At 71.1% G+C, this 55189-nt stretch carries 52 protein-coding genes and 4 pseudogenes (1 of these 56 only partly in view); 29 read left to right on the forward strand and 27 right to left on the reverse strand.

What is annotated here, in order from left to right:
• Positions 1-87: 87 nt before the first annotated feature.
• Positions 88-591 (reverse strand): DUF5994 family protein, encoded by a 504-nt coding sequence (locus ACWDR4_RS07020; protein WP_450404884.1) that lies wholly within the window; start codon positions 589-591, stop codon positions 88-90.
• A 157-nt stretch (positions 592-748) separates the two neighbouring features.
• Here ACWDR4_RS07020 and ACWDR4_RS07025 point away from each other — a divergent pair, with 157 nt between their 5' ends.
• From ACWDR4_RS07025 to ACWDR4_RS07045, 5 genes are all read left to right on the forward strand, one after another.
• A complete protein-coding gene (locus ACWDR4_RS07025; RefSeq protein ID WP_450404885.1) occupies positions 749-979 on the forward strand; it encodes a hypothetical protein in 231 nt (76 codons plus the stop codon).
• A 166-nt stretch (positions 980-1145) separates the two neighbouring features.
• Positions 1146-1502, forward strand: a complete 357-nt coding sequence (locus ACWDR4_RS07030) for a PRC-barrel domain-containing protein (RefSeq protein WP_450404886.1) — start codon at positions 1146-1148, stop codon at positions 1500-1502.
• A 37-nt stretch (positions 1503-1539) separates the two neighbouring features.
• Positions 1540-1710 carry a hypothetical protein gene (locus ACWDR4_RS07035; protein ID WP_450404888.1) on the forward strand — a complete coding sequence of 57 codons (171 nt, stop codon included), beginning with the start codon at positions 1540-1542 and terminating at the stop codon, positions 1708-1710.
• 245 nt (positions 1711-1955) lie between these two features.
• Positions 1956-2165, forward strand: a complete 210-nt coding sequence (locus tag ACWDR4_RS07040; protein WP_369030231.1) for a hypothetical protein — start codon at positions 1956-1958, stop codon at positions 2163-2165.
• Between the two features lie 299 nt (positions 2166-2464).
• Entirely contained in the window at positions 2465-3103 is a 639-nt protein-coding gene (locus ACWDR4_RS07045) for a TetR/AcrR family transcriptional regulator (RefSeq protein ID WP_450404891.1), read from the forward strand.
• Here the strand turns inward: ACWDR4_RS07045 and ACWDR4_RS07050 are convergent.
• The gene (locus tag ACWDR4_RS07050) at positions 3093-3323 is read right to left on the reverse strand and encodes a hypothetical protein (protein WP_450404894.1); all 231 of its coding nucleotides are present in this window, start codon (positions 3321-3323) and stop codon (positions 3093-3095) included. The genes ACWDR4_RS07045 and ACWDR4_RS07050 overlap by 11 nt on opposite strands.
• 274 nt (positions 3324-3597) lie before the next feature.
• Between ACWDR4_RS07050 and ACWDR4_RS07055 the strand changes: the two genes are divergently transcribed.
• Positions 3598-4836: a cytochrome P450 gene (locus tag ACWDR4_RS07055; RefSeq protein ID WP_450404897.1), complete on the forward strand. Its 1239-nt coding sequence runs from the start codon at positions 3598-3600 to the stop codon at positions 4834-4836.
• 98 nt (positions 4837-4934) lie between these two features.
• Here the strand turns inward: ACWDR4_RS07055 and ACWDR4_RS07060 are convergent, their stop codons facing one another.
• From ACWDR4_RS07060 to ACWDR4_RS07075, 4 genes are all read right to left on the reverse strand, one after another.
• Positions 4935-5186: a hypothetical protein gene (locus tag ACWDR4_RS07060; RefSeq protein WP_450404899.1), complete on the reverse strand. Its 252-nt coding sequence runs from the start codon at positions 5184-5186 to the stop codon at positions 4935-4937.
• 182 nt (positions 5187-5368) lie between these two features.
• Positions 5369-8077, reverse strand: a complete 2709-nt coding sequence (locus tag ACWDR4_RS07065; protein ID WP_450405167.1) for an FtsX-like permease family protein — start codon at positions 8075-8077, stop codon at positions 5369-5371.
• A 12-nt stretch (positions 8078-8089) separates the two neighbouring features.
• Entirely contained in the window at positions 8090-8863 is a 774-nt protein-coding gene (locus ACWDR4_RS07070; protein WP_450404901.1) for an ABC transporter ATP-binding protein, read from the reverse strand.
• A complete protein-coding gene (locus ACWDR4_RS07075) occupies positions 8860-9096 on the reverse strand; it encodes a hypothetical protein (protein WP_450404903.1) in 237 nt (78 codons plus the stop codon). Before ACWDR4_RS07075 ends, ACWDR4_RS07070 begins: the two co-directional genes overlap by 4 nt.
• A gap of 169 nt (positions 9097-9265) precedes the next feature.
• Here ACWDR4_RS07075 and ACWDR4_RS07080 point away from each other — a divergent pair, with 169 nt between their 5' ends.
• The 6 genes from ACWDR4_RS07080 (at position 9266) to ACWDR4_RS07105 (ending at position 16816) form a co-directional block, all read left to right on the forward strand.
• Positions 9266-10540, forward strand: a complete 1275-nt coding sequence (locus tag ACWDR4_RS07080; protein ID WP_450404905.1) for a sensor histidine kinase — start codon at positions 9266-9268, stop codon at positions 10538-10540.
• Between the two features lie 16 nt (positions 10541-10556).
• Positions 10557-11216: a response regulator transcription factor gene (locus ACWDR4_RS07085; RefSeq protein WP_450405169.1), complete on the forward strand. Its 660-nt coding sequence runs from the start codon at positions 10557-10559 to the stop codon at positions 11214-11216.
• 252 nt (positions 11217-11468) lie between these two features.
• On the forward strand, positions 11469-12350 hold the full coding sequence (locus tag ACWDR4_RS07090; protein WP_450404907.1) for a LysR family transcriptional regulator: 882 nt from the start codon (positions 11469-11471) through the stop codon (positions 12348-12350).
• A gap of 155 nt (positions 12351-12505) precedes the next feature.
• Positions 12506-14896, forward strand: a complete 2391-nt coding sequence (locus ACWDR4_RS07095) for an arylsulfatase (protein WP_450404909.1) — start codon at positions 12506-12508, stop codon at positions 14894-14896.
• Between the two features lie 89 nt (positions 14897-14985).
• Entirely contained in the window at positions 14986-15807 is an 822-nt protein-coding gene (locus ACWDR4_RS07100; protein ID WP_450405172.1) for a formylglycine-generating enzyme family protein, read from the forward strand.
• Between the two features lie 31 nt (positions 15808-15838).
• A complete protein-coding gene (locus ACWDR4_RS07105) occupies positions 15839-16816 on the forward strand; it encodes an ABC transporter substrate-binding protein (protein WP_450404912.1) in 978 nt (325 codons plus the stop codon).
• A 22-nt stretch (positions 16817-16838) separates the two neighbouring features.
• Here the strand turns inward: ACWDR4_RS07105 and ACWDR4_RS07110 are convergent, their stop codons facing one another.
• Both ACWDR4_RS07110 and ACWDR4_RS07115 read right to left on the reverse strand, forming a co-directional pair.
• Positions 16839-17858 (reverse strand): iron-containing redox enzyme family protein, encoded by a 1020-nt coding sequence (locus tag ACWDR4_RS07110; RefSeq protein ID WP_450404914.1) that lies wholly within the window; start codon positions 17856-17858, stop codon positions 16839-16841.
• A 143-nt stretch (positions 17859-18001) separates the two neighbouring features.
• The gene (locus ACWDR4_RS07115) at positions 18002-18382 is read right to left on the reverse strand and encodes a PRC-barrel domain containing protein (RefSeq protein WP_450404916.1); all 381 of its coding nucleotides are present in this window, start codon (positions 18380-18382) and stop codon (positions 18002-18004) included.
• 313 nt (positions 18383-18695) lie between these two features.
• Between ACWDR4_RS07115 and ACWDR4_RS07120 the strand changes: the two are divergent.
• Together ACWDR4_RS07120 and ACWDR4_RS07125 are read left to right on the forward strand one after the other, a co-directional pair.
• Positions 18696-18836: pseudogene (locus tag ACWDR4_RS07120) on the forward strand (methyltransferase); the annotation flags it as partial.
• Complete coding sequence (locus ACWDR4_RS07125; protein ID WP_450404919.1) at positions 18820-19050, forward strand: CDGSH iron-sulfur domain-containing protein; 231 nt, start codon at positions 18820-18822, stop codon at positions 19048-19050. The pseudogene ACWDR4_RS07120 and the gene ACWDR4_RS07125, both read left to right, overlap by 17 nt.
• 229 nt (positions 19051-19279) lie before the next feature.
• On the opposite strand, the pseudogene ACWDR4_RS07130 reads toward ACWDR4_RS07125, so the two are convergent.
• Positions 19280-19744 (reverse strand): annotated as a pseudogene (locus ACWDR4_RS07130) (SRPBCC family protein); the annotation flags it as partial.
• A 260-nt stretch (positions 19745-20004) separates the two neighbouring features.
• On the opposite strand from ACWDR4_RS07130, the gene ACWDR4_RS07135 reads away from it, so the two are divergent.
• Positions 20005-20922 carry a peptidoglycan-binding protein gene (locus ACWDR4_RS07135; RefSeq protein ID WP_450404922.1) on the forward strand — a complete coding sequence of 306 codons (918 nt, stop codon included), beginning with the start codon at positions 20005-20007 and terminating at the stop codon, positions 20920-20922.
• Between the two features lie 67 nt (positions 20923-20989).
• On the opposite strand, the gene ACWDR4_RS07140 is transcribed toward ACWDR4_RS07135, so the two are convergent.
• From ACWDR4_RS07140 to ACWDR4_RS07160, 5 genes are all read right to left on the reverse strand, one after another.
• Positions 20990-22825, reverse strand: a complete 1836-nt coding sequence (locus ACWDR4_RS07140; RefSeq protein ID WP_450404925.1) for a carbohydrate-binding domain-containing protein — start codon at positions 22823-22825, stop codon at positions 20990-20992.
• Positions 22822-23643, reverse strand: coding sequence for a polyphosphate polymerase domain-containing protein (locus tag ACWDR4_RS07145; protein ID WP_450404926.1), 822 nt, complete (start codon positions 23641-23643; stop codon positions 22822-22824). The genes ACWDR4_RS07140 and ACWDR4_RS07145 overlap by 4 nt, the downstream gene beginning before the upstream one ends.
• A complete protein-coding gene (locus ACWDR4_RS07150; RefSeq protein ID WP_450404929.1) occupies positions 23640-24242 on the reverse strand; it encodes a DUF4956 domain-containing protein in 603 nt (200 codons plus the stop codon). Before ACWDR4_RS07150 ends, ACWDR4_RS07145 begins: the two co-directional genes overlap by 4 nt.
• A gap of 313 nt (positions 24243-24555) precedes the next feature.
• The gene (locus ACWDR4_RS07155; protein ID WP_450404931.1) at positions 24556-24687 is read right to left on the reverse strand and encodes a hypothetical protein; all 132 of its coding nucleotides are present in this window, start codon (positions 24685-24687) and stop codon (positions 24556-24558) included.
• A gap of 59 nt (positions 24688-24746) precedes the next feature.
• Entirely contained in the window at positions 24747-25970 is a 1224-nt protein-coding gene (locus ACWDR4_RS07160) for an RNA-guided endonuclease InsQ/TnpB family protein (protein ID WP_450404933.1), read from the reverse strand.
• A gap of 25 nt (positions 25971-25995) precedes the next feature.
• On the opposite strand from ACWDR4_RS07160, the gene tnpA reads away from it, so the two are divergent.
• Positions 25996-26412, forward strand: coding sequence for an IS200/IS605 family transposase (tnpA, locus tag ACWDR4_RS07165; RefSeq protein WP_450404934.1), 417 nt, complete (start codon positions 25996-25998; stop codon positions 26410-26412).
• Between the two features lie 112 nt (positions 26413-26524).
• Here tnpA and ACWDR4_RS07170 read toward each other — a convergent pair whose 3' ends face one another.
• Positions 26525-27463: a zinc-binding dehydrogenase gene (locus tag ACWDR4_RS07170; RefSeq protein WP_450405174.1), complete on the reverse strand. Its 939-nt coding sequence runs from the start codon at positions 27461-27463 to the stop codon at positions 26525-26527.
• Here ACWDR4_RS07170 and ACWDR4_RS07175 point away from each other — a divergent pair.
• Complete coding sequence (locus tag ACWDR4_RS07175) at positions 27462-27725, forward strand: hypothetical protein (protein ID WP_450405191.1); 264 nt, start codon at positions 27462-27464, stop codon at positions 27723-27725. The two genes, ACWDR4_RS07170 and ACWDR4_RS07175, sit on opposite strands and share 2 nt — an antisense overlap.
• A gap of 8 nt (positions 27726-27733) precedes the next feature.
• On the opposite strand, the gene ACWDR4_RS07180 is transcribed toward ACWDR4_RS07175, so the two are convergent.
• Complete coding sequence (locus tag ACWDR4_RS07180) at positions 27734-28498, reverse strand: DUF4232 domain-containing protein (RefSeq protein ID WP_450404936.1); 765 nt, start codon at positions 28496-28498, stop codon at positions 27734-27736.
• Between the two features lie 216 nt (positions 28499-28714).
• Between ACWDR4_RS07180 and ACWDR4_RS07185 the strand changes: the two genes are divergently transcribed.
• The 4 genes and pseudogenes from ACWDR4_RS07185 to ACWDR4_RS07200 form a co-directional block, all read left to right on the forward strand.
• Positions 28715-30094 (forward strand): helix-turn-helix domain-containing protein, encoded by a 1380-nt coding sequence (locus tag ACWDR4_RS07185; protein WP_450404938.1) that lies wholly within the window; start codon positions 28715-28717, stop codon positions 30092-30094.
• Positions 30095-30536: 442 nt separating this feature from the next.
• Positions 30537-31883: a sensor histidine kinase gene (locus tag ACWDR4_RS07190; RefSeq protein WP_450404940.1), complete on the forward strand. Its 1347-nt coding sequence runs from the start codon at positions 30537-30539 to the stop codon at positions 31881-31883.
• Positions 31884-31990: 107 nt separating this feature from the next.
• Complete coding sequence (locus tag ACWDR4_RS07195) at positions 31991-33472, forward strand: MFS transporter (protein WP_450404942.1); 1482 nt, start codon at positions 31991-31993, stop codon at positions 33470-33472.
• 205 nt (positions 33473-33677) lie between these two features.
• A pseudogene (locus ACWDR4_RS07200) lies at positions 33678-34112 on the forward strand (GtrA family protein); the annotation flags it as partial.
• Positions 34113-34450: 338 nt separating this feature from the next.
• Here the strand turns inward: ACWDR4_RS07200 and ACWDR4_RS07205 are convergent.
• Complete coding sequence (locus tag ACWDR4_RS07205; RefSeq protein WP_450404944.1) at positions 34451-35746, reverse strand: PucR family transcriptional regulator; 1296 nt, start codon at positions 35744-35746, stop codon at positions 34451-34453.
• A gap of 287 nt (positions 35747-36033) precedes the next feature.
• On the opposite strand from ACWDR4_RS07205, the gene ACWDR4_RS07210 reads away from it, so the two are divergent.
• A complete protein-coding gene (locus ACWDR4_RS07210; protein WP_450404947.1) occupies positions 36034-36918 on the forward strand; it encodes a DUF4394 domain-containing protein in 885 nt (294 codons plus the stop codon).
• A 30-nt stretch (positions 36919-36948) separates the two neighbouring features.
• Here ACWDR4_RS07210 and ACWDR4_RS07215 read toward each other — a convergent pair whose 3' ends face one another.
• The 3 genes from ACWDR4_RS07215 to ACWDR4_RS07225 form a co-directional block, all read right to left on the reverse strand.
• Positions 36949-37296 carry an SCO4225 family membrane protein gene (locus ACWDR4_RS07215; protein ID WP_450404948.1) on the reverse strand — a complete coding sequence of 116 codons (348 nt, stop codon included), beginning with the start codon at positions 37294-37296 and terminating at the stop codon, positions 36949-36951.
• A gap of 70 nt (positions 37297-37366) precedes the next feature.
• The gene (locus tag ACWDR4_RS07220; protein WP_450404949.1) at positions 37367-38053 is read right to left on the reverse strand and encodes a response regulator; all 687 of its coding nucleotides are present in this window, start codon (positions 38051-38053) and stop codon (positions 37367-37369) included.
• Positions 38050-40569: a histidine kinase gene (locus tag ACWDR4_RS07225; RefSeq protein WP_450404951.1), complete on the reverse strand. Its 2520-nt coding sequence runs from the start codon at positions 40567-40569 to the stop codon at positions 38050-38052. The genes ACWDR4_RS07220 and ACWDR4_RS07225 overlap by 4 nt, the downstream gene beginning before the upstream one ends.
• Positions 40570-40762: 193 nt before the next feature.
• Here ACWDR4_RS07225 and ACWDR4_RS07230 point away from each other — a divergent pair, with 193 nt between their 5' ends.
• Positions 40763-41236: a DUF5707 domain-containing protein gene (locus tag ACWDR4_RS07230; protein WP_450404954.1), complete on the forward strand. Its 474-nt coding sequence runs from the start codon at positions 40763-40765 to the stop codon at positions 41234-41236.
• A gap of 3 nt (positions 41237-41239) precedes the next feature.
• Here ACWDR4_RS07230 and ACWDR4_RS07235 read toward each other — a convergent pair whose 3' ends face one another.
• Positions 41240-42271, reverse strand: a complete 1032-nt coding sequence (locus tag ACWDR4_RS07235) for a formylglycine-generating enzyme family protein (protein ID WP_450404956.1) — start codon at positions 42269-42271, stop codon at positions 41240-41242.
• A gap of 184 nt (positions 42272-42455) precedes the next feature.
• Here ACWDR4_RS07235 and ACWDR4_RS07240 point away from each other — a divergent pair, with 184 nt between their 5' ends.
• On the forward strand, positions 42456-43928 hold the full coding sequence (locus ACWDR4_RS07240) for an FAD-binding protein (protein ID WP_450404958.1): 1473 nt from the start codon (positions 42456-42458) through the stop codon (positions 43926-43928).
• A gap of 72 nt (positions 43929-44000) precedes the next feature.
• Here ACWDR4_RS07240 and ACWDR4_RS07245 read toward each other — a convergent pair whose 3' ends face one another.
• The 3 genes from ACWDR4_RS07245 to ACWDR4_RS07255 all read right to left on the reverse strand — a co-directional run bounded on the left by ACWDR4_RS07245 (position 44001) and on the right by ACWDR4_RS07255 (position 50391).
• Complete coding sequence (locus tag ACWDR4_RS07245) at positions 44001-44417, reverse strand: hypothetical protein (protein ID WP_450404960.1); 417 nt, start codon at positions 44415-44417, stop codon at positions 44001-44003.
• A gap of 30 nt (positions 44418-44447) precedes the next feature.
• Positions 44448-46796, reverse strand: a complete 2349-nt coding sequence (locus ACWDR4_RS07250; RefSeq protein WP_450404962.1) for a hypothetical protein — start codon at positions 46794-46796, stop codon at positions 44448-44450.
• Between the two features lie 199 nt (positions 46797-46995).
• On the reverse strand, positions 46996-50391 hold the full coding sequence (locus ACWDR4_RS07255; RefSeq protein WP_450404964.1) for a S8 family serine peptidase: 3396 nt from the start codon (positions 50389-50391) through the stop codon (positions 46996-46998).
• Between the two features lie 335 nt (positions 50392-50726).
• Between ACWDR4_RS07255 and ACWDR4_RS07260 the strand changes: the two genes are divergently transcribed.
• Positions 50727-50852: a hypothetical protein gene (locus tag ACWDR4_RS07260; RefSeq protein ID WP_450404966.1), complete on the forward strand. Its 126-nt coding sequence runs from the start codon at positions 50727-50729 to the stop codon at positions 50850-50852.
• A gap of 17 nt (positions 50853-50869) precedes the next feature.
• Here the strand turns inward: ACWDR4_RS07260 and ACWDR4_RS07265 are convergent, their stop codons facing one another.
• Both ACWDR4_RS07265 and ACWDR4_RS07270 read right to left on the reverse strand, forming a co-directional pair.
• Positions 50870-51586 carry a polysaccharide deacetylase family protein gene (locus ACWDR4_RS07265; protein ID WP_450405177.1) on the reverse strand — a complete coding sequence of 239 codons (717 nt, stop codon included), beginning with the start codon at positions 51584-51586 and terminating at the stop codon, positions 50870-50872.
• Positions 51587-51642: 56 nt separating this feature from the next.
• The gene (locus tag ACWDR4_RS07270) at positions 51643-51858 is read right to left on the reverse strand and encodes a hypothetical protein (RefSeq protein WP_450404967.1); all 216 of its coding nucleotides are present in this window, start codon (positions 51856-51858) and stop codon (positions 51643-51645) included.
• 159 nt (positions 51859-52017) lie between these two features.
• On the opposite strand from ACWDR4_RS07270, the gene ACWDR4_RS07275 reads away from it, so the two are divergent.
• The 4 genes and pseudogenes from ACWDR4_RS07275 to ACWDR4_RS07290 all read left to right on the forward strand — a co-directional run.
• On the forward strand, positions 52018-53223 hold the full coding sequence (locus ACWDR4_RS07275; protein WP_450404969.1) for a sensor histidine kinase: 1206 nt from the start codon (positions 52018-52020) through the stop codon (positions 53221-53223).
• A 32-nt stretch (positions 53224-53255) separates the two neighbouring features.
• Complete coding sequence (locus tag ACWDR4_RS07280; RefSeq protein WP_450405179.1) at positions 53256-53951, forward strand: response regulator transcription factor; 696 nt, start codon at positions 53256-53258, stop codon at positions 53949-53951.
• A 153-nt stretch (positions 53952-54104) separates the two neighbouring features.
• A complete protein-coding gene (locus ACWDR4_RS07285) occupies positions 54105-54464 on the forward strand; it encodes a nuclear transport factor 2 family protein (RefSeq protein ID WP_450404971.1) in 360 nt (119 codons plus the stop codon).
• 252 nt (positions 54465-54716) lie between these two features.
• A pseudogene (locus tag ACWDR4_RS07290) lies at positions 54717-54824 on the forward strand (RNA polymerase subunit sigma-24); the annotation flags it as partial.
• Between the two features lie 115 nt (positions 54825-54939).
• Here ACWDR4_RS07290 and ACWDR4_RS07295 read toward each other — a convergent pair.
• Positions 54940-55189 carry the final stretch of an MFS transporter gene (locus ACWDR4_RS07295; RefSeq protein WP_450404973.1) on the reverse strand. 1070 nt of this gene lie beyond the right edge of the window, so the window shows 250 of its 1320 coding nt (coding positions 1071-1320); its start codon lies beyond the right edge, outside the window; its stop codon occupies positions 54940-54942.

A 55189-nucleotide genomic window follows, 5' to 3' on the forward strand; every position in this document is an offset into this window, starting at 1 on the left:
TCCGCGGACAGGCCCGACGGACCGTACGGCCGACGGAAGATCGGCCCCGTACGCCCGTGCCTGGAACCGCCGCCCCTGGGGCACCAGTCAAGCCGGCCGCGCGCCCGTGCCGGTGTCGATGAGGATCTGTTCGGCCTGCCTTCCGCTGCCGGCCCGGACGGCCTCGGCCATGGCGGCGCGCGCGGCGTCGGGGGTCGCGTGCGGTGGGACCACGAGGAGGGAGAAGAGGTCCTTCTCGCCCCGGGTGATGAGGACGGTGCCGTCGCCGACCGGGAAGGAGTCGAGGTGGACGACGCGGCCGTCGATGGTCATCCGCGTCGGCAGCGCCTCCCAGGCGCCGGTGTCCAGGCCGACCCGGGTGACGGGCCCCAGATACTCGGTCAGTGCGGTGATCAGGCTGGGGAGTTCGGCGGCGATGTCGCGGGAACGGGGCCACCACACTCCGTCGAGCACGCCCCGCCGGTCATGGGTCGTCTCCAGCCGTACGACAGCTGTCCCGGGCCGCACGGCCTGGTGGACGGCGTCCGGGAGGAGCCTGGTCACCCGCGGGGAGCCGGAGTCGGAGTCGAAGCCGAAGTCCAAGTCGACCATCGCACTCGCCTGCCTCCCTGCTTGCCTGTCTGCCTGCTTGCTTGCCTGCCCGGAATGAGGGGGTTCGAGTGGATTTCTCGTTCTCACGGTACTCCCCGGCAGTAGAGTGAGGGATCCGGCCCCCTGCCACACGGGGACACCGAACCCCGAGGTCGCCATGCAGGCCATGCAAACTCCCTCGGACGGGTACGCCGAGGTCCGGGTCGTCGCCGCGTCGCCCGAGGTCGCTCGTCGGGTGGCGGAGATTCTCCGCCGTTGCTTCGACACGACCGAGCAGCGCAGCTATCCGGCGGGCCCCGACGGCGGCACCCTCCTCGACCTCACCGTGGACACCGCCCGCGCGGCGGAACCCGCCCGGTCGTGGCTGGAGACCAGCCGGTCCACGTAGGCGGCCCCGGCGGAAATCGCCCCGCCGGGACGTAGTGCGACCTCGCCTGGGTACACGGAGGGCGCCGTACCGCCCGTGGAGGCTCGATGCCGACGGCGCGTTTCGGTCATACGATGACGAATGGGTTCACCACCCGCCGGAGTCCGCGCAGACAGGGAGCCAGGGCATGATCCGTTCAGCCGACATCCGCGAGTGGCGCAACCGGGACGTGGTCGACGTGAAACAGCGCCGGATCGGCATGCTCGAAGCGGTCTACGTGGACACGGCCACCGACGAACCGGCCATGGCCACCGTCCGGACCGGGCTGCCCACCCGCCACCGGCTGGTCTTCGTCCCCCTCGACGACGTGGTCCTCGGACCGGGCTACGTCAAGGTCTCCTACGACAAGGGGCAGGTGCGCAAAGCCCCGTCGATCGGCACGGACGACGTACTGCCCGCCGAGCAGGAGGAGGAGATCTTCCGGCACTACGGCATGACGTACCGGCCGGGAGCGGCGGGCGAACGTCAGCTCGCCCGCCGCTGACCGTACGTACCCGGCACAGAGGAGGTGGTCCGGTGTGATGGCGCTCTTTCTTCTCCTGGTCCTGGTGGCCGTCGTACTGGGAATCATCGGTGCGGTGGCCGATGGCCTGGGCTTTCTTCTGGTCATCGGCATCGTGGTCTTCGCCGCCGACCTGATCTTCTTCGGGACGCGGATCTCGCGGCGCGCCAGGCGGCGTCCCGTCCGCTGACCGTCAGTCCGTGGCGGTCACTGCCGCCGGGCGGGTGCCCGGGACCGCTCCGTAGCGCGGCCGAGGGGGGCGCCGCCGGGTCCCGCGTCCTGCGGACACGGCCTAGGGCGTGGGAGTGGAGCCCGCTACACCATCGACCGGGGAGGACACCCCCTCGTGGCGTCGTGCCGATTCCGGGATCGTCGATCTCACAAGGTCAGCGGCTCCCCACCGGGAGCCCACCGCTCCCCGAAAGGCTGTGTCCCGTGAAGGCGCTGCTCTCCTCCCGCCCCGTCCTGTGGTTCCTGTTCCTGTTCAACCTCGTCGTCGCCCTGGCCGCGCCGCTCATCGACGACAGCGCGAAGGGCATCGCGACCAGCCTCGGCATGGCGGTCGTCTCCCTCGGGGCGGGAAGCGCCCTGTACAAGGGCCGCGCACAGGCCCGCGTGGAGACCGCGCAGGGCCGACGGCACTGATCCGAGAAGCGGGAGGGCACGTCCTCCGAAGGGTCCGCCCGAGGTACGGGCTGCCACGGCCGACTCCACTCTCCGAGCCGGGGGCAACCGTGAGCAGTGCCGTTCACGGCTTCGCGGGCCGGCGCCGGTCACCCCCTCCCGAAGGAGCGCGCGCCGGACCCCGTGACCCCGGCGCGGAAGGGGCGGCAGAACCGGGCGCCGCCGTACCCCCGTACCCGTCACCCACCACGTCGGCGCCGCAGTCGGTAGTGTCACCGGCTGCGGTACGACGAACCGCGCGAGCGAGGACGGTGGTGGTCATGGCGGGGAGAACGCCCGAACAGGTCGGTGCGACGCGGGAGCTGATCCTCACGGCGGCGGAACGGCTGTTCGCCGAGCGGGGTGTGCACGCCGTGTCCAACCGCCAGATCGGCGAGGCCGCCGGGCAGGGCAACAACACCGCCGTCGGCTATCACTTCGGCACCAAGCAGGACCTCGTACGGGCGGTCGTCCGCCGGCACGCGCAACCGGTCGAGGCGATCCGTGTCCGGCTGGTGGCCGGGATCGGCGACTCCGCCGAGCTGCGGGACTGGGCGACCTGTGCGGTACGCCCCTTCACCGAGCATTTCGCGTCGCTCGGCAGCCCGACCTGGTTCGCGCGGTTCTGTGTCCAGGTACTGACAGACCCCGCGCTCCACACCCTCATGGTGGAGGAGTTCCAGACCTACCCCACGCTGCAACGGCTCGACGCCGGGTTCCGCCGGTGTCTGCCCGGCCTGCCGCCGCGGGTACGGGCCGCGCGCAGCGCCATGGCGGGCCATGTGGTCCTGCACGCCTGCGCCGAGCACGAACGCGCCCTCGCCGTCGGCACCCCCGCCGCGTGGGCGGACTGGGACGATCTGGCGACCAGCGTGAGCGACGCGCTGGTCGGCCTGTGGTCCGCGCCCGTCACGCGGTGATCCGCTCCGGCCCGCGGTCGCGTCGCCGTTCCAGTTCGACGATCGCGACGCGCGCCTGGAGCGCGACCAGCCCCGCGACGAGGACGACGGCGACACCCTGGCCCGCGTCGACGGAGTAGGAGACGACGGGCACAGCGGCCACGCCGGCCAGGAACAGCGACCACAGGACCGGGTTCGAGCGCTTCGACGACTGCGGCGACCTCGGCGACTTCGTGTTCATGACGGGACTTCCCTTCGGGCCTTCGGGGCCGGATCTCTGTTGCTTGAAGCAACGATCCCGCCTCCCACCCCTCCGCCACGAGGGCGCGTACTCCCGAACGCATGGTGCAGCAGGCTCCCCCATGGCTCCCGCTCGGCTCCCCCATGCCTCCCCGCCCATGACGGAACCTTCTCGGCCAAAATAGATCCTTGCCGGACAATGATTAAGTCAGTCGCTTGACTTTATTCTCCGGGCCCGGTTTGGCTGGGGGTCCCCCTCCGAGCAAGGAGCCCCCATGAGCGGCGCCGGCCAGAACGACGTACACACGCTCGACAGTCAGCCCCTCCTCATCTACCCCCTGCCCGCCCCCGCCGCCCTGGAGGCCCCGCCGCAGTGGGCCGAGTTGCGTGAGCGCTGCCCGGTGGCACGGGTCGAGCTGCCCAGCGGTGACGAGGCGTCCCTGGTCACCCGGTACGAGGACGTCCGCAGCGTGCTCGCCGACCCCAGGTTCAGCCGTGATCTGAGCGCGCCCGGCGCCGCCCGCATCGGTGACGACACGGGCGGGCCGTTCGACAACCCGATGGCCGAGACCCTCGCCGCCGAGGGTCACCAGCGCTGGCGCCGGATGGTCGGCCGGTGGTTCACCGCCAGGCGCATGGCCGCCCTGCGGCCGGGCATCGAGGAGATGGCCGACCGGCTCGTCGACGGAATGCTCGCGCACGGCGCGCCGGCCGACCTCGTCACGCATGTGGCCTTCCCGCTGCCCGCGTGGGTGATCTGCGACATGCTCGGCGCCCCCGAGGCGGACCGCGAGAAGTTCACACACTGGGCCGACACCCTGTTCACCCTGCACGACTTCGACGGGGCCGAGGCCGGGGCCGCCCAGGCGGAGTTCACCGCGTACCTCGACGCGCTCGTCGACGCCAAGCGGGACCGGCCCGGCGACGACCTGATCAGCGGGCTCGTCGCCGCCACCGACACCGAGGGCCGGCCGATGTCCGACGCGGGCCTGGTGGCCACGGCCCAGGCCCTGCTGATCGGCGGCCTGGAGACCACCGCGGGCGTCATCGCCAAGATGACGGCCACGCTGCTGGCGGACCGGCGGCACTGGGAGCGTCTGGTCGCCGACCGGTCGCTGGTACCCACGGCGGTGGAGGAACTTCTCCGCTTCGACCCCAACATCAGCTTCGGTCTGCCGCGCTATCTGCACGAGGACGCCGAACTCTCCGACGGCACGCTCATCCCGGCCGGCACCACCGTCATGTGCAGCATGGGGGCGGCCAACCGGGACTCGGCCGTGTTCCAGGATGCCGACGAACTCGACCTGGCCCGCACGGCGAACACCCACCTCGCGTTCGGCGCCGGTCCCTACTCCTGCATCGGCCAGCCCCTGGCCCGTACCGAACTCCAGGCCGTGCTCGACATCCTCCTGCGCCGGCTGCCCACGCTCGAACTGGCCGTGGGCGCCGATGGGCTGAGCCGGGTCGAGGGGCTCATCGTGGGGCGCCTGACGGAGGTTCCGGTGCGCTGGTGACCGGCCGGGGCGAGCCGTGAGCCGTCCGGCCGCCGGGCCGCAGACCCCCGTCCGGCGGCCGGACACCCCACTCCCGTCTCCCCCGACCGGCCGGACCGTCAGGGGATCGCGCCGGTGTCGTAGCCGGAGGCGAGGGTCGCGCGGCCGGACCGGGCGGCGCCCAGGTGATCCTCCGCCCCGCCGCATCCGGCGCCGGATGCCGTCGATCGCGCGGTGCGTTCTCCGCGTTGTGCATCGCGGTCCGCCGCTACGGCTGGAACGCGCCGTCGTGCCGTGGCGCGGGCGGCGCAACCGCCGTACGGCAAGCGCTCGTTGAACACAGCGCCGTACGGCAGGCGCTCGTTGGACACAGGTGCTCTTCGTCCGGCCGCCGGCCCCCGGTCGGCTCCGTCCTCTCCGCTCAGTCGTCCTGCGGCCCAGTGGCGGCGGCGACACCGTGGGACAACCGCAGCACCGCGTCACGCACCGCATCACCCTGCACGAGCGTGGGGGCACATCCGTGGGCCCCTCAGGTGTATCCGTGGTGACCCGCTCACTGTGCGCGGAGGGCGTCCGCGGGCGGGGTGCGCAGGGCCTGGCGGGTGGGGAGTTCGATGGTGAGGAACGCCGTGGCGGTGACCGTCAGCACGAGCGCGGGCAGCAGCCACACCGGGCCCGCCGGCCAGGGCCGGCCGAGGAAGCCCTGGCCCAGGAGGGCGAGGGGTACGGCGGACAGCAGCAGGGCCGTGGTGAGCGCGGTGGCCGCGGTCACCGCCGCCTCGCGGCGCATCATCGCGCGGATCTGGCGGGGCGTCGTGCCGTTGAGGCGCAGGGCGCCCAGTTCGACCCGGCGCTGGGCGGTCGCGGCGACGAGCTTGTTGGCGATGCTGAGCAGCAGATAGACCAGCAGGACCACGATCAGGGCCAGGTTGATCCACACCTCCGGCGGCGCGTCCGCCAGCCCGTCGCCGGAGGCGGCCGGGTCGGTGTCCTCGACCGCCAGACCGGGACGGTCCGCGGCGAAGGCGGCCACGGCCTGCCGGGCGGTCGCCGTGCCGTCCGTACGGACCAGGATGCTCTGGTCGAGCCCGGTGGTGGTGTGACCGGCGGCCAGGTCGTGGGAGAGGACCACGTCGCCGAAGCCGAGGCCCCGGTCGTAGACGGCGACCACCTCGGCGTCGGCCTTCGCACCGTCGCCGAGCACGAGACTCACCCGACGGCCCACGGACGCGTCCCGCGAGCGGGCGGCATCGCTGCTGACGGCGACGGTCGCCCCGGTGAGCCGGCTCAGGCTGCCGTCCGTCACACCGAGGTCCAGGACGTCCGCCGCGTCCGGCGTGAGGATCATCGCGGAGCCGGACTCGGCCTGCGGGTCACCGAACTGCTCGTACGTCCACACCACGCCGGTGGTGCTCACGGGAGCCGCCGCCCGTACCCCGCTCGTCTTCCGTACGTCGGCGAGCGTGCCGGCGGGCAGTCCGCCCAACCCCGGTGCGCCGAGGCGCTGTTGGGCGAGGGTGCCGGTGCGGGTGTCGTCGGCGGTGGCGGCCAGCACGGTGGTCTGGGTGAGGGTGTACGTCAGGACGAACACGACCGCCATGGCCAGCGTGCTGACGATCCCCGCGTTGCGCAGGGCGTAGGCGCGGACGTTGGCCATCGCCAGCCAGGTCGGCGCGGAGGCGCCGGAGCGCGTCAGCCGGGCCGCCGTACCGCCGACGCCCCGCACGAGAGCCGGTCCTGCCAGGGCCAGGCCGATCGCACCGAAAATGCCCGCCAGGGAGGTGGCCGTCGCGCCGATGACCGTACGGGAGAACAGCGGCAGGACCGACATGGCGGTCGCGCCGACGATGACGAGAACGCCGATGCGCGTCCGGATCCGTGACGGGTCGCGCGGCTCACTGCGCGACTCGGCGACGGCCTCGGTGGCCGGCATCCGCGAGGTGCGCCACGCCGAGCCCCGGGCCGAGACCTGCACGGTCAGAGCCAGCAGGAGGACCGTCGCGAGGGCGGGCAACGGGCTGATGGTGAGCGGGAGTTCGGCCGGGACGACACCCCGGTCCGCGAGCATTCCGCGGAACTGCCCGGCCAGCAGATAGCCGAGCGCCACACCGGGTACGAGGGCCACGGCCGCGACGACGGTCGACTGCGCGGCGGCAAGTCGCCGTATCTGCCGGGGAGTTGCACCGACGGCCCGCATCAGCGCGAGATCGCGGCGCTGCCCGGCGATCGACACGGCCAGCGCGCTCGCCATCACGAACCCGGTGATCAGCAGGACGATCCCGGAGAGCGACCCGGCGAGCAGGATCAGGAGAGAGCGGGACGCGCCCGCTCCGGGCGAGACGAGGTCCCCGCGATCCGCACCGGTGACCACCTCAAGTCCGGTGCCCTTCAACTCCGTTCGAACCTCGGCGGCGACCTTCTCCTCGGCGCCGGGAGTGGTGCGCAGGCCGATCAGGTCGACGGTTCCGGCGCGGGGGTTGCTGGTGCCGGTGCCGTCGCTGGGGGCGGTGCCGTCGGCGACGCCGGTGCTGCTGCCGCCTGTGGTGTCGGTGCCGCTGCCAGTGCCGGTGCCCTGGCCACCGCTGTCGGTGCCGGTGCCCTGACTGCCGTTGCCGTCTGTACCGCTGCCGGTGCCGCTGCCCCCACCGCCCCGCCCCGCCAGACGTACGGCCGTCGTGTCCGCGAAGAAGACGCCGGCGTCCGGTGCGTCGACGATCGCCGAGACGCGATATCCGGCGGTGGGACGGGCGTTGACGACCACCTGGACCCTGTCTCCCACCTCGACGCCCGCCGCCGTGGCCGTGGCGCTGTCCACGGCGACCTCGTCGGCACCGGCCGGCCCGGCGCCCTCCACCCGCGCGCCGTCCAGCAGCTTCAGCGAGGACCAGCCGTGCCCGGCGGCCTGGGGATCCCCGACCGGGACGACCTGGCCATGGGCGTCGACGAGCGCGGCGGGGAAGCCGAGGTCGCCGACGGCGTCGGTGACACCCTCCAACCCGGCCAGTTCGCCGACCAGTCGGGCCGGGACGCTACGGCGTTCCGGGAGCGCCAGCGGCAGGTCGCCGGGCGGATGGAACTCCTGGTCGGCGGCGACGATCACGTCCGCGCCGCTGAGCCGGCCGGCGGGGAGGTGGGAGCGCAGGCCGGACTCGGCGAGGACGCCGGTGCCGGTGATCAGGGCCGCGCCGCCGAGGACCGCGCACGCCACGGCGATCAGCGCGGCGATCCGGTGCCGGACCATCTGTACGGCGAGACCAAGCATGGCAGTCATGGGTCAGACCTCTCCCAACTCGACGAGACGGCGGGCCAGTTCGGGGGCGGTCGGCGCGTCGAGGGCCTCGACGACCCGGCCGTCGGCCATCACCAGCACATGGTGTGCGCGGGCCGCGGCGGCCGGGTCGTGGGTGACCATCACGACCGTCTGCTGGAGGTCGTTGACAAGGTCCCGCAGCAGGTCGAGCACCTCATGGGCGCTGCGCAGATCCAGCGCACCGGTCGGCTCGTCGGCGAACACGACGGCCGGCCTGGCCACCAACGCCCGTACGACGGCGGCCCGTTGCTGCTGGCCGCCGGACAGCTCGGCCGGGCGGTGGGCGAGCCGGTCACCGAGCCCGACCCGCTCGACCAGCGTCCGCAGCCAGTCGCGGTCCGGGGTACGGCCCGCCAGGCGCAGCGGCAGCGTGATGTTGTCCTCGATGCTGAGCGAGGGGATCAGGTTGTACGCCTGGAACACGAACCCGACGCGCTCCCGGCGCAGTTCGGTACGGCGGGTCTCGTTCAGGCCGGCGATCTCGTGACCGTCGATCCGGACACTGCCCGAGGTCGGGGAGTCGAGCCCGGCGGCGCAGTGCATCAACGTGCTCTTGCCGGAGCCCGAGGGGCCCATCACCGCGAGGAACGTCCCGCGTCGCACGGTCAGCGACACGTCGTCGAGGGCGCGCACACCACCCGCGTACTCCTTGCCGACCCGGTCCAGGGCGATGGCCGGCGCCGACGCGTCGTACCCGGTGACCGCGGGGCGGCGGGTCCGGGCGAACACGGGGCTCATCGACGGCCCCGCAGGCTGCGTACGACGAGGGTCCCGCCGGCGAGCACGGTGACCGCACCGCAGCACAGGTTCACCCAGCTGTGCGCACCACCGACCGAGGCCGCCATGTTGCCGACCGCACTGAGCACGACCAGGATCCAGAGCAGGCTGCGCGCGATGTCCGCACGCGTGGGGGCGGTGTCGCTCCGCTGGTGAAGGGGGTAGGGGTCGGTGTTCGGCATGGGGTTCGTCATGGGGTTCCTCCCGAGGTCTGCTGTCGTCACCGACGCTATGGATCGGACCCCCCTCGGGCCGATCCCGTAGCCCGCCCGGTTCGGGGTACAGCAGGCTGTACTCCCCGGCACCCGGCCGGACGGCGAACCGCCCTACGCCATAAGGTCCTTGGCGACAGAGGGAGGGCGCATGGTCAGCCACCGAGAGGGCCTCGCCGATCACCGGAGCGCGGGGCTCAAGGAGACCGTCGTACGGAGTCTGCGTGCCGCGCGTGCCGCGGTCGGGGAGTTGGCGTCCGGGCTCGGTACCGCTCTCCCCGCCCTGGTTCTGCTGCTCTGGCTGGGCGTCACCGCCGTGACCAGCTTGGTCGGGCTCGGGCTGCTCATGGTGCCCGCGGTGCTGCGTGCGCTGCATGCTCTCGCCGGGCGGGAGCGTGCGCGGCTGGGGCGGCGGGGGCCCGAGGTCGTCGCGCCGGAGCCGCCGCCGACGCGGCTGCGGCCCGCCCTCGTCGACCCCACCACCCGGCGGGAACTGCGCTGGCTGGGGCGGCACGCCAGCCTGGGGCTGGTGCTGGGGGTGCTCGGCGTGCTGCTGCCGCTCGTCGCCGTGCGCGACACCCTCTTCCCGCTGTACTGGACGTTCATGCCCGGCAACGCCACGGCCACGTCCGTGGGTTACGGCAGCGCGCGATCCTGGCCGGACGCCCTCGCCGTGGCCATGCTGGGCCTGGGCTGGATCTTCATCATCCTCGGGCTCGGCCCCGGTATGGGCCGGCTGCAGGCCCGCCCCGGGCGCGAACTCCTCGCGGCCGGACCGGAGACGGATCTGTCCCTCCGTATCGTCGAACTCACCGCCACCCGCGCCGCCGCGCTCGACGCCCACGCGACCGAACTGCGCCGTATCGAGCGGTCGTTGCACGACGGCACCCAGAACCGGATCGTCTCCGTGACCGTCCTGCTCGGCGCCGCCCGCCGGATGGTGGCCCGCGATCCTGCCGGTGCCGACGAACTCCTCGAACGCGCCCAGTCAGCCGCCGAACAGGCCCTGGCGGAGCTGCGTACCGTCTCCCGGAGCATCCTGCCGCCGGTGCTCGCCGACCGCGGTCTTGCCGGGGCGCTCTCCGGGCTCGCCGCGAACTGCGCGGTGCCCTGCCGGATCGACGTCGACGTGCCCGCGCGCTGCGCCGCCTCCGTCGAGGCCACCGCCTACTTCGTGGTCGCCGAGGCCCTGACGAACATCGCCAAGCACAGCGGCGCCGGACACGCCACCGTCACCGCGTACAGCCGAGGCGGCCGTCTCGTCCTGTGCGTCGAGGACGACGGCCGGGGCGGCGCGGACGAGGACGGCGGCTCCGGACTCACCGGCATCCGCGGCCGGATCGCCGCGCACGACGGCACCCTCTCCCTGGCCAGCCCGCCCGGCGGCCCGACGACCCTGAAGGTGGATCTTCCCTGTGGAGCATGACCGTACGGATGCCGGTATGCGCATCGTGATCGCCGAGGACGACGCCCTGCTCAGGGAGGGTCTCGCCCTGCTGCTGCGTGCCGAGGGCCTCGACGTGGTGGCCACCGCGGGCACCCCCGACGAGGCGCTGACCGCCATCGACGCGCACAGGCCGGACGTCGCGATTCTCGACGTACGGATGCCGCCGACCCACACCGACGAGGGGATCGTCGCGGCGGTCGAGGCCCGGCGCCGACGGCCCGACCTGGCCGTCCTCGTGCTGTCCGCGTACGTCGAACAGAGCTTCGCCACCGAGCTGTTGGGCGGCGGGGTGGGCGGGCTCGGCTATCTGCTCAAGGAACGCGTGGGCAGAGTCGAGGAGTTCCTCGACGCCCTGCACCGGGTGGCGTCCGGCGGCACCGCCATCGACCCCGAGGTCGTCGCCCAGCTCTTCACCCGCTCCCGCCAGGACACCCGCCTCGACCGGCTCAGCCCGCGCGAACGGGACGTCCTCGCCCTGATGGCCGAGGGCCTCGGCAACACCGCCATCGCCGAACGGCTCGTCGTCACCGAGGGCGCCGTCCACAAGCACATCCGCAGCATCTTCGCCAAGCTCGACCTGTCCCCCACGGACCAGGTGGACCGGCGGGTGGCGGCGGTCCTGCGCTATCTGGAGGATCTGCGGCGACTGGCCTGACCCGCTGCCGAAAGCGTCTGTTCCAGGCGTGGACGGCTGTTCCAGGGGGTGGACGGCTGTTGGTGGCGTGCTCCGGCTGGGGTAGAAATGGGCCCCATGAGTCACGAGCCCTTGGTGCGACGCCTGGTCATCGACCTGTGCCGACGCCCGGCCGCGTGTTGTCTCTGATCCCGCGTTTCTGACGCGCCCTCATTCATCTCCGCACCGCGTCACGCCGTGCGGGGACACGCCCGTGGGTCATCTGGAGACGCGATGGAAAGACGTCAGCTGGAATATTTCATCGCCGTCGTCGAGCACGGCGGATTCACCGCCGCGGCCACCGCACTCCATGTCGCCCAGCCCTCGCTGTCACATGCGATCCGGTCCCTGGAGCGGGAGTTCGGCGGCCGGCTGTTCCACCGGCTGCCGCAGGGCGTCGCCCTGACCGCGGCGGGCGAGGCGCTGGTACGCCCGGCCCAGCAGGTCCTGCGCGACCTGTCCACGGCCGGTTCCCTGGTCCGGGAGGTGCTCGGGCTCAGCGGCGGCCGGCTGGACATCGTTTCGCAGACAACCCTTTCGGTGGACCCCCTCGCCGAGATGCTGGGTCGCTTCCACCGCGCGCATCCGAAGGTCTCCGTACGCGTGGTCGACCCGGAGCGCGGCCCCGCCGTGGCGCAGATGGTCGCCGCCGGACAGTGCGAACTCGGCCTGGTGGACGCCTCGGTGCCCACGACGGACCTGCGTGGCATCGACCTGCCGGAGCAGGAGATGCACGTCGTGCTGCCCACCGACCACCCGCATCCGGCGGGCGACACCATCACCTCGCGCGAACTGGTCGCCCTGGACCTGATCGTGACCCCGCCGGGCACCGAGACCCGGGCGGCGGTCGACGACGTGTGCACCGCTCTGGGCGTCGCCCCACGGATCGCGGTGGAGACCGCCCACCGCGCGATGATCGTGCCGCTGGTCCTCTCCGGCGTGGGCGCCGCCCTGCTGCCCGCCTCCATGGCCCGGGACGCGGCCCTGCGCGGCGCCAGGATGCTGTCCCACCGGCCACGCCTGATCCGCCACGGCCGGCTGGTGTGGCGGTCGGGCCCGCTGTCCCCGGCGGCGCAGGCATTCGTGGACCTCGCGTCCGTCCCGTCCGTTCAGTAAGAATCTCCAACAGGCGTGTCCAGTAGGCGTGTCCAGCATTCATAGAAGTTTTCTATACCCCTCATTCAAAACCGGTTCGCGGGAATTCAAGGTCCGTCATTGACCGGCCTCGGCGAGAACTGAGACTTTTCCGGGGCAGCGAATCGGAGAAACGAATGACTGAGTTCGATGGCGGACGGCACATACTTCCGCGCCCCGATACCCGTCGGCCCCTGACGACCGCGATGGACATCCACGACCAGGAGACCCCGTTCACACCCGTCGGCCCGGTCCCGCCGCCCGAGGGCGCGCCGAACGTGGTCGTCGTCCTCGTCGACGACCTCGGCTTCGGCACCTCCAGCGCCTTCGGCGGCCCGTGCGAGATGCCCACCGCCGAACGGCTCGCGGACAACGGCCTGCGCTACACCCGCTTCCACGTCACGGCCCTGTGCTCACCGACCCGCCAGGCCCTGCTGACCGGCCGCAACCACCACTCGGTCGGCATGGGCGGCACCACCGAGATGACCACCGCGGCCCCCGGCTACAACGGCTTCCGGCCGCGCAGCGCGGCGACCATGGCCCAGATCCTCCAGGGCAACGGCTACAGCACGGCCGCCTTCGGCAAGTGGCACCAGACCCCGCCCCGGGAGATCAGCGCGGTCGGCCCGTTCGACCGCTGGCCGACCGGCGAGGGCTTCGACACCTTCTACGGCTTCATGGGCGCCGAGATGAACCACTGGTACCCGCTGCTGTACGAGGGCACCACCCCCGTCGAGCCGGACCGCCGCCCCGAGGACGGCTACCACCTCTCCGAGGACCTCGTCGACCACGCCGTCGACTGGGTACGCACCCAGCGCACCCTGACTCCGGACAGGCCCTTCTTCACCTACCTCGCCCTGGGCGCCGCCCACGCCCCGCTGCACGTCGGCCCCGAGTGGCAGGACAAGTACCGGGGCCGGTTCGACCACGGCTGGGACCGCCAGCGCGAACTCACCCTGGAACGGCAGAAGACGCTCGGCGTCGTACCCGAGGACGCCCAACTCGCCCCCTGGGCCGAGGGAGTTCCCCACTGGGACGAACTCACCGACAACCAGCGGCAGTTGGCCGCCCGCTTCATGGAGACGTTCGCCGCCTTCACCGAGCACGCCGACGTCCAGGTCGGCAGGTTCGTCGACGCCCTGGCGGAACTCGGCGTACTGGACGACACGATCGTCCTCTACATCCTGGGCGACAACGGCGCCTCGGGCGAGGGCGGCATCGAGGGCACGATCGTCGAACACCGCCTCGGACACGGCATCGTGGACGACCCGGACGAGATGATCGGCCACCTCGACGAGATCGGCGGCCCGCTCAGCTACCCGATCGCCCCGGCGGGCTGGGCGCTGGCGCTCAACACCCCCTACCAGTGGACCAAGCAGGTCGCCTCGCACTTCGGCGGCACCCGGGACGGCATGGTCCTGCACTGGCCGCGCGGAGTACCCGAACCCGGGGGACTGCGGCACCAGTTCGCGCACGTCATCGACGTACTGCCGACGGTCCTGGAGTGCGCGGGCGTTCCGGCGCCGTTCAGTGTGGACGGGGTGCCGCAGCAGCCCATCGAGGGGGCGAGCATGCGGCGGACGCTCACCGAGCCGCAGGCGCCCGAGCACCGGCGTACCCAGTACTTCGAGATGTGCGGCAACCGGGGCATCTACCACGACGGCTGGATGGCGGTCACCCGGCACGGCGTCCCCTGGGAGATGGTGCCCGACGGCAAGGACCGGCGGTTCGCCGACGACGTCTGGGAGCTGTACGACATCACCCGCGACTGGAGTCAGGCGCACGACCTCGCCGCCCAGCACCCGGACAGACTCCGCCAGTTGCAGGACCTGTTCCTGATCGAGGCGGCGAAGCACCAGGTCTTCCCGCTGGACGACCGGGTCACCGAGCGGGAGAACCCCGTCATGGCCGGCCGTATCGACCTGATGGGCGACCGGACGTCCATCACCTACCGCGCGGGCATGCGCCGCTTCACCGAGGAGACCACCCTCAACGTCAAGAACCGCTCGCACAGCATCACGGCCGACGTGGATCTGCCGGAGGAGGCGGCTGCGGCGGAGGGCGTGATCATCGCGCAGGGCGGCCGGTTCGGCGGCTGGTCCCTGTACTTCACCGGGGGCAGACCGGCGTACGCCTACAACCACTTCGGCCTGAGCGTGTACACCGTGCACGGCGCCGAACCCCTCACCCCCGGACGGCACGAGATCCGGCTCGACTTCGCCTACGACGGCGGCGGACTCGGCAGGGGCGGAACCGCCGTACTCCTGGTGGACGGCGAGCAGCACGCGGCCGGGCGGGTCGAGCGGACCGTCCCGTACTACTTCTCCTTCGACGAGACCCTCGACGTCGGGGTGGACCTGAGCACCCCGGTGACCGACGACTACCCCGTCCTCGACAACGAGTTCACCGGGACCATCCACACCGTGCGCATCGACCTCGGCGACGACGGGGACACCGGGTCGTCCGAGTCTTCCGAGTCGTCCCAGTACGACGGTGGGCTGCACCGGCGCGTCATGGGGGCCCAGTGAACTGCTGTACGCCGTCCGGCGGCGGCCGGGCCGTGGAGCGGGCGGCGGAGCCACAGCGATCCGCCGCCCTCCCCGCTGTCACCGAGGGCATGGTGGCCGTTCCCGCCGGTGAGTTCCTCATGGGCAGCGAGGACCGGCTCGCCCACCCCGCCGACGGGGAGGGCCCGGTACGGACCGTGCACGTCGACGCGTTCTGGATGGACGCCTGCACGGTGTCCAACGCCGAGTTCGCGCGCTTCGCCGCCGACACCGGGTACCGCACCTCCGCCGAACGGACCGGCTGGTCGTTCGTGTTCGCCGGGCTGCTCCCGGACGACTTCCCGCCGACCCGGGGTGTGGTGGGCGCCCCCTGGTGGCGTCAGGTCGAGGGCGCCGACTGGCGGCGGCCCGACGGACCGCACTCCACCTGGGAGGACCGGGCCGGTCACCCGGTCGTCCACGTCGACTGGGACGACGCCCACGCCTACTGCGCCTGGGCCGGCAAACGCCTGCCCACCGAGGCGGAATGGGAACGCGCCGCCCGAGGGGGACTGCACGGGAAGGTGTTCCCCTGGGGCGACGAGTTCGAGCCGGGCGGCCTTCCCCGGATGAACGTGTGGCAGGGCGACTTCCCGCACCGCCACCCGACGGCCGACGGCTGGTACGGCACCTGCCCCGTCGACGCGTTCGCCCCCGGCGGCTTCGGCCTCTACAACGCCACGGGCAATGTGTGGGAGTGGTGTGAGGATCCGCTCTCCCCCGTTCCCGTCCGCGTCTCCGGCGGGCAGGAGCGCGTCACCAAGGGTGGCTCCTACCTCTGCCACGCCTCCTACTGCCGCCGCTACCGGGTCGCCGCGCGACAGGGCCTGTTCCCGGACTCGGCGACCGGCAACGTGGGTTTCCGGTGCGCCCTGGACGACATCACTTCATGACTTCATGACTTCACGCTAAGGAGCAGGACCCATGGCACAGCGAGAGCGAGCGGGACGGTGGCGTTCCGGCGCGGCGGGGATGGCCGTACTCGGTCTCACCCTGACCGCGTGCGGCGGCGCGAAGGTCGGCGACGAGCCGGCAGCCGCAGGCGCCGCTTCGGGCAAGTGCGGGACGTTCAACATCGCGGTCAACCCATGGGTGGGCTACGAGGCGGACGCGGCGGTCGTCGGCTATCTCGCGGAGCACGAACTCGGCTGCGAGGTGGCCGAGAAGGACCTGAAGGCGGAGATCGGCTGGCAGGGGTTCGAGACGGGCGAGGTCGACGCCATCCTGGAGAACTGGGGCCACGACGACCTGAAGAAGAAGTACATCGACCAGCAGGAGACCGCCGTGAACCTCGGCGCGACCGGCAACAAGGGGATCATCGGCTGGTACATCCCGCCGTGGATCGCGAAGAAGTACCCGGACATCACCGACTGGAAGAACCTCAACAAGTACGCCGCGAACTTCAAGACCTCCGAGTCGGGCGGCAAGGGCCAGCTCCTCGACGGCGACCCGTCGTACCAGACCAACGACGAGGCCCTGGTGGAGAACCTGAAGCTGGACTTCAAGGTGGTGTACGCGGGCAGCGAGACGGCCCTGATCCAGAGCTTCCGTGACGCCGAGAAGAACAAGAAGTGGATGATCGGCTACTTCTACGAGCCGCAGTGGTTCCTGTCGGAGGTGCCTCTGGTGCACATCAAGCTGCCCGCGTACACGGCGGGTTGCGACAAGGACCCGGCGAAGGTGGCCTGCGACTACCCGGCGTTCGACCTCGACAAGATCGTCAGCACCCGGTTCGCCAAGTCGGGCAGCCCGGCGTACGACCTGGTGAAGAACTTCAGTTGGACGAACGACGACCAGAACACCGTCGCCAAGTACATCGCGCTCGACAAGATGCCCCCGGAGGCGGCGGCGAAGAAGTGGATCGACGCCAACCCGGGCAAGGTGAAGGCCTGGCTCGACTGATCCCCGGGGCGGCGACCTTGGATCAGACGGGTACGCGTAGCGATGACTCCCCGGTCCGCCAGGCGTCGAGGAGGCGCTCGGACAGGCGGTCTTCGAGATACGTGGTGGCGTCCGCCCCGAAGGCGACGTCGCGGTCCAGGTGGGGCTCCTCCTCCAGGAGGCCCGCGACGACTTCGTGGCGGACGACCTGTTCGTGCACGGCGTCGGCCTCGACGTGCTCGTCGTAGAAGTGCTCGGCTGCCGGTCCGGCGCCGGTGCGCCGCATGGCCTGGGCGAGGCGCCGTGAACCCGGGGACGAGGTGATCTCGACGGCGGCGAAATGTCCCACCAGGGCTCCTCGCAGGGCGCGGTGCAGGCCGAAGAGGGACATCACGTTCACGGTGGCGAGGGCTTCGGCGCCGGCCGCGTCGAGATAGTGCCCGTACGAGGTGTCCAGGCCGAGGTCGGCCATGAGGTCGGCGTACAGGCGGGCGTGCACGCGGTCCGCGCGGCCTCCGCCGAACTCGTCGAACTCCACGGCGGCCATTCCCGCCTTCGCCCTCCCCCACAGCCGGGGCAGAACCCAGGCATGCGGGTCGGCCTCCTTGAGGTGGTAGAGCGACCGCTGGGCGGCGTACTCGCGCACCTGCCACAGCTCGCCCTCGTGCTGGAGGAAGTGGCTGACACCGCTGCCGTCGACCGGCTCGACGAGCAGCTCGTCCAATGCCTCACCGGCGCGTTCACGCGCGGGCACGGCGTCGCGAAGGGCCCCGAGAAACAGCTCCTCGGCAGCGGCTCGGAACTTGAGCAGGTCGGGATCCCATTCGCGGTCGGCGCCGGCGTCGGCTTCTGCGAATCCCCGGTAATGCAGCTCGTAGCACATGTACAGGGCCAGCTGCAGATCATCTCCGAACGGGGTGGCGCCGGGAACCGCCTTGTCGTCCGGGAGCGGCCCCCTGTTTCGTACGTATGCGCCGACCGCCGCCGAGACCGGGCCACGGGCGGGTGGCAGGGGCGGCTCTTTCGGTGGCCCCTTCGGTGGCTCTTTCGGTGGGAGGTCCATGGGCACCGAGTACCCGCGATCGGACCGCTCACCTGCGGCGTCGCGCGGCTGGGCGCCGACATGACCGGTTTCTTCCAGGGCACGCGAGAGCCCCGGGACTCCTGACGAGTCCCGGGGCCGTGCCGCTCGGAGCGGGCGTGGGGTCAGACGGTCGGGCCGCCTGACGCGGTGCCGGTGCCTGTGCCCCTGCCGTAGTGAGTACCCAGCTCGTCGTGATAGCCCTGGTTGCCGAGGTGCTTCTCACGGTCGAACTCCGGAGCGTCCTTGATCTCCTGCTTGGTGCGGCCGACGAAGATCTTCCGCTCGTTCGGGTCGATACCGACGACCGTGCTCGCCGGGAGCAGGACCTCCTTGCCGAAGATCCACACACCGGTGTCCACCACCAGATAGGCGGCGCCGGCGTCATCGGAGTGCTTGTCGACCTTGCCGATGCCGCCGTCCGTGGCCTCGACCTTGAACCCGGTGAGGTCGACGCCCGCCTGACGGCCAGCAGTCGAACCGTAATTCCACATATTCCCGGTCACGCGAAAACAACTCCTCCGGTAAACGGAGGACAGACGGTAATCCCCGCCGTTCCTCCTTTTTCCGTACGTCGTGCGCGGCGATTTCCTTGACCGCCTTTATTGCGGTTGCCCTGCGTCCAGGGCCCCACACCTCTGGGAGTAAAAGTTATTTCCTTGAAATTCACCACAGTTTTTCAGTGCAGAACCCGCACCAAATAATTTGCCCGCCACAATTTGCCCGCCCGCCTCTCGTTACGTCTGCGGCCAGGGGGTACTCGTGCACCGATGACAACCGAAGCCCTCACCGCCGCCCCCGGCCTGCGTTGCTGGGTCCCTGCGGGCGGAGGTCGTCGACCGGGCCGTACTGCCCTTCGGGCGGGTCCTGCGCTCCCGGCTCACCTGGCTGCGCGAGCGGGGCCTGACGGCCGGAGGGACGACAGAGGAGCTGGTGGTGATCCGTGCCGAACACGCCTGAACACCTCCGCCGGGTCCGCGTCCGCGTCCAGCGCGACGGGCCCCTGCTCATCGAGGGGCCGGTCGAAGTGGTGGGCGAGGACGGCGAGTCGACGGTCTCGGACCGCTTCGCGGTGGCGGTCTGCACCTGCCGCCGCAGCCGCCTCTTCCCCTGGTGCGACACCAGCCATCGCCGACGCCAACCGTCCGACCCGGAGGAGGGCGGGGCCCCCTGACCGGCTCCAGCTCCCCGGAACGCCCCTCACCCGCCGGTGACGCCATGAGCGGCGTCACCGGCGGGTGAGGGTCAGGCCTCGGGCCCAGGCACAGCTGGCACAGGCACAGCTGTCAGAGAATCGGGCCAGGGCCGCCGAGGGTACCGGGACCACGAGTGCCGGGACGGGGAGTGCCGGGAGTGCCGCCGGGGCTGCCGGACGGGCCGGGGGTACCAGGCGTACCGGGGTCGCCGGACTCACCGGGCCGGATGCGGCCTCGCCAGGCGCCCGTCTCGGCGCCGCGCTCCTCGATGTAGTCCTTGAAGCGGTGCAGGTCTCCCTTGACCCGGCGGTCGATCATGCCGAGCGCGTCCGCGCCCTTCTCGGCCATACCGCTGGGCTCGACGTCCATCGTCAGCTCCACGCGGGTGTGCGTGTCGTCCAGCCGTTCGAAGCGGACCGAGCCGCGCTGCTGGGTGTCGCCGCCGACGGACCGCCACGTGATCCGGTCGTCCGGCAGCTGGTCGACGATCTCGGTGTCGAACTCGCGCCGCACCCCGCCGATCTTGGTGGTCCAGTGGTTGTGCCGGTCGTCGAGCTGCCGCACCTCCTCGACGCCCTCCATGAACTTCGGGAACTCCTCGAACTGGGTCCACTGGTTGTAGGCGGTGTGGACGGAAACCTCCACGTCCACTGCTTCCTGCACCGTGCTCATGGTTTCCTCCTCATATACTCCGTTCGCGGTTTTTCTTCCGTACGACACCGGGTACCCAGGTCCGCGGATCGAAGACATCCGGAACGGGTGCGCCCGGCCGCGGCACCGGCCCGTCGTCCGGCCGGGGTCGTAGTCCGTCCTCTAACTCCGGTTGGAGACAACGGTGTTGGGATCAGATTCTGAGTCGATGTTCCGCCGTGCCCGTTCTTCAAGAATGTGTGGACCGAGCGAGGACACGACGACCGACTCAGGAGTCTGTGATGAGCACCAAGACGGGACCCCAGCGATTCCCCGGCGCGAGCCGTGCGAACTGGTACCAGGACGACTTCGGCGGTGACCCGATGCAGGTCGACGCCGTCGTCCTGCACACCACGGAGGGTTCCGCCCTGCCCGGGTACGGCGGCGGCTCCTCCGCGCCGAACCTGACCGCGGTCCCCGACCTGGCCGCCAAGAAGCTGAAGTGGTACCAGCACTTCGACATAGAGACGTCCTCCAGAGCCCTGGTCAACCTGCGCGGCGGCGTCGAGACGAACACCCTCAACGTGTGCCAGGTCGAGCTGGTCGGCACCTGCGACCCGAAGACCCACGCGAAGTGGCAGAAGGCCGGCCAGGCGCACATCTACTGGCCGGACGCCCCCGACTGGGCCCTCCAGGGCATCGCCCGCTTCCTCGCCTGGACGCACGAGGAGCACGGCGTACCGCTGTCCGGCCCGAAGTCGTGGCCCGCCTATCCCACCTCGTACGCGTCCGGCGGCGGCCAGCGGATGACGGCCGCCCAGTGGAAGGCCTTCAAGGGCGTCTGCGGGCACATGCACGTGCCCGAGAACGTCCACGGCGACCCCGGCGCGGTCGACTTCGCCAGGATCGTCAAGTACGCCAAGGCCGAACTGGACCTGGACGACGACACCCCGGCGACGACCACCCCGGCCAAGCCCGCGGTCCCCGCGTTCCCGGGGCGCAAGTACTTCGTCGCCGGGGCCTCGAACGCTTACGTCCTCCAGCTCGGCAAGCAGCTGGTGAAGCGCGGCTTCGGCGACCACTACAAGGTCGGCCCGGGCAAGTCCTGGGGCGAGGCGGACCGGCTGAACGTACGGGACTTCCAGAAGTCCCGGAAGGAGCTGCGCGGCGACGCCGACGGCACCCCCGGGCCGCTGACCTGGCGCCTGCTGTTCTCGTAACCTTCAGTGCCGTCAGTGCCGTCAGTGCCGTCAGTGCCGTCAGTGCCGTCAGTGCCGTCAGTAGCCGTCAGGGACGGCCGCCCCCACCCCCGCCCCCGAAGCCGCCGCCCTCCGGGGCCTCGCCCGCCGTGACCGTGGCGATCTTCTCGGCGGAGCCCAGCTCACCCGACTCGGCCAGACCGCCGGTGTCGGTGCCCGAGGCACTGCCACCGGCGTGAACCGTGTACTCCTCGCCGCTCTTGATGCCCGCTCCGGAGTACACGATGTTCTGGGCGGCCTTCGAGGTGACGTACGACGCCACGACCTTGCCGTCGGAGTCGGCGATGTGCACGGTCGTGCCCGCCTCGACGGCCGAGTCGAGCGTGGCCGAGAGCCAGCCCTGCTCGGACTCGCCGTCGGGGGCGACGACCATGCCCGCGCTGCCGGCGGCGAGCAGCGTGCCGCCGCTGACGGTGAAGCTGCCGTTGACGTCGAGGGCGCCGTTGCCGTTGCGCTCGGGCCCGTTGACGACAACCGTCCCGCCGGTGATCTCGGCGGTGCCGTTGGAGTCGAAGCCGTCGCCCTCGGAGTCGATGACCAGGGTGCCGCCGGTCACCTTGACGATGAAGTCGCCGACGCCCTCACCGCCGCCTCCGCCACCGGGACCGCCGCCTCCGCCGAAGCCGCCCTGGTCACCCTCTTCGCTCGAAGTGGCCTCGCTGCCGGACGCGTTGACGCCGTCGTCACTGGAGACGACGTCGGTCGAACCGCCGCTGACGAGGATGTCCTTGCCCTCCAGGCCCTCGTTCGCCCGCGTGACCTTCACCGTGCCCGCGCTGATGACGAGGTCGCCCTCGGCGTGCACTCCGTCGTCACCGGCGGCGAGGGTGGTGCTGGCGCCGCCGAGGTGGACGGCACCATCGCCGTGCAGGGCGTCGGCGGAGGACGTGACGTCGACGGTGCCGCCCTCCAACACCGTGATGACGCCCGACTTCAGCCCGTGGGCGGAGGAGTCGTCGGAGGCCTCGCTGGTGACGGCGATCTTCCCGCCGGTCGCGACGAGGTCGGTCGCCGCGTCGACGCCGTCGCCCGCGCTGGTCACCTTCACGGTGCCGCCGCCGACGGCGATGTAACCCCGGTCGGCGTCCTCGGTGTTGTCGGCCTTGAGCCCGTCGCCCTTGGCGGTGACGGTCACCGTGCCGCCGTTCACCACCACGTAGTCCTTGCCCCGGATGCCGTCGTCGGCGGCGTCGACGGTGAGGGTGCCGCCCTGGATCACCAGGCCGTCGGTGCTGGTGATCCCGTCGTTGCCGTTGCCCTTGACGGTGAGCGAGCCGCTGCCGCCGATCGTCAGGTCGGCAGCGCTGTGCAGGGCGGCGTTGGCCTCCGCATCATCGGCGTAGGTATCCGTGTCACTCAGCGTGTTCGCGCTGCCGTCGGCGAGGACGACAACAACCTCGTCAGCGTCGGTGACGTCGATCGCGGCACCCTTGGAGTTGGCGATCTTCGCGCCGTCGAGCACCAACGTCACCTTGGCTTCAGGGGCGTTGACCACGACCTGCCCGTCGTCGAGACTCCCGCTGAGCCGGTAGACACCGGCAGCGGTGACCGTGACGGTCGCCCCCTCGACATTGACACCGTCCCCGTCGGAGGAGGCGGAGTCACCCTTCAACTCGACGCCCACGACCCCGGACGCGTCCACATCCACATCCGTGTCGTCCGATTCCGCGTGGACGTCCTGGTTGTCGGCGAGCACGGCGGCGGCCTTCTGGGACCCGTCGACGGCAGCGGCGGCAGCCGAACCGGATCCCGAACTGGCCGCCGAGGAAGCGGAGTTGTCACCGCCCGACGACGAGCACCCGGCGAGCGCGGCAGCGGCAAGTCCCACCGAGGCGAGGACACCCGCCAGTTTGTACGTCCTCATGCTGCGCTCCCGTGAAGTGCGGTCGGAGAGTTGGGAATCGGAAAGTCGGGAAAGTGGCGCCGCAGAACGGGCAGCCACCGATGTGCGGGCAGTCCGGGCCGCAACGCGGCAAGACCGGTGCCGTACTTGGAGATCGGAAGGGGCCGGTGCTTCAGCGACCACAGCAGCCGGTCCGCCTCCGACCCGGCCCGCCCCGACTTGGTCTCGACGATGGCCCGGTCCGGCGTACGCAGCCCGGTCCCGTCGGGCAGCGTCCAGGTCAGCCCGGTGTCGACGGTCACCCTGCTGTCGCTCGCGGGCAGGAACAGCGTCGTACGCCGGTACGAGGTGACCAGCGTGGGCACGAACCGGAACCCGCCGGAGTCGATCCCGGCCCCGGCGAGCACCTCGTCGGCGTACGCCCGCGCCTCGGAGGACAGACGCCACAGGTCACCGTCGTACGGAATGCGCTGCTTGACGGTCGTACCGCGCGGGCCGCTCGTCTTGACCTCGAAGTAGTGGTCCCCGGAGTCGAGATACGTGCGGACTCGCAGCTTGTACCGGCGCCTGCGACGGCGCGCGGTCCGCAGATAGCCGTCCAGCTCCGGGGTGTCGAAGTAGACCGACCGATACCCGAAGTCCCGCGCTCCACCCATCTCCAGAACCTGTACGTCATCCCCCAACCCACCGACTACGAGCGGGAGTTCACGAAGCGGAAGCATGTACTTGCGGTCCAGCCGGGTCAACAGCGAGGCCCGCTCCACGAGTTCGTCGAGCCCGATCGGCCGCAGGGCGCCGACCACCGGACCGAGACCGAGGGAGGGGGCGGGCGCGGTCACGCCCCGACTCCCTGTCGTGCGGAGGCAGTTCCGGCCTCCCGAGGTGCCTGCGACCCCTCGGTGACGAGGTACCGCACATCGACCTGGGTGGTGTCGTTGACGAGGTCCACGCCCTTGACCGACATGTTCACCACGCGCCCGCCGAGCAGCACCTCCAGATGCGCCCGCAGGGCCTCGTCGTCGGTGTACGCGGAGTCGAGCCGCAGGCTGAGCTGCCGGTGCCGGCCGAAGAGCCGGGGGTGGTCGCCGACGTACATCGTGAGGACGATCAGCCCCATCAGGGCGGTCGTCAGCACGTTCGGGCTCGCGGGGAGCCCGGCGAGCAGACCGAGGGCAAGCGCGGAGAAGTAGTAGGCGATCTCGTGCTGGGCGATCTCGTAGGACCGCAGCCGGATGATCGACAGAACCCCGAACAGCCCCATCCCCAGCCCGATCCCGACCGACGTCGAGCTGAGCGTCATCGCGACGGAGAGGACCCCGACGTTCACCCCGAGGAAGGCGGCGATCAGGTCCCGGCGGTGGTGGCGCGGGAAGTAGACCCCGAAGACGAGGAGGGAGATGGCGACGAGATCGACGGCGACGAGCAGCGACTGGTTCACGACGCGCTCCCCGACCCAGTCTTTACGGTGACTTGGCTCATTGTTTAACCATGAGCAACCTGTCTGTGAATCAACTGGGCCGTTTCTTAAGGAACTTTGAGAATCACGACGTGAGCAGGGCGGGGAAGGGCTGCCGGTCCAGAGCCGCCTGGGCGATCCGGCAACCGCCCAGGTCCTCCTTCCGCCGAACGGCGTCCTCACCGTCACGAGCGCGAGCGGCCCACGTCGGCTGGGGTTGATCTTGCGCTGGGTACGGTCGTCGCATCTGTGCTCGCCGGCCGAGTCGGAGCGGGCTCGGCCGGCTCAGAAGGGTTCAGTCGACGCCGAGTACCGCCTTGCCCCGCAGGCGGCCTGCCGCCATCTCCTTCAGCAGCGAGTCCGCGCCGGCCCAGTTGTCGCGGCGACCGATCTCGACCTGGAGCTTCCCCTGCGAAGCCAGGTCCATTGACTTGCTCCTCGGGCTGAAACCCGAGGATTCTGGCCTTCTCGATCGTTGCTGTGCCGCTACGCGGCACGGGCTTGGGTCGGGAATCCGTGGCTTCCTGTTTCTTCGCGCTGTGCCGGGATTGCTCCTGGTCTTACCGGCGCTCCGCAGGCTGGTACCGCCAGTCCGGCGGCCGTCTTCACGTTGATCGCGGCGTTGTGGTCCCGGTCGTGGACGGTGCCGCAGGCGGTACACGTCCATTCCCGGACGTCGAGGGGTTTGGGTCCGTCCTTGACGCCGCAGGTCGAGCAGGTCTGGGAGGTCGGCTCAAACCGGCCGATCGTGACCAGGGTGCGGCCGTACCGGGCCGCTTTGTACTCCAGCATGCTGACGAACGAGGACCATCCGGCGTCGTGCACACTCTTGGCCAGTCTGGTGCGGGCCAGTCCCGCCACCGACAGGTCCTCCACGGCGATCCCTTGGTTCTCGGAGATCAGCCTGGTGGAGAGCTGGTGGTGGAACTCATGACGGGCGTCGGTGACCTTGGCGTGGGCACGGGCGACCTTCAGGCGGGCCTTTTCGCGGTTCTTGCTTCCCTTCTGCTTGCGGGACAGCTCCCGCTGGGCCTTCTTCAGCTTCTTCTCCGCGCGCCGCAGGAAGCGCGGGGAGTCGATTTTCGTACCGTCGGACAGGACCGCGAAGTGGGTCAGGCCGAGGTCGATGCCGATGGTGCGGTCGGTTTCGGGCATACGGGCCGCGTCAGCGGCGGGGTCGGTATCGATGACGAAGGAGGCGAAGTACCGCCCGGCCGCGTCCTTGATGACGGTGACGGAGGAGGGCGTGGTGGGCAGCGTGCGGGACCACTTCACTTTCACCGCGCCGATCTTCGGCAGGTTCAGGTGCCCTTTGTCGGTGATGTTCCAGCGGGCGTTGGCGGTGAACCGGATCGACTGCCGCTTGTCCTTACGGGACTTGAAATGGGGAGCACCCGTCTTGGGCCCCTTGCGATCGCCCTTGAGGGAGGCGAAGAAGTTCTTGTAGGCGGTCTCGACGTCCCGCAGGGACTGCTGGAGCACCACCGCGGAGACCTCGCCCAGCCAGGACCGCTCCACCGTCTGCTTCGCCTCGGTAATCAGCCTCTTCGACAGCTCTGTGGCCTTGGGGAACGACTGCTTGGCCGCTCTGGCCTCCTCACGGGCGCGGACCGCGTCGTTGAACACGACACGGGCGCACCCGAACGCCCTCGCCAACGCCCTCTGTTGGCCGGGGTCCGGGTACAACCTGAAGGAGTACCGGAGCTGCATGACCATCACGATACATACTTGGGTTATGGACGACATGCAGAAGATCAGAACTGGTAGGCACTGCGCTTTCGTGATGCACGTCCACTTGGTCTTCGTGACCAAGTTCCGGCACAAGGTGTTCACCGATGCCCACTTGAGGCGTATGGAAGAGATCATGCGGTCGGTGTGTACGGACTTCGAATGCGAGCTGGTGGAGTTCAACGGCGAGAACAACCACGTCCACCTGCTGGTGAACTTCCCGCCCAAGGTCGCCGTGACCAAACTGGTCAACTCCCTCAAGGGCGTCTCCTCCCGCCGCCTGCGCCAGGAGTTCCCCGACCTGGTACGCCACTACTGGAGGGCCAACAAGCTGTGGTCCGGCTCCTACTTCGCCGGAACCGTCGGCGGCGCCTCGCTCAGCGTGGTCAGGCAGTACATCGAGCAGCAGAACCGGCCGGTGTGAGCACCGCCCGGCTCCGCCGGGACCAGCCCGCGCGACGCTCCGCACCGCAGGCGAGGAGCTGCGGTGTCCGGCTCCGCCGGACCAGACGCGGCGACGCTCCGCGTCGCCACCATCAGATTCGCTTCACCACCGGTCTGAAGGCCGATGCACTGCGAATGAATTCCAGTAGCGCGTTCATGTCCTGGGTGTCACGACTCCCGTCACCGTCGCCGTAGACGAAGTGGCGCAAGGTCAGAGAGGCACCCCCCTGGACCTGCTTGAAGAAGTCCAGAGTGATCGGGCTGCCGCTGGCCTGACCGAACCAGAGGAACTGGCCGCCGGGGCGCAGCTTGTGGGCTGTCTTCGACCCCAGGTCGCCGCCCACGGACTCCAGGACGATATCGAAGGCAGTGTCCTCGACGGCATCGATGTCGAGAGCGATCCTGGCGCCCAGCGCCGCCATGTGGTCGGTCGGCTGGCCCTGCGCGGCAACGGCGGTGATCTCGGCTCCTTCCGCAACAGCGAACTGGATGAGGACCTGGCCGACTCCGCCTCCCACACCCGTGGCGAGAATCCTGCTCCCCTTCAGAGGGCCGGCGAGGGCGAGGAGTCGCTGGGCGACCAGCCCGCCCAAGGGGAGCGCGGCCGCGGAGGCGGAGTCCACGTTGTCGGGGATGACCGCGAGGCGGTCCGCCGAGGCGGCGACGTACTCGGCGGCGCCTCCTCCCGAGGGCAGGTGGAGGGCCACCCGGCTGCCCTCCGACGGTCCGCTGCCGTCCACTGCGGCCTTCGCGACCACCCCGGCCGCGTCGATGCCGGGGCGGAACGTGGTCGAAGGGGCGCTCAGGTACAAGAAGTCCGCCCGGTTGAGCGCGACGTCGGTCACCCGGATCAGCGCTTCGTGACGCTGCGGGGTGGGGAGATCGCCCCCCAGAGCCCGTCTCGAATGATCGGACTCTACGAAAGCGCGATGCGTCGGGGAAGAGCAGCCACATGACGATTGCCGGACATCGTCGACGCGTTGTGGGCGGACCGGCCGCCCGGGCATGCCGTGAACATGGTGCACCGGCATGTGGGCGAGCTGCGGCGGCTGTTGGAGCCGGGGCTGCTCCTGCGGGCCGAGGGCGGGCTGCTGTTGCGCGGGGGCGGCGGCTATCGGCGACACCTACCTCGCCGTCGGCGGCCCCGGCTCGGCCCGCGCGGTCTGGGAACACGCGCTGCGCCTCCTCGTCCGGACCGACCCGACGGCGGCCTCGGAACTCCGGACGAGACTGCGGGCCCTGGGCGACGCGGTGCCGGCGCCGAGGATCAGCGCCGTTCCCGCGTACCCCTGACAGGGATGTCACCAGGAGAGGGCGTCAGCCATGTCCGACTGCCAGTACGTGACAGTGATCGAGCTGTCGACGTACACGCCCTTCGCGGGCAGCGACGGGCGGGCCGGGGTCGTGCTCTCCGAGTTGAAGTAGACCTCCAGGGTCTTGGCCGTGTAGCCGTCCGTGCCGCTGCCGTCCGCCGCCGAGACGATGACGGCCGCGTAGCCCGACTCCCCCGGGGCCAGCGTGACCACGGCCTGCGGCTGGGAGTCCTCGATGACAGGCGGGACGGACTGCGCCTCACCGAACCGCACGGCCGGGTAGTACGCGAGGTCGCAGTTCCCGGCGCCGGTGTTGGTGACGGTGAGGAGGACGTGGTTCAGGGGGCGGTTGACCACCGTGGCGGTCGTCCTGGTGGTGGCGGGGGTGCAGGGGGACAGGTTGGACTCGGAGTCGTCCGAGCCGTTCGAGCCCGTGGAGCCTGACGAACCCGTGGAACCAGAGGTGCCCGAGGAGTTCGTGGAGCCCGAGGTGCCGGTGGAACCCTTCGTCCCGCTGGAGCCGGTGGTACCGGTCGAGCCAGTGGTGCCCGTCGAGCCCTTGTCGCTCGTCTGTCCGGCCCCCGTGGACGTCCCCCCGCTCGTCGTGGACGAGGAGGCGGACTCGGTGGAGGAGGCGGACGGGGCTCCCTCGTCGCGGGTGCCCTCCGCGCTGTTGCACGCCGTCATCGTCAGAGTGGCGACCGTGAGTGCGGCGGCGGCGAGCAGACGGGTGCGGGCGGTACGTGCGGACATGTGATTCCCCGATTTCGCTACAAGAAGGGTGTGTACGCAGGCCACTTGACCGGGTGCCGGAAGCGGCGTGCTTGGATGGCCAGAGCTTGTCCGGTGATCCGTCCCAGCCGCCACAAACGCCGGAGCATCCGGGACGCTGGAACGCCAAAACCCCCTCTGACCTGGGGGAACAACACCCGCCTGGAACGGCGGTCCGGGACACGGGAAGAGGCAGGAATGGTGACGGGGGAAGACTTCCCGGAGCTGCTGGGCCGGTTGAAGGAGCGGTCCGGGCTCAGTTACGGAGTGCTCGGGAAGCGGCTGCACATGAGCGCGTCCACACTTCACCGGTACGTCAACGGGGACGCCGTACCGACGGACTACGCACCCGTGGAGCGGTTCGCCCGGCTGTGCAGGGCGACGCCCGAGGAACTGGTGGAGCTGCACCGGCGGTGGATCCTCGCGGATGCCATGCGGGGGCAGCAGAAGGCGGGCGCCGCGGCTGCGGTGGCGGAACCCGTGGGTGCCATGGCCGCGGAGGCTGCCGCAGCCGCCGTATCCGCCGTATCCGCTGACGTATCCGCTGAAGAGGAACCGCAGGCGCCGGTGGCGGAGTCGGCCACCGGGGCGCCCGAGGCACCCGGGGCCGTGACCGGGGCCGCGGAGGCTCCCCCGGCCCGGCGTCGGCGTACCGTCGTCCTCGCCGGGGCCGCCGTGGTCGCGGCTGTCGTCGCCGCCACGCTCGTGGTGAATCTCGTACCCGGCGACGGAGACGACGACCGGAGCGGGAAGCGGTCCGTGGGGGTCGCGGCCCCCGGGGCCACGGACAGCGGTTCCGTCACCTCCGAACCGACCGCCGCGAAGAGCGGGTCGGCCTCTCCGTCCGCCTCGCCCAGCGGCAGTCGCACCGCGTCGTCCTCCCCCACCGCCTCCGCCTCGACGAGCACCGGCGCCGACGCCGACGCCGGGGCGGCCGGGCAGGACGACGGTGTCGAGGACGGGGCGACCGCGCCGATCGTCACCGTCAATCCGTACAAGTGGGCAGACCCGTGCGGCCCGCACATCCTGATCGACCGGGAGCCCGACCAGGTGCCTCCGCCGCCGAACGAGCCGGACGCGCGCGGCTGGAACACCGCGCTCGGCGCGGTCACCGGCGGGCAGCAGATGGTCGCGCTGACCCTCCAGGGCACCGGCAAGGCCACGGTCGTCCTGGAGGACCTGCATGTGCGGGTCGTGGACAAGAGCGAGCCGCTCGCCTGGAACGACTACCAGATGCACGACGGCTGTGGCGGCGGCGTGGACACGAAGGCCTTCGACGTGAACCTCGACGACGGGCGGCCCCTGGTCGCGCCCAGGTCGGGTCAGCGCGGCTTCCCGTACAAGGTGAGCGAGTCGGATCCCGAGGTCTTCTACGTCTTCGCGGACGCGCGGGCGTACAACGTGGGCTGGTACCTGGAGCTGGAGTGGTCCAGCGGCGCACAGCACGGAATCCTGCGCCTCGACGACAACGGCAACCCCTTCCGCACGAGCGGCAATGCGGGCCGGCCGTCGTACGTCTATCCGAACGGTTCCTCCGCTTGGGAGCGCCACCCGTACGAGCCCGACATTCCCGGCTGACGGTGGAGTCAGCTACACCGGCGGCCGGAGTCAGCTACACCCGCCGCCGGGGAGGGCACTCCCTCGTGATGTCGGCCCGTTCACGGAATCGTTGATCTCGCGAAGCCGACGGCTCCCCGGCCCCCCGAGGGCCGCACACGGCCCGACAAGTAAAAAGGTTGCTTGACTTAAGTAAGTCAATTGTGCTTGCCTGAGTCAAGCAATAAAGATCCCTGAACTGGGGCCGCCTCAACGTGGAGGAGGTCCCGCCGCGCCGAACCCGTGGGGACGGGGAACGGCGCAGTCACCGGACCGGACACCGGAAACACCCCCAACCGGCATCCGGTCCGGTGACACCCACGGCACCTACGGCACCTACGACGACGCCCTCCGGCGCACCCGAGGCCGATCGCCCCCCTCACCGCTGCCAGCCCGCCCGCCACCGGACAGGAACCGCTCTCCCATGATCAGCAGCCTGCAGCGGCAGCTGCGCAGCCGCCCCAGCCCGAATCCCAACCCCAACCCCAATCCCAGCCCCGCAGGGCATTCCGCCCCCGACGGCCGCCCCGGCCGCGTGGACGCGGCTGTCGCCGCCGCGGTCTTCGCCTGTGCCCTTCCCGGCAGTGTCTTCACGCTCCCCGGCGGTCCGGAACTGCCCTGGGGGCCGGGCGCGCTGCTGACCGGCGCCTCCTGCGTGGCGCTGCTGTGGTATCGCTGCCGGCCCCGCGCCACCGTGGTGGTGACCGCCCTCTGCGCCACGGCGATGGCCGGGATCGGCCACGTGCTCTCGGTCCTGCTGCTCGGGCCGCTCATGGTCGCGCTCCACTCACTGGCCCTGCGCACCGACCGGCGGACCGCCAACCTCTTCACCCTCGGCGGAATCGTCCTGCTGGTCGGTACGGGGCTCTTCGTCGGCCCCGCCGGTGAACCCCTGATCCTCAAGCTGGGCGGTCCCGCCGCCTGGCTGCTGCTCCCCACCTCGCTCGGCACCGCGACCCGGCTGCGCGGTGCCTACCTGGAGGCGGTCCAGGCCCGTGCCGAGCACGCGGAACGCACCCGGGAGGAGGAGGCGCTGCGCCGGGTCGCCGAGGAGCGGATGCGGATCGCCCGTGATCTGCACGACGTCGTCGCCCACCATCTGGTCCTGGCCAACCTCCAGGCCGGTGCCGTGGCCGGCCGGCTGCCCGACCGGCCCGTCGAGGCGGCGCGGATCGTCGCCGACCTGACCGGCACCACCGCCTCGGCCCTGCGTGAACTCAAGGCCACCGTGGGCCTGTTGAGGCACTCCGACGACAGGGACCAGCCGGACCTGCCCACGGAACCCACTCCCGGGCTCGCCCGGCTGTCGGAACTCGCCGCCTCCTTCGAACACGCGGGGCTCAAGGTCGCCGTCACCATCGAAGGGGAGCCGCAGCCCCTGTCGGCCGGCGCGGACGTCACGGCGTACCGGATAGCGCAGGAGGCGCTGACCAACGTCACCAAGCATGCCGCCGCCCGTTCGGCCGAGGTGCGGCTCACCTACTGCGCGGCGTCGGTCGTCCTCGCCGTCACCGACGACGGGCCGGGGCGGCAGCGCGCCACTCCGCCGGCACCCGACTCCCCCTGCCCGAGCGGCGGTTACGGCCTCATCGGGATGCGGGAACGGGCCCACTCCGTCGGCGGGCAGTTCCGTGCGGAGCGTCGCCGCGAGGGCGGCTTCGGAGTGGTGGCCGAGCTGCCGATCCAGACGGAGGGGGCCGACCGGTCCGATCAGACCAGTCAGAACAGTCAGGCCGACCAGACCGATGAGGCCGAGCACGGCTCACTGTGATCTAACCCACGCATCACCCCCACGATTTAACTTGCGTAAGTCAACTAACCCTTCTTATGCTTGCGTAAGTCAAGCAATTTGATTCTTCGCAACGGAGGCCCGAAGCCATGTCCGACGCCCTTACCCGTCCCGCCGGAGCGGGGACATCCGCCCCGCCGCGGCCGAACGCCGTGGTGGCGGTGCTGGCCCTGGCCGGGATCGTCGTCTCGCTGATGCAGACCCTGGTCATCCCGATCGTGCCCGAGCTGCCGAAGCTCCTGGACGCCCCGGCGTCCGACACCGCCTGGGCGGTCACCGCCACCCTGCTGGCGGCCTCCGTGGCCACCCCGGTGGTGGGCAGGCTCGGCGACATGTTCGGCAAGCGCCGGATGCTGCTGGTCAGCATCGTGCTGCTGGTGTCCGGTTCGCTGGTCTGCGCGATGGCCGACTCCCTCACCCCGATGATCATCGGACGGGCCCTTCAGGGGCTGTCGGCCGCGGTCGTCCCCCTCGGCATCAGCATCATGCGTGACGCACTGCCCGCCGACCGCCTGGCCGGCTCCACCGCACTGATGAGCGCCTCCCTCGGCGTCGGCGGCGCCCTGGGTCTGCCCACCGCCGCCTTCATCGCCGACCGCTATGACTGGCACATCCTCTTCTGGGTCTCCGCCGCCCTGGGCGTGGTCGCCCTCGTCCTCGTCCTGCTGATCGTGCCGGAGTCGAAGGTGCGCACCGGCGGCCGGTTCGATCTGGTCGGTTCGCTCGGCCTCTCGGCCGGTCTCATGTCCCTGCTGCTGGCCGTCTCCAAGGGCGGCGACTGGGGCTGGACCAGCGGCACCACGCTCGGCCTGGGCACCGCTTCCGTCCTGATCCTGCTGGCCTGGGGCTGGTGGGAGCTGCGCAGCCCGCAGCCGCTGGTGGACCTGCGTACGACCGTCCGCCCGCAGGTGCTGTTCACCAACCTCGCCTCGATCGCACTCGGCTTCTCGATGTTCGCGATGTCCCTGGTCCTGCCGCAGCTGCTCCAGCTGCCCGAGCAGACCGGCTACGGCCTGGGCAAGTCCATGCTGACCGTCGGCCTGGTCCTGGCCCCGCAGGGCCTGGTGATGATGGTCATGTCCGCGGTGTCCGCGAAGGTCACCAAGGCCAAGGGGCCGAAGGTCACCCTGATGATCGGTGCGCTGATCGTGGCCGGCGGCTACGGCCTGAACCTCGTCCTGATGTCCGAGGTCTGGCACCTGGTCCTGGTGTCCTGCGTCATCGGCGCCGGCATCGGCTTCACCTACGGCGCACTGCCCGCCCTGATCATGGGTGCCGTGGACCCCTCCCAGACGGGTGCCGCCAACAGCCTCAACACCCTGATGCGGTCGCTGGGCACCTCCTTCGCCAGCGCCCTCGCCGGCGTGATCCTCGCCCAGATGACCACCGACTTCGGCGGCACCGCACTGCCCGCGGAGAACGCCTTCAAGGTCATCATGGCCATCGGCGCCGGAGCCGCCCTGCTCGCCTTCTTCCTCGCCTCCTTCATCCCGCGTCGCCGTGACCCGGCACAGGAGGTCGCGGCCGACAGCCCTGCCGGGACTCCGGAGACGGCCGCGATCAAGGCCTAGGCAACAGGCGCGGGCATACGTCCGCACAGGCACCACCCCCTCAAGGAGGCCGCCGTCCGCACCCGCGGGCGGCGGCCTCCTCACGTGATCCCCGCAACATCGGGCGCCACCACCCCCCTACTACTTGCGTAACTCAAGTAGTTCCATATACTTGAGTAAGTCAAGCAAGCTAAGTGACGGCATCGCGACCGTACGCACGAACCGGATGGAGACGGCCATGGACAACGCGCCCCGGACCCCGGCGGCACCGGCCGCCGCTCCCGGCCCGTTCGCCTCCTTCGTCCGGTTCGTGGTGTGCGGCGGCGGGGTCGGGGTCCTCTCCAGCTTCGCCGTGACGCTGCTGGCCGTGTCGATGCCCTGGGGACTGGCGAACGCGGTCATCACCGTCGCCTCCACCGTCCTCTGCACCGAGCTGCACGCCCGCTTCACCTTCGGGGCGGGCCGCCGCGCCGGGCGGCGCGAGCACTGGCAGTCGGCGGGTTCGGCGGCGGCTGCGTACGTGGTGACCTGCGCGGCGATGCTTCTGCTGCACCTGGTCCAGTCGTCACCCTCGGCGCTGACCGAGCAGATCGTCTACCTTGCCGCCTCGGGCCTGGCCGGGATCGGCCGCTTCCTGGTGCTGCGGCTGTTCGTCTTCGCCGCCGGTCGCCGCGAGGACAGCGTTCGCGGTGAGGACAGCGGTCGCCGTGAGGACAGCGGTCGCCGTGAGGACAGCGTTCCCGTCACGGCGCCGGTGCGGGAGTACGTCGTTCCGGTCGGCGTGGGTGTTGCCGGGCGGCCCAGCTTCCCCGGCCTTCGGCCCAGCTTCCCCGGCGTGGGCCACACCACCGCGGTCCGTACGGCGCGTCGGTCATGCCCGCCCTCCGCACAGCCTCGCCCGCGCCGGTCGAGGGTGGGGGATCGCGTCGGTGTCGTAATCGGCCGCCAGGGCCACGCTCACTGCGTCGCCGACAACCGCCCCCGTTCCTGCACTGCGGGTCAGCGCCACGCCCCCGACAGGTCCCGGGCGACGACGGCACTGAAGAGCCGTACGCCGTGGGTCGAGCCGGGGTCGGTGTCGGTGAGTTCGCGGACCCGGCGCAGGCGGTAGTCGAGGGTGCGGGGGTGGATGTTGAGGGCCGCCGCAGCGGGACCGCGGTTCATGTCGTGGCGGTAGTACGCGTCGAGGGTGACGAACAGGTCCGGGCCGGATTCCAGGCGCCGGGCCGTCGTACGGAGCCAGTCGTCTACGAACGGCACCTCGGTGACGGCGAGTTCGACGAAGACGTCCGCGAGAGTGTGCGGTCTCAGTCGTGTCGACGCCCGCCGCAGCGGGGCCGCCCTGCTGATCCGGCGGGCCCGGTCGAACGCCTCGGCGAGGCCGGTCAGCGGTGCGGTGGCGGTGCCGGCGGCGCAGGGGCGGCCGAGGGCGTCGGCGAAGTCCCGTAAGAGGTCGGGGACGACATCCGGTAAGAGGTCCGGTGCGAGGCGTCGTGCCGGGTCCGGCGCCGGGTCCGGTGCGAGGTCCGGCAGCGCGTCGGGGGCGGGATCCGGGACCAGGGCGACCAGTTCGCCGCCCCTGCCTCTGCCGGTGGTGCCGCCGGTGGCGTCTCCGTCGTGCTCCGGGTACCACGTCATCGGTACCTGGTACGTCTTCACCAGCGCCTCGATATCGTTGTCCAGCTCGCGGTCGCCGGGCGAGCGGTCCGGTACCCGGATCACCAACACCGTGTAGGACTCGGCCAGTTCCATGTCGGCGACCTGGGCCAGCTCCTGGGCCGCCCCGTTCTCGGACAGCAACGCCTGGGCCAGCAGGGCGACTTGTTCGACGTACGGCATACGGCGGCGCATGACCGTCACGAAGCCCCGGCGGTAGGCGCCGATGCCGCGCTCGCCCTGGGGGGCGAACCAGCCCATGATGCGCATGAGTTCGTCGAGGTCGCCGCCGCGCTGGGCCTCCGTCGCCTCGTTGATCTCGCGCAGCATCAGCTCGGTGTGGACGCGCAGGACGCGTTGCCGGGAGTCCAGCGACATCCCCGTGCCGGCCCGCACCTCGCCCATCGACGCGATGTAGCCGAGGTCGTCGTCGGTCAACATGCCGTTGCCCGGGGCCAGTTCGACCGTGCGGCGGCGGAACCAGACCGAGTACTCCATGGTCTCGGCCCTGGCCCGGGAACTCATGTCCAGGGACCCGAGTTCCGGTATCTCGCGTACGTACGTCTCGACCTCGCGGCGGGCGTTGGTCGACGCCCGCCGGGCCAGTTCGGCGAAGAGGCTCCCCATAGGCGTGAGCATGTCACCCAGGGTGAGGGGTCGACAGACGAAAACCGGACGGGCATTTATCAATCCGGGTGAAACGGTGAAGGGTGTGCGGGCGGCGTATTTGTCACAGTGCGCAAAGTTCCCGTATCGGGGCGTTCTTGCGGCTCGACTCCCTTGTGAGGGGGCTGTGGCCTCGGCTTAATGAGAACCGTGCCCGACGCCCAGGGGGACCGTTTCGGAAAAGGGACCACTTCGAATTCGCGGGGCTCGGGCCACCCACTGACCTGTGTTCAAACGGGAGGGTAACAATGCTGAAATCCATGAAATCCGGAACGAGAAAGAGAATCGCGACCGCGGTCGCCATCGTGTCCGCGGCCACCACTCTCATGGTGACCTCGCCCGGCTCCAGCACCGCCGCCGTCACCGCCACCCCCACGCTGCAGGCGTTCGGGATCACCGCTGACGGCCTGACCATGGCCAGCTTCTACACCGACGTCCCGGGGGTCCTCAACTGGGTCCGGGATGTCACCGGACTCAGCGGCGACACCAAGCTGGTCGGGATCGACCACCGGGTGCAGAACGGTCTCATGTACGGCCTCGGCGAGAAGGGCGGCATCTACACGATCACCACCCCGCCGCCCGGCAGTGGCAGCAACGTGGTCGTCACCAAGGTCTCCCAGCTCCAGGTCGCGCTCTACGGCACGTCCTTCGACATCGACTTCAACCCGGCGGCCGACCGGCTGCGGGTGATCAGCAACAACGGCCAGAACCTGCGGCACAACCTGAACGACGGCACGACGGTCACCGACTCGGTCCTGAACCTCCCGCCGTTGACCACGGCGGCCATCGGTGTGACCGGCGCCGCGTACACGAACAACGACCTGGTCGGCTCCACCGGCACCACGCTCACCGACGTGGACACCTACAACGACCAGATCGTCATCCAGTCGCCCCCGAACGCCGGCAACCTCGTCGCGACCGGACTGCTCGGCTTCGACGCGAACCTCGAAGCCGGCTACGACATCTTCAGCACCACCACCAACGGCAAGACGACCGCCAACTCCGCCTTCGCCACCCTCACGCCGTACAACGGCAGGGCGTCCTTCTACAGCGTCGACATCCTCACCGGCGCGCCGACGCTCATCGGTACGTTCCCGTCCGTGGTCCAGATCACGGACTTCACCATCACCATCAGCGGCAGCTGACTCGCCGAGTCCCCAAGTACCCGACAGCGCCTACTCGCCGCGGTCCGGCTTTCCCGGGCCGCGGCGCAGTACGCGGGCGCACCAGCCGATGACCGTGGCGTTGACCAGCGCCCCGACGCCCACGGCGAGGACGACCATCACGGCGCCTTCCGGCAGGAAGAACAGCACGAAGCTGGCCGGGGCGGTGGCGAGCATCGGGATGACGAGCGCCATGGACTCGTCCGTGCTGTCGTTGATCGTCACCACGACCGCCCACACGAGCAGGACGGCGCAGATGCCGAGGTAGACGAGGGCGGCGGGGTCACTGAGCGCGTGCCGCACCCGGCGGGGAAAACCGCGGGGAAGACTACGGCCGGAATCGGTACCGGTACCGGTCACAAGAACTCCTGGGTCGTTTCGGTGGTCGTGTCGGTGGTCGTGCCGATGGCCATGTCGATGGCCGTCGTGATCAGAGGTGGGCTGCGCCGGGCGGGTTCGGGCGGGCCAGCCCGAGGTCGTACGCGAGGATCGTCGCCTGGACGCGGTCGCGCAGGCCCAACTTCCGCAGCAGCGCGTTGACATGGGACTTCACGGTGCCGACGGTGATGCCGAGTTCCTCGGCGATCTCCGCGTTGTTGAGTCCGGACGCGATCAGGGCGAGGACGCCCCGCTGGCTGTCGGTCAGGCTGTCCAGCTCGCGGGGGCCGCTGTCGGTCCGGTTCCCGGCGTTCGGCCGGGAGGCGTAATGGCCGATGAGGCGGCGGGTCGCGGACGGGGCGAGCACGCTCTCGCCGGTCGCCACCACCCGTATGCCGTCCAGCAGTTCGGCCGGGCGCACGTCCTTGAGCAGGAACCCGGAGGCACCGGCGCGCAGCGCGTCGAAGACGTACGCGTCGAGGTCGAAGGTGGTCAGGACGAGGACGCGGGGCGCGTTCTCCCGGCCCGTGATGATCCGGGTGGCGGCGATGCCGTCCAGTACGGGCATGCGTACGTCCATCACGATCACGTCGGGAGCCAGCTCCTCGGCGAGCCGCACCGCTGTCGCTCCGTCGGCCGCCTCACCGACGACCGTCAGATCCTCCTCGGCGTCGATCACGGCGGCGAACCCCGCCCGGACGATCCCCTGGTCGTCGACGACCAGCACCTTGAGGCTCATCGCTCCCCCAACTCCCTCTGCCCATCGACCTGTTCATCGATCTGCTCATCGGCCGGCGTGAGTGGCAGCCGGAGGTGGACCGTACCCGGACCGTCGGCGGTCAGGGTGCCGCCGAGTGCCTCGACGCGGGCCGCAAGACGCTCTCGTACGGCGGGACCGGCGGCGCGTGGGACGCCGGTGGCCGTGAGGGTCAACGTACCGGCGGACGCGTCGAGTTCGAGTAGCGCCGGTTCCTCGCCGCCGGCCGCGAGGAGTGTCTCGGCGGCGTGGTAGGCGGCCAGGTCGACGGCGGTGGGCAGGTGGTCCGGTACGCGGTCGGTGAGGCGGATCTCGACGTCGCGGCCGGTGGCGCGGCACTGGTGGGCGAGCAGGTCGAGGGCCTGGAGGGTGGGCTGCGGGCGCAGTTCGGGGCCCACCACCCCGCCCTCGCCGCTCCCCTCGTCCGGCTGCCGGACCGTGTCGAGGAGGGCGCGCATCGCGGCCAGGGCCTCGCGGGCGCGTTCGGCGGTCGCGTCGAGGCGGCCCGCCTCCGCCTCGGCGACCATGTCGGCGGTGCGCGAAAGTACGGTCGTCTCCAACCCGGCGGCGATGCGGCGCCGTTCGGCCCACGCGTCCCGGACGGCTTCCTCGGTCCAGGCGGCGAGCCGTTCGTCGTGCGTGCCCCGGTCGGCCCGGTCGCGCCGGCCGCGCAGGGTGCCGGCCCAGGTCGCGGCGGCGACCACGAGGATCGCGCCGGCCTCGGCGCCGAGGACCACCGCCCAGAACGGGAACGTGGTGCCCCGGTCCAGGAGGGCGGCGGCGACGGCGACGCCGTGCACCACGACGGCCAGTACCGGGAACACCCGACCCCAGGGCGGGAAGACACGGGCGGCAGCGGAGTTGCGGGCGGCGCCCACCCCCCGGAACGGACGCGTCGCACCCCGGACCAGCACAGCCACGGCAGCCCCGACGCCATGGCCCGCGACCGCCGACGCCGGGAGCACCCGGTCCTCGGACGGCGAGGAAGCCGCGGCGGAACCGTCGGCCGTCCTGCGGGCCGCGTCCGCCGCCAGCGCGACGCAGGTCGCGAGCATGCTCAGCGCGGGTGGCAGGAGGACCGGGCCCGTGTAGTCCCCCACCGCCATCGCCACCGGCCAGAGCAGGGCGAGGCCGAGCAGCGCGCCCTGGGTGGTGCGGGGCGCGCGGCGCAGCCACAGCAGCGCGACCGCCTGGGCCGCCGCCAGCAACGCGAAGAGCATCCCCGCCGACACCTGCCCACCGCCGGACGCGGTCTCCGCCCGCCAGATCACCGCGGGAAGCAGTGGCTGCAGGACGAGACCGGCGGCGGCGACCACCTGGGCCACCCGGTAGCCGCGCGGCACCGCCCGTTCCACGGGGGCGGCGGTACGGCCGGGCAGCACCGCGCTCACCTCCCAGCCGCCCTCCGCCGTGGGGCCGCTGTGCAGGGTGCCGCCCGCCTCCCGGGCCCGGGAGCGCAGGAACCCCTGGCCGCGCCCTCCCCCGAGGCCCGCGCCGTGCGCCGCCGCACCGGCGGGCGGGGCCGCGCTGGTGACCGCGACATCGGTACGCGTGTCGCCGTACCGTACGAGGACCCTGGTGTGCGCGCCCGGCGCGTGCCGGGCCACGTTGGTCAGGCCCTCGCGCACGATGCCGTACGCCGCGTCCGCGACGGCGCCGTCCGGCAGGGGGTCGATCTCGCAGTCGACCTCCTGGTCGAGGCGCCGGAAACCGGCGACCAGGTCGAGGAGCCGTTCCTCCGGCGACGGCAGGTCCTCGCGGGAGGGCGCCGGGGCCCGTACCGCGCCGAGGGCCCGGGTGACCTCGCGGCCGGTGCCGACCGCGAACTCCAGTGCCTCGGCGGCGAGTTCGGGGCGCCGTTCGCGCAGTCCGAGGGCGGCGCCCGCCGTGACGACCACGGCGGTCAGATGGTGGGCGCTGACGTCGTGCAACTCCCGTTCCATCCGGCGCCGTTCGGCCGCCGGGAGCCGGTGGCGCTCGGACTCGGCGCGTTTCAGGAGGAGTTCGGCGGTCTGGCGGGCGCGCCTGGTCCGCCGTACGAAGAAGCCGGCGCCGCAAGCCGCCGCGTACAGGAGGGCGGTCAGGGCGAGGTCGAGGCCGTCGCGGTCGCTGAGGCCGTGCAGGGTGATGTCCTGGAGGAGCTGCCACAGGGCGAGCGACAGTACGCACAACACGGTGGTGAACGTGTCGCGTTCGGTCGCCACGGTGAACAGGGCGAGCGCGACACCGGCGGTGCCGAACACCGCCGTCGCGCCGGTGGGCAGCGCCCCGGCGCCCAGCCCACAGGCGACGGTGACCAGGGCAAGGGTGACCACCGGGCGGGTGCGGCGCAGGGCGAGCGCGGCCGTGACCGGGCCGGCGACCAGGGCCGCGACGAGGAGGGCGGAAGCGGACGGGGCCGTCCCCCGTACGAGCGCCGCGCCGGGCCAGACCACGGCCTGGGCGCAGAGCAGCAGGACCGGGAGGAGCCGGTCGTCGGTGGTGTCGATTCGTTTCATGGCTCGCCCAGGCTAGGTCCGCAGGTGAGCGGCCCGGCTCCGGCTGGAGGGGGATCCCTTTGCCGGTCTCTCTATCTCCGGTTGCACGCGCTGATCGTCCGTCCGCTCGAAGACCGCGTGGTGTGCCCGGCCATAGATTCGTTCACATCAACCGACCACAGCGGCCCAGCCGTCGAATTCAGGGGGATCTCCCATGTCGAAAACTTCCCACTCGTCGAAGCGCATTGTCCTTTCCTCGCTCATCGGCGTCGCCGTCATCGGCGGAATAGCCGCCGGCGGGCTCGCCATGGCCTCGGCCTCCGCGCCCACCGAGCCGACCCTGGAGAACGGCTCGGCCCGCTTCGTCGCTCCGACCGGAAGCAAGGCGGGCTCGCTCACCTTCACCACGGACGTGAGCGACGACTCGGGCGTCAAGGGCCTCAAGGTCATTGCCTGGCCCGCGAGTTCGAAGCTCGACCCGACCGAGGCGGAGCTGCGGAACGTGGACAGCGCGGTCTGCAGGACGACCACTGACGACACGTCCCGCTGCACCTACACCCTGCGCGTCACCAAGGCGGAGGCGGCCGAGCTGGCCCAGGGCACCTGGTACGTCTCGGCGCTCGCGACGGCCAAGGACGGCGGCACGACGTTCGTACCCCGCGCCGCCACCTTCGGCGTCACACTCTGACGGTCATCCGGCCTCGGTGGCGGCGACGCGGAAGCCGACGGTCGGGTAGCGGCCCGACGGGTCGCGGCCCTCGCCCCGGTAGACGGCGGTGCAGCTGTTGAGGTTGGCGTACCAGGAGCCGCCCCTGATGGCGTTGACCCGCTGGCCCGTCTCGCCGCCGTGGGTGGCGGTGATGACGGAGGTCGTCCACTCCCAGCAGTTGCCGCACAGGTCCAGGACGCCGTCGGCGCTCGCCCCGCCGGGGTAGGCGGTGACGGGGGTGGTGTAGCCGCCGGTGGCGGTGAGGGCGTCGTAGACGTCGGTGTAGACGAAGCCGGTGCGGCTCGCGGTGACGTTCCAGCCGGCCACGGTTCCGGTGCTGCCGACCGAGAGGATCTCGGAGATCGGGAAGCTCTGCCCGTACAGGTCGGAACCGGTGGCCGTGTAGGTGGCCAACTCGTCGCCGTGCTCGGCGAGTTCATAGGCCGCGCAGACCGCCATGTAGTTGTAGGTGCTGGTCAGCACCAGGTCCGCGTAGGTGGTGCCGGCCGTGTCGCCCCAGGGGTAGTTCAGGGCTTCGGGGCCGGAGGCGGCGTACTCCCACTCGGCCTCGCTGGGCAGCCGGAAGGTCCAACCGTCCGTGTCCGCCTGGGCGTTGAGCCATGCGCAGTAGGCGGTGGCGGAGTCGAGGGAGACCGTCAGTACGGGGTGGTCGGCCTTGCCTGCGGGGTACATGCCGCCGTCCCAGTAAGGGGGCGCGGCCTGGCCGGTGTCGGTGACGAACTCCAGGTACTGGGCGTTGGCGACCTCGTGGACGCCGAGCCAGTAGGCGGCGTCGATGGGCGAGGCCTCGCCCGAGCCGGCCGTTCCGGCGAGGTCGGTGGCGAAGACGAAGGCCGGGGCGGCGGCGATCCCGGCCAGCTCCTGGCCCGCGACCGTGAGGGTGGCCGTCGTGGCGGCGGTGGCACGGGGAGGCCGTAGGAGGGCTGCCGCGCCCGTGAGAGGGAGGAGGCCGAGAAGGGTTCTTCTGTCGATACCGGGGGAGGTCGCGTCCATGACTGCTCCTGAGGTGATGACGTCGCGCGTCTTTGCGCAGTGCTGATGGTCCATCAACTCCCGTTAACTGTCGACACTTTGGCCGGTAACAGTCAGCTGGGAGCGGGCTGTGCCCGCCCTGAGTCGACACTGTGCGGGGCGGCATGCCGTGGCCAAACGGATGAACTCTCCTACACTGATCCACATGTCTCACACACCGTCACGGCGTAGCGTTCTGCGCGGATTCACAGTCACCGGCGCGGTGGTGACCGGTTTCGCCACGGGCACCCGGAGCTGGGCCACAACCGGCTCCCCCACCGACCCGGACCTCGCCCGGCTCCCCCCGCTGGACGGGACCCTAGTCATGGACGAGCCCTCGCTCACGGCCGCCGCCGACGACTACGGCCACATCGTGCACCGCCGCCCCCGCGCCGTCCTGCGCCCCGGGTCGGTCCACGACGTCGTCGCCATGGTCCGCTTCTGCAACGAGCACCGTCTGGAGGTCGCGCCGCGCGGCCAGGGACACGCCACCAACGGCGGGGGCCAGGTCCAGGACGGCCTGGTCATCGAGACGGCGACCCTGGCCACCATCGGCGCCCTGTCGCCAGGCGCCACCACCGTCACCGTCGGCGCCGGCGCGAGATGGAGCGAGGTGACGAAGGCGACGCTCGTCCACGGCCTCACCCCGCCCGTCTTCACCGACTACGTCGAACTCTCCGTCGGCGGCACCCTCTCCGTGGGCGGCCTCGGCGGACAGAGCCAGCGGTACGGCGCCCAGACCGACAACGTCACCGAACTCCAGGTCGTCACCGGGGCCGGCGAGTTCGTACGCTGCTCACCGACCCGGCGCCCCGACCTGTTCCACGCCGTGCTCGCCGGCCTCGGCCAGGTCGCCGTCGTCGTCGGCGCCACCCTCCGGCTGGTGCCCGCGCCGGAGACCGTACGGCACTACCTGCTGCCGTACGACGACCTGGAGACCTTCCTCGACGACCAGCGCACCCTCGTGCGGGACGGCCGCTTCGACTACGTCGAGGGGCAGATCTCGGCGGACGCCGACGGGAACTTCCTGGTCCACACCCTGGAGGCAGTGGCCTACGGCCCGCCGGTCGGCCCCGCGCCCGACGACACGGTCCTGCTGCGCGGCCTGCGCCACGACCAGGCCGGCGTCCAGGCCTCCGACCTCGCCTACTACGACTTCATCGACCGGCTGGCCCCCGTCGTCGCCGCCCTGAAGGAGGCCGGCATCTGGGCGTACGCCCACCCGTGGCTCAACCTGCTGCTCCCCGGGGAGTCCGCCGCCTCGCTCATCGCGGCGGAGCTGGCCGACCTCACCCCGGCCGACGTGGGCGCCGGTCTCGTCCTCACCTACCCGATCCCGGGCGACCGCCTCTCCACCCCGCTCCTGCCCGTCACCGACGACGAGTTGACCCACCTCTTCGCGATCCTGCGAGCCACCCCGCCGACCGACACCGCCACCGTCGACCGCCTCCTGGCCGCCAACCGCGCCGCCTACGAGGCCGTCGCGGCGGCGGGCGGCACCCAGTACCCGGTCGGCAGCGTCCCCTTCACCCGCGCGGACTGGCGCACCCACTTCGGCGCGGCCTGGCCGCAGTTGAGGGCGGCGAAGCGCAGGTACGACCCGCGAGGGGTCCTGGTCCCGGGCCAGGGCATCTTCTGAGGCCGTACGGGCGGACGGAGCCCAGCTTTTGACCGTGGACGCCAACCGCCGCTGTCCGGGCGGTGGTTGGCGTCAGGCGCCGAGGGTTCCCCGTACGGTCTGGGCGAGTTCGCCGACCGCGACGACCAGCGGGGTCACCGGCTGGACGAACTCGGTCAGCCGGTCCAGGGCGCGGCGCAGCACCGGCGGCTGCGGCTCCTCCTCGTCGAGTTCCTCACGCAGGCGCCGCAGTTCCCGGGTGGTCGCCTCGGGGTCGGCCAGCGCCGCGCGGTGCTCGGACAGCAACTGCTCGACGTACACGAGGAGTTCGGCCGTACGGGCGGCGGCCTGTGCCGGGTCCTGCGGCTGGAAGCCGACCGAGCCGGAGAACGCCTGGGCCCGGTGGCCGATCGCCTGGTTGCCGACGTAATGGGTGCCGCCCTGGATCACGAGGCCGTTGTTGACGGGAGGGACGGGCGGATCGTGGCGGCCGTCGTCGCTGTTGCTCATGACGGGGTGCTCATGACGGGGACTCCTGCCTCACTTCTGGGGGACCCCGGCGGCCGGGCCGGGCTTCTGGGCGATGTTCTGCGTGGCGCTGGCACCGGAACCGATCGCCTGGTTGCCGATGACGCTCACGCCGCCCTGCTGGATGAGGCCCTGGTTGAGGATGGTCTGCTGCTGGCTGCGGAAGTCGGTGATGTCGTAGCCGCGCGTGTCGAGGAACTCGCGGATCGCGGCGAGCGTGTGACGTTCGACCGCGGCCGTGATCCGTCCGGCGTCCACGACCTGGAAGTAGTTGTGATAGCGGGGGCTCAGGGCCATCTCCCGGATGCTCAGCCGGGCGCCGTGGTCGAAGGCCGGGTCCTGATCCATGGCGGTCGTCTCGTCGGTCGTCCGCCGGGTGCGCCGGGCCTCGAAGCGGGCATGGGCCAGCGCGCGGAGGGGCGCGCCGAAGAACGCCGGGCCGGTGCGGGCGAGCGCGTCCGTCAGCAGCCCGCGCCGTCGCTCGGGGGTGAGCGGGTCCCGCAGCCGGTCCACGACGTGGTAGGCGGCGTCCACCGGGCCGAGCACATGGTTGTCGCAGTGCAGGTGCAGCGTCCTGCCCGCGGTCGAGAAGTGCAGGAACACACTCGGCACCACGTCCCCGCCCCACAGCGGCACATGGACCGCCAGACAGTGGCGGACGGTGCCGGTCGGACTCAGCATGATCTCCTCGACCGCCTCGGGCGACAGCCGTGCGGCCGGGACCAGGCCGGTGGGATTCGTGAACCGGTCGTCGTCACCGACGCTCGTGCCGCTCGCGAAGACCCGGTCCTCGATGGTGAGGGAGCCGAGGGCCTCCGGACCGGCGTCCGCGATGCCGTCGGAGTCGCCGCGCGCGGCGACCGTGCGGAGCTGTTCGCGTACGTGGCCGACGAGTTCGACGACGGTGAACACCTCGGGCTCACCGGGGCGCGCACCCGGGTCGACCGGGTCGTCGGCGGGCAGGAGTGGCACGGCGACCGACCAGTTGGAGTGGGTCCCGGCATACCCGACGAACGGCGTGAACCCGCTGTAGAGGGTGACGTTCCCGTCCCGCGCCTCCTTGAGGGCCGCCAGCCGGCGCGCGATCCACTTCCGCGGGGGTACGGCGGGCAGGGGCTGCCGGGCGAACGTCTCGCGGGTCATGGTGGTACGCAGCAGCAGATCGGTGTCGAGTTCGTGCCGTACGACCGTCACGTATGCGAAGAGCACCGCGCCGACGGACGTGAGCACGGCCGGCACCCCGCCGAGGTAGGCACCGAGCAGCCAGGCCGCCAGGCCGGACACGGGCATCACCGCGACGGCGACTCCGAGGGCGAAGGCGCACAGCACCACGATCCCGGCCGTGATCACCGTACCGGTCAGAGCCCTGCTGTCGGGCTGGTGCCTGCCGCGGGTGGCCAGGCTGGGCCGCCCGCGGGCCGCTCCCGCGACGACCGACAGGGCCGACGCCGAGACCAACAGCCACAGCGGCGCGAGCAGTGCCACGGCCCCGAACGCCGCCGCCAGCCGCAGGTCCCGCCGGAAGTGGATCTCCTTCGCCGCCAGGCAGTGCCGGGCCACCGCCACCAGATCGACCTCGGGCGAGGGCGCCGGAGCACTGGCCTCGTCGGCCACCACGCCCTCCACCACCCGGTCGGCGAACCGTTCGTCCACGTAGGCCGCGGCGCAGAGATACCGGGTGACGTCACCCGGCACGCGACCGACCGGCATGTGCACCTGCGGAGCAGTCATGCCAGCCTCCCCCTTTCGCTGACGGAACAGCGCCTTCCCGGCGCCGGCGGTCCTGGTGAGCCGTACGCCTGTGGACCCGGTGGTCTGTGCGCCCGGCAGCCCGGCGGTCAGGAGGGCGATGAGCACACCGACCGACAGGCCGAAGGCGAGGGACGCGTCCGGCAGTTCGCTCCACATGGTGATCAGCTGCAGGTCTTCGTGGGCGAAGACACCGATCAGGCCCCACCTCAGCAGGGCCACGAGTTCCGAGATCAGCACCCCCACGGCGACGCACCCGATCCAGCCCGACGTCCCGCGGGCCGACAACCGCGGCATCGCGAAGGCGAGCGCCGCGAGCAGCAGCACGACGCAGAGGTTCTCCACGACCAACGCGGAATCGCTGACGTTCGGCTCGTAGAGGTAGCGGTCCCACGCCGAGACGTACCGTTCGGTGGAGGAGCCCCATCCCGGGACGAACGCCCCCTCGGTCAGCCATTGCAGAGGCTCGTTCCCGTAGTGCGTCCGGTAGAAGTCCCGCACATGGGGCTGCGCCCACGGGCTGCCCACGAGAACGAGCAGGCACAGCAGCGCGATGCGTCCTCCGCGTACGGGCGACCGCGCCGCGGGCACACTCCGTCCAGACAAGAACACGTGGGGCTCCCCGCCATCGATCCCCGGATTCCGTGGCCGCACTGTAGGTGCCATCCCCGTTCGTGACAACGGTGAATCCGTCAACTCCCCTGCAATGTGCGTCAGTTGTTACGACCGGCCGCACGAACAGTCTCGCCGGGGCGGTGTTGACAGCGCCCCGGCGAGACCGGCTGTGCAGAGCCCGGAGTGTTCCGGAGTGTTACCGGGTCGTGGTGTAGGCCCGCTCGATCGTCTGGACCAGTGTGTTGCCGGCCCGGTCGGTCAGCTTGGCGCGCAGCGACACGGAGCCCGCCGCAGCCGGGTGGGTCAGCGCCAGGTGCGTACCGACGGCCTTGGCGTGCTTCCAGGTGGCGCCGTCGTCGTACGAGACCTCGAAGGCGAGCTTCGCGGGCCGCTGACCGGCCGCCGCACCCTCGACGGTGAAGGGCACCGCGAACCGCCGGCCCGCCTTCGCCGTGCTGGCCAGGCTCAGGTCGGGCGAGAAGCGGACCACCGACAGCGGCAGCCTGGTGTTCTCGTCCTCGGGCGTGGTGGCGGAGCGGAAGGTCCACTCCGTCCGGACGCGGGTGCTGACCGGGTACACCGCCGGATCACGTGAGGCGTCCACGGTCAGCCGGTACGCGCTGTCCTCGGCCGGAACCGTGTACTCGGTGAGGTCGATAGGCGAGTAGCCGTAGTCGTCGGGGATCTCCTTGCCGTCCGCCTGGAGCGAGCTGGACACCGAGGTGTAGTCGCTGAGGCCCCAGTGGCCCGAGCCGTCGCCGAACTGCGGCAGGAAGGCCCTGATGGTGTTCCCGTACCGCACGATGCCGGGGAATCCCCGCTCCGGTCCGAGGTCGCCCTCGGCGGGCAGGACCGGGCCGAAGACGCCGACGTTGAACCGCTCGGTGTAGCTCCGTCCGGCCTCCCAGGTTCGCGGCATCCGCATCAGGAAGGTCTCGGAGCGCCTCTCGCGGTCCTCGCCGAACATCTGCCACATACGGAAGGACCACTTGACCTCGTTGTCGAGGACGTAGTCGGTGGTGCGCACCGGCAGGTCGCCCCGGATGTCGTCGGCGCCGAAGATCAGGTCGCCGTCGGGGGTGTGCGGCGACACCTCGATCTGGAATCCCCTGCCCTCGACGGGGACGCCCGCCTGGAGGTCGACCTTGGCGAGCTGGTTCTGCTCGACGGTGGTGGCGAAGCCGTCCAGCTTGCCGGCGCGGTTCCACCCCAGGTGGTAGGTGACGGGCCGACCCTCGTCGTCCTTGCGGGTCCAGTCACCGGCGTACACGGCGAACGTGCCGTCGGCGGCCGGCTCGGGTCCGAGCTGGCCGAACGTGGTGCCCTCGAAGGTCGGCAGGATGTACTCCATGGTGGCAGCGCCCAGGTCACCGCCCCGGTCGTAGCTGAAGAGGACCGAGGCCTCGCTGTTCTTGGCCGCCGCGTCGGGCACGGTGACCTTCACCGGCCGCGCCTGCCGCGCGTCGATGGTGACGGTGGTGTCCTTGTCCAGGTTCATCATCGGCTGCACCAGGATGGCGTGCTCGGCGGATTCGTAGGAGGGGTGGATCACCCCGCTCAGCGTGTAGACGCCCTTGGGCACCCGTACGGTCAGCTCGCCGTCCTGCTCGTCGGCGAGGTCGGCGTAGTAGTCGCTGTGGATGGCGCTGATCTGGGTGGCGGCGTCGCCGATCGGCTCGCCGTTCTCGTCGAGGTGCTTGATCGTCAGGTCGTACGACTCGACCTCGCGCTCCACCCCGACAGCGGTCCGCACCTGGACCTTGCCGTCGGCGGAGGTGGCCTGCACCGAGCCGCCGAAGGAGCCGTCGGTGCTGCCCGCGCGGGTGTCGGCGGTGACGGAGGCGGTCGCCTCGCCGCCCGCCGGGACGGTGAGCTGCTTCGGCGAGACCTCGAACATGCCCTCGGCGGCGGGCTTGCCGTCCACCGAGCGTGCGTCGACGGACAGGTCCAGGGTGACCGGTTCCGTACCGAGGTTGCGGTACGTCACCTGCTTGGTCGCCGGAGCGTCGTCGCCGTGCGGCCACTGCTGGAGACCGAAGTCGAGCGGCTGCTGCTCGGTGACGACGCTCTGCTCCAGCGCCCGCACCAGGTCCGTACGTCCGGTGCCCTGCTGGTAGGAGGTGTACGCGCCCGGCTTGGCGGAGCCGGTGAGGACCGCCTTGAGACGCTCGCCGGACCAGTCGGGATGCTGCTGGGCGAGGATCGCCGCGGCGCCCGCGACATGCGGGGTCGCCATGGAGGTGCCGTCGAGGGTGAGGTAGCCGGGTATGTCGGAGGGGTAGTACTCCGCCAGGACACTCCCGGTGGCCGCGGCGGCCGTGATGGCGACGCCGGGTGCGGTCAGGTCGGGCTTGACCCCGCCGTCACCGACGCGCGGGCCACGGCTGGAGAAGCCGGCGAGCCCGTCCTCCTTGTCGACCGCGCCCACGGTGAGCGCGGCGTCCGCACTGCCAGGTGAGCCGACGGTGCTCTCGCCGAACTCGCCCTCGTTGCCGGCCGCGACGACGAACAGCGTGTCGCTCTCGGCGGAGAGCCGGTTGACCGCCTCCTCCATCGGGTCGATGCCGGGCATGTCCGTGCCGCCGAGGCTGAGGTTGACGACATCGGCCCCCTGGGCCACCGCCCACTCCATGCCCGCGATGATCCCGGAGTCCGAGCCGAAGCCGGTGTCGTCCAGAATCTTGCCGTTCAGGAGCTTCGCACCGGGGGCGACGCCCTTGTACTTGCCCCCGGCCTCGGCTCCCGTGCCGGCCACGGTGGACGCCACATGCGTACCGTGGCCGAACTTGTCGGCGGGGCCGGAGGGGGACGCGGTGAAGTCCTGCTCGGCGATCACCTGGCTCGCGAGGTCGGCGTGGGTGGTGTCGACGCCGGTGTCCAGCACGGCGACCTTGGTGCCGGTGCCGTCGTACCCGGCGGCCCAGGCGGTCGGCGCGCCGATCTGCGGCACGCTCTTGTCGAGGCTGGCCTTGCGCCGCCCGTCCAGCCACAGCTTCTCGACGGCGGTGGAGGCGGTGAACTCCGCCGTTCCCTCCGTCTTGTCACCGGTGACGGCGTTCCAGAACTCGGCGGCGCGCTTCTTCACCGGGCGCATCGCCTTGCCGTTGACCACCGGAAGCGCCCGGCCGATCTTCGCCCCGGCCCCCGTGAACGGGGACATCGAGGGCGCCTTCTTGCCCTTGAACGTGACGATCAGCGGTACGTCGGCGCGGCCCGCGTCGTCGTAGCCGTCGGCGAGCAGCTGGGTCACGTCGAACAGGCGGGCGTCCAACCTGCCCTGCGCCAGCAGCAGTTCGGCATCGCCGGGCACGACCCGGGTGTGTCCGTCGACCACCCGGACGGAGAACGGCACCCGCTCCCGGCCCTCCGCCCGCACCAGCCCGGTGACCTTTCCGGCACCGTCCACCATGACCTGGTCACCGGTGACCAGCGTCACCGTCTTCACGGCCTTGGCCGTACCGGCCGCCTCACCGACACCGGTCGCCTCGGCCGCGTCGACCGTCCTGACCGTAGTGGCGCCACCGGCGTCCTGGGCTTCCGCACCCGGCACACCGGCCAGCAGAAGGGCCGTGGAAGCGACCCCCGCCGCCACGACCGCACGCCTTGGTCTTGCGCGTAACTCCACCTGAACTCCTGACACTTCGGAATCGATCGGAATCGAAGGACTTCGCGCCTAGAGACGGACGGGGGTGACACCGGGTTGGAAAAACATCCGACGTGTTTCTGACGAGAGGTCAGTGGGTGATCGTCCGCGGAACACCCTCCTCCACCGTTCGGCCAGTACAGAGGCGGTTCTCGTACATGAGTTCCGACCGTTCGGCCGAAGCGGCGTTGGCCTCCGGGGCAGCAGATTGGGCTGTCGGGCCCCACGAGGGTGCACGGGGTGACACGAGCAGCGAGGGAGTCGGACATGACAGGTCGCCGGACATGACGAGGACACCGCCGCGCGCAGCGCGGACGAACCGGCACCTGGCGCGGGTCACGACGCTGGCCGTGGCCGCGCTGACAGCCACGCAGTGGCTCGCCTCGGCGGCGGGGCTCCCCGCCCACTGACCCTTGGCCGGCCATGGTCAGGGCCGGTACACACCCCCCGGTTCCGGTACGGCCGGTGCCACGAGTTGGGAGACCGTCACGATTGTGTAGCCGCGTCGGTGGAGGGCGTCGATGATGCCCGGGACGGCGGGGATCGTCCCCTTGTAGCGGTCGTGGAGCAGGATGATGCCGTCGCGGTGCGTCTGTTCCAGTACCCGGCGGGTGATCAGTGCGGTGTCCGTCGTCTCGTAGTCCTTGGCCGTGACGCTCCAGAGGATCTGTGCCAGGCCCAGTCTCTTCATGACGGCGGAGACGTCGTCGTCGGTGCGGCCCTGTGGCGGGCGCATCAGGACGGGGGCGCGGCCGGTGATACGCCGTACGTCGTCCTGTACGGGTTTCAGCTCGGCCTCCATCTCCTTCGCGCTCAGTTCCGTGAGCACCTTGTGGGACCACGTGTGGTTCCCTATTTCATGCCCCTCCTTCGCCATGCGCAGAACCGTGCGGGGATAGGTGTCCGTGTGCCCTTTCCCCTGGAGGAAGAAAGTCGCGTGCACCTTCTTTTCCTTGAGGATGTCGAGGAGTTTCGGGGTGGGGGCGCTCGGTCCGCCGTCGAAGGTGAGGGCGACGCATTTCGCCACCTCGCAGTCGGGGCCGGTGTCGGCGTTCTCCGCCCCCGGGGCCGCACGGGCCGCCTCCCGGGCGTCGCGCGGAGCCGTCACGTCGTGGAGCGTGGCGCAGCCGGCGGTCAGGAACAGACCGAGGAGGAGGGGGAGAGGAAAGAAGGGGGAGGCGAGGGGTGATCTGGTCCTTTTCACCTCGCATCACGCCGGTGGGCGACCACCGCGACGGCCGAGAGGACGCCCCCGACACACACTGCGAGCAGGTCACGCGCGCCGGGTATCGCGCCGCCGAGGATCGCCAGATGCGCCCATGCCCGGTCGAGCAACGGCACCCCGCCGAGCGCCAGCAGCACCAGACCCGCGATACCGCACAACACTGTCGACAGGTTCAGTTTCTTGATTTCCATGCCGCCAACCGTAGAAATTGGCGGGGTCCTGGTAATCGGGAAAAAGGCGGCAGTCGCACCTGTACCAAAGAATGGGGTGCATCCGTGGCGCCTATACCTTGGTATAGGAAATCAGCCGTCGGCTTCCGTGTGGCGCGGCCCGTGGGTACGGTCTCTTGCGTGATCGATGTGCGAAAGGCCTGGCGTGGCCATCCCGTGCTCGCGGACCTGGCCGTGGTCGCGGCGGCTGCCGCCCTGACCCTGATCGTGGCCAGGGCACGACGTACAGGGCTGTCCGTCTATCCGCAGCTCGCCGGCAGCGCCCCGGAGAGCTTCGTCGGCGGGGTGCTGCCCATGAGCTGGGCGTTCGCCTCCCTCGGCGGCGTCGTACCCCTGCTCGCCTGCGCCGCGCTCTTTCTGCGCCGGCGTCACCCCGCCGGGGTCGCGGTGGCCCTGATCGTCCTCAGCACCTGCTGGCCTCTGGCCGTGCCGGTGCTGATCGCCCTGTTCACCGTCGCCACGACGTGTCCGGCCCGTACGACCTGGTCGATCACCGGGGCCGCGCTAGTACCGGTGCCGGTGCACCTCCTGGTCGCCCCGCCCGCCGACCCGCTCGCCCTGGCGACCACGGTGTCGGCGGTCACCCTCGTGGCGGGCGCCGTGGGCTGGGGGCTGGCCGTCGCCGGACTGCGGGAACGGGCGGTGCGCGCGGAGACGGAGGCGGCGATGCGCGCCCAGCGGGCACAGCAGCACGCCCGCGAGGAGATCGCCCGGGAGATGCACGACGTACTCGCGCACCGTCTCTCGCTGCTGTCCATGCACGCGGGGGCACTGGAGTACCACCCGGGCGCTCCACCGGAACAGGTCGCCCAGGCCGTGGGGGTGATCAGGGACAGCGCCACGCAGGCCCTGGAGGACCTCCAGGACGTACTGAAGGTGCTGCGCGCCCCGGTCGTGAGCGAGCACACCGAACCGCCCCTGCCGACTCCGACGCGGCTGGCCGTGACCCTGCTGATCGAGGAGTCCCGTGCCGCGGGCGCGGACCTCAGCGTGCGCCGGCTGCTCGACGACCCTGCCACGATGTCGCCGGTCACCGCGCGTACCGCCTACCGGCTGTTGCAGGAAGCGCTCACCAACCACCGTAAGCACGCCCCCGGCACCCCGGCGTCCCTCACCCTCACGGGCGGGCCCCGGGACGGGCTGAGCATCCAGGTGACCAACCCTCTGCCACCCGCCACCAAGGATTCCGTACTGGACCCCGTGCCGGGCTCCGGTCAGGGGCTGATCGGCATGCGGGAACGGGTCGACCTCGCCGGCGGGCGACTGCACCACCGCACCACGCACACCGACTTCCACCTCGACGTCTGGCTCCCATGGACGGCATGACCCGCGAGCCCCGCACGCCCCGTGAGGCCCACATGACCCGCGAGACCCGCACGGCACGCGTGACCCGGCTGCTCGTCGTCGACGACGATCCCCTCGTACGTGCCGGACTGCGGCTGATGCTGTCCGCCGCCGACGACATCGACGTCGTGGCGGAGGGCTCCGACGGCGCCGATGTGCAGGACCTCGTGGACCGGCACCGTCCGGACCTGGTCCTCATGGACATCCGTATGCCGAGAATGGACGGGCTCGCGGCCACCGCGGCGCTCCGGCAGCGGCCCCGGCCCCCGGAGGTGCTGATCCTGACCACCTTCACCACCGACAGCTACGTCCTCCAGGCGCTGCGGGCCGGAGCGGCCGGGTACGTCCTCAAGCACACGCCCCCGGCCCAGATCGTGGCGGCCGTGCACAACGTCATGGCGGGCGAGCCCGTGCTGTCCCCGGGCGCCGTCAGACAGCTGATCGACGCCGTCACCGACCCCGCGACCGGGACGGGCCCGGCCCGGCGCGAGGAACGGGAGCGGGCGGAGGCGGCGCTGGACCGGCTGGGCGCCAGGGAGCGGGAGGTGGCGCTCGCCGTCGCCGAGGGCCGGACCAACGCGGAGATCGCCGCGGCCTGCCATATGAGCCTGCCCACGGTGAAAGCGCACGTCTCGCACATCCTGACCAGGCTCGGCCTCAACAACCGCGTACAGATCGCGCTCCTGGTCTACCGCGCGGGCCGCGTCTGAACCCGACCGCGGGATCGGCCAGGTATCGACTGGGGCCAGGGATCGGCCGAGGCCGGGCAGCCGCCGCCAGTTACTGCTAAAGTCGAAGTAACTTGCTTCTGTTTTAGCAGTGACTGTATGTCGGCCGCTGCCCTCACCCTCAAGGACCGCCCCATGCCCCAGAACCAGCCGCAGACCATCGCCCCGGACGCGCTGCCCGAGGCGATCACCCGTTATCTGGCGGCGCACCGCGCCCACGACACCGCCACCGCGGTCACCGCGTTCACCGGTGACGCCACGGTGACCGACGACGGCAGGACGTACGAGGGCATCGCGGCGATCGAGCGGTGGCTGAGCGGGGCCGCGACCGAGTTCACGTACACCGTCGAACTCACCGGCGCCCAGCGGACGGACGCGACCCGATTCGTCGCAGTGCACCACCTCGAAGGCGACTTCCCCGGCGGCACCGTCGACCTGCGCTACCGGTTCGCCCTGCGCGGCGGCCTCATCGAGCGCCTCGTCATCGAGCCCTGAGACGGATCGGCCGGCGTCCTGGGCCCGGTCGGTGGGGGACTTTCCGGAGGTCGAGGTGTGCGAGAAGTTGTGGGTCGTCACCATCTCGGCCGCGCAGCCGTTGGCGGTCCGTTGGGCGTTGACGTTGTCGAACGCCTGCTTCTCCAGCGACGTCGTCTCCGTCGCGTCCGCCGGTGCGGCGGCCGATGCCGCCGGGGCGGATATCGCGGCCCCGGCCGCCATCGGACCCAGCGCGACCATTACGCGGAAACAGTGCTGGCGGTCCGGGTGGAGAACGCCCGCGTCACCGGCCTCTACTACGTCCGCAACCCCGAGAAGCTCACCCGCGTCGAGTCCGAGACCCCTCTCGCCTCCCGCTGACCCGTTCACATACCCGGGGCCAGGCGGAGGCGGGCAGCGCGCGGCACCGTTGAAGGCGCCGCCCACGACCCGCTCCCCGCCTGACCCCTGTCGGAAACTGAACCCGTTGCCGACCTCAGATGTCGAACTCGTGTTCCCGGGTCTCCGGCAACGCCAGCAGACACACGAGGCTCACCAGGCAGAGGCCGCCCGTGTAGAAGCCGAGGACCAGCGGGGACTCCCAGTGGCTGTTCAGCCAGGTGGCGACCGACGGGGCGAAGCCGCCGCCGAGGGTGTTGGCCAGGATGAACGCGGCGGAGGCGCCGGTGTAGCGCATCCGGGCCGGGAACAGTTCCGGGAGGAAGGCCGCCACCGGGGAGAACATC

The organism is Streptomyces sp. NPDC000878 (assembly GCF_053599695.1).

Excerpts from the sequence above, each read along its gene's own strand:
- ACWDR4_RS07190 (WP_450404940.1), top strand. The coding sequence starts at position 30,537 with ATGATCAGCAGCCTGCAGCGGCAGCTGCGCAGCCGCCCCAGCCCGAAT.
- ACWDR4_RS07110 (WP_450404914.1), bottom strand. The coding sequence starts at position 17,858 with ATGGACCTCCCACCGAAAGAGCCACCGAAGGGGCCACCGAAAGAGCCG.
- ACWDR4_RS07065 (WP_450405167.1), bottom strand. The coding sequence starts at position 8,077 with ATGCTTGGTCTCGCCGTACAGATGGTCCGGCACCGGATCGCCGCGCTG.
- ACWDR4_RS07090 (WP_450404907.1), top strand. The coding sequence starts at position 11,469 with ATGGAAAGACGTCAGCTGGAATATTTCATCGCCGTCGTCGAGCACGGC.
- ACWDR4_RS07235 (WP_450404956.1), bottom strand. The coding sequence starts at position 42,271 with ATGGACGCGACCTCCCCCGGTATCGACAGAAGAACCCTTCTCGGCCTC.
- ACWDR4_RS07280 (WP_450405179.1), top strand. The coding sequence starts at position 53,256 with ATGACCCGCGAGACCCGCACGGCACGCGTGACCCGGCTGCTCGTCGTC.
- ACWDR4_RS07025 (WP_450404885.1), top strand. The coding sequence starts at position 749 with ATGCAGGCCATGCAAACTCCCTCGGACGGGTACGCCGAGGTCCGGGTC.
- ACWDR4_RS07210 (WP_450404947.1), top strand. The coding sequence starts at position 36,034 with ATGAAATCCGGAACGAGAAAGAGAATCGCGACCGCGGTCGCCATCGTG.
- ACWDR4_RS07205 (WP_450404944.1), bottom strand. The coding sequence starts at position 35,746 with ATGCTCACGCCTATGGGGAGCCTCTTCGCCGAACTGGCCCGGCGGGCG.
- ACWDR4_RS07070 (WP_450404901.1), bottom strand. The coding sequence starts at position 8,863 with ATGAGCCCCGTGTTCGCCCGGACCCGCCGCCCCGCGGTCACCGGGTAC.
- ACWDR4_RS07195 (WP_450404942.1), top strand. The coding sequence starts at position 31,991 with ATGTCCGACGCCCTTACCCGTCCCGCCGGAGCGGGGACATCCGCCCCG.
- ACWDR4_RS07140 (WP_450404925.1), bottom strand. The coding sequence starts at position 22,825 with ATGAGGACGTACAAACTGGCGGGTGTCCTCGCCTCGGTGGGACTTGCC.
- ACWDR4_RS07285 (WP_450404971.1), top strand. The coding sequence starts at position 54,105 with ATGCCCCAGAACCAGCCGCAGACCATCGCCCCGGACGCGCTGCCCGAG.
- ACWDR4_RS07245 (WP_450404960.1), bottom strand. The coding sequence starts at position 44,417 with ATGAGCAACAGCGACGACGGCCGCCACGATCCGCCCGTCCCTCCCGTC.
- ACWDR4_RS07225 (WP_450404951.1), bottom strand. The coding sequence starts at position 40,569 with ATGAAACGAATCGACACCACCGACGACCGGCTCCTCCCGGTCCTGCTG.
- ACWDR4_RS07050 (WP_450404894.1), bottom strand. The coding sequence starts at position 3,323 with ATGAACACGAAGTCGCCGAGGTCGCCGCAGTCGTCGAAGCGCTCGAAC.
- ACWDR4_RS07095 (WP_450404909.1), top strand. The coding sequence starts at position 12,506 with ATGACTGAGTTCGATGGCGGACGGCACATACTTCCGCGCCCCGATACC.
- ACWDR4_RS07135 (WP_450404922.1), top strand. The coding sequence starts at position 20,005 with ATGAGCACCAAGACGGGACCCCAGCGATTCCCCGGCGCGAGCCGTGCG.
- ACWDR4_RS07100 (WP_450405172.1), top strand. The coding sequence starts at position 14,986 with ATGGTGGCCGTTCCCGCCGGTGAGTTCCTCATGGGCAGCGAGGACCGG.
- ACWDR4_RS07240 (WP_450404958.1), top strand. The coding sequence starts at position 42,456 with ATGTCTCACACACCGTCACGGCGTAGCGTTCTGCGCGGATTCACAGTC.
- ACWDR4_RS07270 (WP_450404967.1), bottom strand. The coding sequence starts at position 51,858 with ATGGAAATCAAGAAACTGAACCTGTCGACAGTGTTGTGCGGTATCGCG.
- ACWDR4_RS07170 (WP_450405174.1), bottom strand. The coding sequence starts at position 27,463 with ATGCCGGTGCACCATGTTCACGGCATGCCCGGGCGGCCGGTCCGCCCA.
- ACWDR4_RS07175 (WP_450405191.1), top strand. The coding sequence starts at position 27,462 with ATGTGGGCGAGCTGCGGCGGCTGTTGGAGCCGGGGCTGCTCCTGCGGG.
- ACWDR4_RS07085 (WP_450405169.1), top strand. The coding sequence starts at position 10,557 with ATGCGCATCGTGATCGCCGAGGACGACGCCCTGCTCAGGGAGGGTCTC.
- ACWDR4_RS07180 (WP_450404936.1), bottom strand. The coding sequence starts at position 28,498 with ATGTCCGCACGTACCGCCCGCACCCGTCTGCTCGCCGCCGCCGCACTC.
- ACWDR4_RS07220 (WP_450404949.1), bottom strand. The coding sequence starts at position 38,053 with ATGAGCCTCAAGGTGCTGGTCGTCGACGACCAGGGGATCGTCCGGGCG.
- ACWDR4_RS07185 (WP_450404938.1), top strand. The coding sequence starts at position 28,715 with ATGGTGACGGGGGAAGACTTCCCGGAGCTGCTGGGCCGGTTGAAGGAG.
- ACWDR4_RS07075 (WP_450404903.1), bottom strand. The coding sequence starts at position 9,096 with ATGACGAACCCCATGCCGAACACCGACCCCTACCCCCTTCACCAGCGG.
- ACWDR4_RS07035 (WP_450404888.1), top strand. The coding sequence starts at position 1,540 with ATGGCGCTCTTTCTTCTCCTGGTCCTGGTGGCCGTCGTACTGGGAATC.
- ACWDR4_RS07260 (WP_450404966.1), top strand. The coding sequence starts at position 50,727 with ATGACGAGGACACCGCCGCGCGCAGCGCGGACGAACCGGCACCTGGCG.
- ACWDR4_RS07055 (WP_450404897.1), top strand. The coding sequence starts at position 3,598 with ATGAGCGGCGCCGGCCAGAACGACGTACACACGCTCGACAGTCAGCCC.
- ACWDR4_RS07160 (WP_450404933.1), bottom strand. The coding sequence starts at position 25,970 with ATGCAGCTCCGGTACTCCTTCAGGTTGTACCCGGACCCCGGCCAACAG.
- ACWDR4_RS07045 (WP_450404891.1), top strand. The coding sequence starts at position 2,465 with ATGGCGGGGAGAACGCCCGAACAGGTCGGTGCGACGCGGGAGCTGATC.
- ACWDR4_RS07030 (WP_450404886.1), top strand. The coding sequence starts at position 1,146 with ATGATCCGTTCAGCCGACATCCGCGAGTGGCGCAACCGGGACGTGGTC.
- ACWDR4_RS07230 (WP_450404954.1), top strand. The coding sequence starts at position 40,763 with ATGTCGAAAACTTCCCACTCGTCGAAGCGCATTGTCCTTTCCTCGCTC.
- ACWDR4_RS07155 (WP_450404931.1), bottom strand. The coding sequence starts at position 24,687 with ATGGACCTGGCTTCGCAGGGGAAGCTCCAGGTCGAGATCGGTCGCCGC.
- ACWDR4_RS07080 (WP_450404905.1), top strand. The coding sequence starts at position 9,266 with ATGGTCAGCCACCGAGAGGGCCTCGCCGATCACCGGAGCGCGGGGCTC.
- tnpA (WP_450404934.1), top strand. The coding sequence starts at position 25,996 with ATGGACGACATGCAGAAGATCAGAACTGGTAGGCACTGCGCTTTCGTG.
- ACWDR4_RS07105 (WP_450404912.1), top strand. The coding sequence starts at position 15,839 with ATGGCACAGCGAGAGCGAGCGGGACGGTGGCGTTCCGGCGCGGCGGGG.
- ACWDR4_RS07020 (WP_450404884.1), bottom strand. The coding sequence starts at position 591 with ATGGTCGACTTGGACTTCGGCTTCGACTCCGACTCCGGCTCCCCGCGG.